Genomic DNA, 48,469 nt, shown 5'->3' with positions numbered 1-48,469 from the left:
GCATCGGTCATCGGAACCACCCGAGCATGCCCGTTGATCATGCTGTCGCGCCGCGAAACTCCAAGATCCCCGACAGAGTCAAGCTGAGATCGCTGGGCTGAAACCGAAAAACGCCGATATGCAAAAGGCGCCGCGGGATCCGCAGCGCCATCGACACCCCCATGACAGCACCTCTGCCGTCACTGGCTCAAGTGTTCTCTGGTTGACTGGGCCATTGGCACAGCCGAGTGGACTCGATCAGCGCCACCGGCGTGCCAACGGACGACCATCGAGACGCGAGGGGGCCGGCCGGCATGGCCGTGGACGAGCTCGACACCCGCATCCTGCGGCTGCTGCTGGAGCAGCCGCGCACCAGCGTGCGCGAGTACGCCCGGATCCTCGGGGTCGCCCGCGGCACACTCCAGGCCCGCCTGGACCGGCTGGAGCGGGACGGGGTGATCACCGGCACCGGGCCGGCCCTCTCCCCCGCCGCGCTCGGGCATCCGGTGCTCGCGTTCGTGCACATCGAGGTCACGCAGGGCCACCTCGACGAAGTGGGCGACGCGCTGGCGGCCGTACCGGAGATCGTGGAGGCGTTCTCGACCACGGGTGGCGGTGATCTGCTGGCCCGTGTCGTGGCGCGGGACAACGCGCACCTGGAGGACGTGGTCCAGAAGCTGATCAGCCTGCCCGGCGTCGTCCGCACCCGCACGGAGGTGGCCCTGCGCGAGCGCGTCCCGCACCGGCTGCTGCCGCTCGTGGAGTCGATCGGGCGCTCGGCGCGGAAATGACCTTTGACATGCTGGGACCATGAGCACTCTCGGCGACATCTCAGTCATCTTCGATCTTGACGGAACGCTCGTGGACAGTGAGCCGAACTATTTCGAAGCGGGCCGGCAGACCCTCGCCGGGTACGGCGTCACGGACTTCACCTGGGCGGACCACGAGCGGTACGTCGGCATCAGCACGCGAGAGACGATCGCGGACTGGAAGGAGCGGTACGGTTTGCGGGCCCCGTTGGAGGAACTGCTCACCGTCAAGAACCGCCACTATCTGGAGCTGGCCCGCGCCGACACGCGGGCGTACCCGCAGATGCGCATGTTCGTCGAAGTGCTCGCGTCCGACGGCGTCCCCATGGCCGTGGCCTCGGGTTCCTCTCCGGAGGCCATCACGGCGATCCTGGCCGGGACGGGTCTGGACGCGCAGCTGCGCACCGTGGTGTCCGCCGACGAGGTGGCGCACGGCAAGCCCGCCCCCGACGTGTTCCTGGAGGCGGCCCGGCGGCTGGGTGCAGACCCGGCCGCCTGCGTGGTCGTGGAGGACGCCGCCCCGGGCGCCGCCGCCGCGCACGCGGCCGGCATGCGGTGCATCGCGGTCCCGTACGTCCCCGCCCAGGCCGACGCACCGGAGTTCGCCACGGCGGGTCTGCTGCTGCGCGGCGGCCAGCGGGAGTTCACGGCGCGGACCGCCCACGACTGGCTGGTGCGCTCGGCCTCGCCCGCCTGAGCCTTCCCGTTCCACGAGGCCAAGTACAGTGCGGGAAACCCCAGTTGATCACCGAAGGAGTCACTGTGCAGCATACCGACGCCCCGGTCATCACGGAGATCGCCGTGGCGGACGAGGACGCCGGGCCGTACGGCATCGCGGCCGGGCCCGACGGGGCGCTGTGGCTGACCTTCGTGCACAGCGGTCGTATCGCGCGGCTCGGCCTCGACGGCGCAGTCACGGAATTCCCGCTGGACGTGGCCACGTGCCGCCCGACGGTCATCACGCCCGGACCCGACGGGGCCCTGTGGTTCACCCGCTACCAGGATCACCGGATCGGCCGGGTCACGGTCGACGGGAAGACGGAGAGCTTCGGTGTGCCGACGCCCGACTGCGGGCCCTACGGCATCACGGCCGGTCCGGACGGTGCGCTGTGGTTCACGCAGATGAACAGCGACCGGATCGGCCGGGTCACGGTCGAGGGGGAGATCACCGAGTTCGCCCTTCCCGTCGAGGGAGGCTTCCCCTCGGCCATCGTCCAAGGCCCCGACACGGCGCTGTGGTTCACCCTCAACCAGGCGAACGCCATCGGTCGTATCACGGTCGACGGCGAGGTCGGTCTGCACCCGCTGCCCACGACGGGTGCCGCGCCGGTGGGCATCGCGAGTGACGGGGTCGACCTGTGGTTCGTGGAGATCGCGGCGGGTCAGGTGGGCAGGATCACGGTCGACGGCCGGATCGTGGAGTTCCCGCTCCCCGACCGCACGGCCCGGCCTCACGCCATCGTGGCGGCCTCCGCCGGGGACTGCTGGTTCACCGAGTGGGGAGGCAACCGCATCGGCCGGATCATCGCGGCCGCCGAGATCACCGAGTACGACCTGCCGACACCGTCGTCGGAGCCGCACGGCATCACGATGGGGCCCGACGGTGCCGTCTGGGCGGCCCTCGAGTCGGGAGCGGTCGCGCGGCTGGCGCCGTGGTCCCGACCGCGTGTTTGCGGTCGGGACCGGGCTCGTTCGGCAACTCCAAGCGCCTGACCCGTCGACGCTCCCCTACCCCTCCCGTCCGGGCTGGCCTGGGCGGACAAGGGCGTCACAGTCACGCAGACCACCGAATTCCCGCGGGAGCAGCGCAGCACGCTCACCCTCGGCGGCCGCGGCGGTTCCTTCACGCTGCGGCTGCGCGTGCCGTCGTGGGCGACCACCGGCTTCCGGGTGACCGTCAAGGGGCGTGCGGTGCAGGGCACTCCGGCGCCGGGGAGCTACTTCAGCGTGTCGCGGACGGCGACCAGCCGGCCTCCGAGGGCGCCGAGGATCCGACGCACGCCTACTTCCGGCGCTCACAGCCGCGGGTGGTCTTCGGCGGCAAGGACTCCGGCGTGGTGGGTGTCCGCGGGGCGGCTGAGCCGAGCCGAGGGGGACAAGGCGGTGCGTACGGGGCCGCGGCCCCGTACGCACCCTGACCACCCGGCACGCCGGGGATGTGCAGGACGGCTCCGAACCGTGACCGGAAATTGATGCCCGGTAAATGATTCACTTGTGCCGCACAGCCGTATCTCCTGGTGTCAGGTCGATCTCATCCGGGAGGCACCATGCGCATGCCGCGCAACAGGGCAGGAACCGCAGTCGTGGGCGGTGGCCTGGTCCTCACCCTCGCCGCGTTCGCCTACCCCGCCATGTTGGGCATGCAGAACACCGCCGGCGGCCAGGACCGTGTCGTCGTCGACACCGTCTACGGCCCGCTGACCGAGGCGGACCGCGACTTCGTGGTCAAGGTGCGGGCGGCCGGGCTGTGGGAGCACCCCCTGGGCATGCTGGCGATGCAGCGCGGCCAGACACCGGAGATGAAGGAGGCCGGTGAGCATCTCGTGGCCGGTCATGCCCTGCTCGACCAGACCTGCCGCCGGATCGCCCTCGAGCTGGGCATCACCCTGCCCAACCAGGCCTCGCCCCAGCAGCAGCAGTTCGTGGCGACCGTGCAGGCCAGCAACGACAGGGAGTTCGGCTCCACCGCGGTGAACATCATGCGGGTGACCCACGGCCAGATCTTCCCCACCATCGCCAAGATCCGGGCCTCCACGAAGAACACCCTGGTGCGTCAGCTCGCCGACCAGGCCAACGACACCGTGCTCGACCACATGACCGTGCTGGAGAAGACCGGCCTGGTCAATCAGGAACAGGTCACCGCCCAGCAGACCGCGCCGCCCGGCCTGCCCTCGGACCAGCTCACCCCGCCGCCCGCGCAGCGCGGGGCACCGGTGACGGTCCTGAACATCCCCGACGGCGTGGATCCGGACACGGCGGCCCCTCCGCTTCCCTCACCGGCGGCCGGCGGCTGAGTACAAACATGGCCGGGCGGCCGCTCTGGTGCCCCCCTCAGTGCGGCGCTGCCCGCAACGGTTCTCCGGGGTCGGCGGGCCAGCCCAGCGGGTGCGGGCCGTCCTGCGCGGAGACGGGGGGCTCGCCGCCCGCCTCGTTGAACGCGCTGAGCGCCTCGATGAGCGCCGTGCGCTGCCGGGGCGCGAGCCGTTCGACGATGGTGCTGATCTCGGCGCGCCGGCGGGCGGTCACGTCCTCGACCGTGCGCCGGCCCTCCGCCGTCAGCCGCAGCAGGGTCTCGCGGCGGTTGTCGGGGTTGGTCTGCCGGTCGGCGAGCCCGGCCGCGATCAGCCGGTCGATCATGCGCATCGCCGTCGAGGGCGCCACCTGGAGCAGGTCGGCGAGGTCGACCAGCTTGGTGGCGCCGCGGGTGAACAGCACCACCAGCATCCGGAACTGGGCCAGCGTGACCCGCTCCTCGACGGCGGCGAGGGACCGGGCGGAGACGGCCACCAGCAGCCGCGAGGCGGTCAGTACCGCCCGGGTGACAGCGTCGACGTCGTCTTCGTCCCCTGCTGGGGTCTCGGGCTCCGGCATGGCTCCTTTCTACCTGCCTGGTCCGGCTCCCATGCACCCCGGGGGGAACGGTTTTTTCCCCGCATGACCTCGCCGCCCACCCGTCCAGGCCCGGCCGCCGCTACGACCGGCGGCGCGGCCTGCCCCGCCGGCCGCCGCTCTTGGAGGCGCCGCCGGAGTCTCTCCCCCGGCCCTTGCCGGCCGCCGGCTTGCGCTGCTTCGCCCCGGCCGCACCGGTCCGTGTGCGCTCGGGCTCCGAAGGTGCGGGCCTGCGTCCGCGCGTGCTGTTGACGGTCCGCCCGCGGACGATCCCTATGAAGTCCTCCACCTGGTCCGTGGTCGCCGCCTCCGGCCACGCCAGCGCCACCCGCGACTCGGGGGCGTCCTCGACCGGCCGGTGGGTGAGGTCCTTGCGGTGGTGCAGGCGGGCGAGCGAGAGCGGTACGACGAGCACGCCGATGCCGGCCGCCACCAGTTCGACGGCGTCCGCGGTGGTGGCGGGGCGTTCCAGGGCGGGCCGCCCCGGGAGGCGCTCCCAGTCGAGCACGTCGTCCAGGGGGTGCAGCACGATGTCGTCGGCCAGGTCGCCGACGGACACCTCGTCGGCCGCGGTCACGAGGTGATCCCTGGGGACCACGACGGCCGTCGTCTCGGTGTATAGGGGGATCGCGCTGAAGACGGTCCGGTCGACGGGCAGCCGGACCAGACCCGCGTCGGCGCCGCCGTCCGCGAGCAGGGGGCAGGCGTCGGCCGCGGGGACCGGCAGCAGGGTCAGCGGGACCTCGGGCACCCGCTCGTTCCAGATGCGCACCCACTTGTCGGGCATCACGCCGGGGACATAGGCGAGCCGGAACGAAGGGGCCGCGTCCGGGGAGGGAGATGCATCCGAGCCTGTCACCGGGCCAGGCTACCGGGCGCGGCCGGGGCCCCGCGCATCCGCTCGTTACCCTGGTCGCCATGACGTCGCACCAGAACACCCAGACCATGAAGCCCGCGACCGCGGCCAAGAAGCTGGGTGTGTACCTTGAGGCCACACCCGCCGAGTTCCGGGAGGGTGTCGTCTCGCGCGCCGAGCTGAACGCGCTCCAGGCGGACCCGCCCGAGTGGCTGCGCGAGCTGCGGCGGAGCGGTCCGCATCCGCGGCCGGTGGTGGCGGCGAAGCTGGGCGTCTCCATCGCGGGCCTGGCGCGCGGCGGGGTCACGCAGCCGCTGACCACCGAGGAGATCGAGGCGCTGAAGCGGGAGCGCCCCGAGTGGCTGGAACAGGAGCGCGCCACCCAGGCGGAGGTCCGCAAGGAGGCGTCCCGCATCAAGCAGAAGCAGGCCGAACGCGCCGCCCGCACCCAGCGCACCTGACCCGTCGGCACCACTGCCAGCAACACAGCCCCAACCGGATGCGACCGGTTGGGGCTTTCTTCTTGCTGCCTCCTTGAGCCCACAACCCTCGTGTGACGTCGGTGAAACTTTTCGGCCATGTCTTGACGTGCCGACGTGACAGTCCCTAGCTTGGCCGATCATTTAGATTCGTGAAAAGAGTTCACGTACATGAACATCGGAGAGTGCCCATGCGGGATCGCCGACGAAGTCACCGCCCGGCCGCCCTGCTCGCCGTCGTAGGGCTCGCGTTCGGAGCGGCCGCCTGCGGCTCCGGGTCCGGCAGTGCGGGCAGCGACGATCCGAACACGCTGGAGGTGTGGACCCGGAGCGATCCGGAATCCGCCCTCACCTACAAGCGCGTCTTCGCCGCCTTCACCAAGAAGACCGGGATCAGGCTCGACTACCAGCCGGTCATGAACTTCGACCAGCAGCTGCAGAGCCGGGCATCCACGAAGGACCTGCCGGACGTCATGATCAACGACACCGCACTGATGGGCAGCTACCAGGCACAGGGCCTGCTCAAGCCCATCACCCCCGCGTCGATCGCCGGACATGACGAGATCACCGCCAAGTCCTGGTCGTCGACCGTTGGCCTCGACGGCAGGCACTACGGCATCCCCTACTCCCGGCAGGCCATGACCCTGTTCGTCCGCAAGGACTGGCGCGAGAAGCTCGGCCTGCCCCGGCCGAAGACCTGGCAGGACACGCTCGCCCTCGCCAAGGCCTTCGCCACGCGTGACCCGGACGGCGACGGCAGGAAGGACACCTACGGCATGGTCGTCCCCGGCAGCGCCCAGAACGGCTACGTCGCCTGGTGGGGCGCCAGCTATCTGTGGCAGGGCGGCGTGCGGATCATCGAGCCGGACGGTCCGGGTCGCTACCGCCCCGCCATGGACTCGGCCGCGGCCGTCCGCACCGTCACCTGGCTGAAGGACAGCCTCTTCTGCGGTGACAACGGTGTCATCCAGCCCAGCGCGCTGACCTCCGTCACCGCCAACACCACCAACTTCCAGGACGGCAACGCCGGTATGTATCTCACCGGCCCGTACAACATCTCCACCTTCGACAAGGCGCTCGGCAAGGACAGGTTCGAGGTCCTGCCCGCCCCCGCGGGGCCGACCGGCTCCGACGTGCTGGCCGACGGCGAGAACATCTACTTCGGCGCGAAGACGGGCAAGGCGAAGCAGGAGCAGGCTCTCGCCGCGTTCCTCATCTCCCCCGAGGGCCAGAGGCTCGCCATGACCGGCGACCACCAGCCCGTCGTCCGCATCCCCGTCAACTCCACGCTGAACGCGGCCGAGGTGCGTGACGACCCGCGCTGGAGCGTCGTACAGCAGGCGTACGAGGAGCACTCGCAGCAGTTCCCCAACGCCCCGGACTGGGCCCCGATCAAGCAGGACACCGCCGACAGCCTCAACGCGATCTTCACGTACTGCGGCAGCGACGTCCGCTCGGGCCTGAAGGAACTCAACGACACCCTCGCCGGCGACCTCAAGGACCAGGACCTGTTGAAATGACCGCGACCGTGACCACGCCCGTGACCACGCCCGGGGCGCCGCCCCGGTGGCGCAGCGCGCTGCGCAAGGGAAACGTACTCCCGTGGCTGTTCCTCGCCCCGGGCCTGCTGCTCGCCCTCCTGTTCAAGTTCTGGCCGATGGCCAAGGGCATCTGGCTGAGCTTCTTCGACGTCCGGCCCTTCCTCGGTGACAAGTGGATAGGCCTGGACAACTACACCCGCGTCCTGACCGACCACCGGTTCCAGGACGCGATCGGCCACACTCTGGTCCTCGGCATCGGGTGGTCGCTCGGCGCCATCGCCGTCGGTTTCCTGCTGGCTCTGCTGCTGGAGGGCCAGGCCCGGTCCCTGAAGATCGTGCGGACGGCCGTCTTCCTGCCCGTCGTCACCGCGACCGCGGTGGTCGGCGAGCTGTGGCGGCTGATGTACTACCCGACCTCCGACGGCCTGATCAACCACGGCCTGAGCTTCCTCGGCCTCGGCCCGGTGCCGTTCCTGGACAACCCCGGCACCGCGCTGTGGTCGACGATGGCCATGGCCATCTGGATGCAGGCCCCGTACAACATGGTGATCATCCTCGCCGGGCTCGCGGGCGTGGACCGGTCGCTGTACGAGGCCGCCGCGATGGACGGCGTCTCGCTGTGGCAGCGGCTGCGCTACATCACGCTGCCCGCGATCCGCCCCGCGCTCGGCATTGTCCTCACCCTCGCCGCGATCCGCGGACTGCGCGTGTTCACCGAGGTGTACGTGCTCACCGGCGGCGGCCCCGCCGGGTCGACCGACGTGTGGATGACCCGCGCCTACACCCTGGGCTTCACCCGCAACGACATCGGCGGCGCCTCGGCGGCTTCCGCGGTCCTGCTCGGCGTGACGCTGCTGCTCACCGTCATGGTCAACTACTTCCGCAAGAGGGGAGACGTGCGATGAGCGCTCCCGCCATCGATCCCGTCCGCACCCGGGCGCCCGCTTCCCCCTCCCGGAAGTCGTCCCGCGCCCGGCGCACCACGCCCGCCCGCTTCGACACCGCCCTCGGCTGGAACGACAAGCCCGGCGTCTCCTGGGCGCTGCGGATCCTGCTGTGCGCGATCGCCCTGGGGGTCTTCGCCGCGCCGTTCCTGGCGATCTTCTCCGGTGCCCTCAGCCACAACCCCAGCGGCTCGTCGCTGTCCTTCCTGCCGCACGACTCCACGCTGCTGAACTTCCGCGTGGCGGGCGAGCGCGGGATCTGGGACTACTTCACCAACTCGCTGGTCATCGCGGGCGGCGGGCTGCTGCTCCAGCTCGCGGTGTGCACGCTCGCCGCCTACGCGCTGGCCCGGCACAAGTTCCGCGGCCAGGCGCTGATCCTCACCCTGTTCATGCTGACGATGATGCTGCCCGAGGAGGTCATCGCCATCCCGCTGTCCCTGGTCCTCGGCGACGTTCCCGTGGTCGGCGTGGACCTGAAGGGCACGGTCTGGGGCGTGATCCTGCCGCTTGGCGCGTGGGGTTTCTCGGTGATGCTGCTGACCGAGTTCATGAAGGACATCCCCGCCGAGATAGAGGAGGCCGCCCGGATCGACGGAGTCGGCGAGCTGCGGATGCTGTGGCAGGTCGTGCTGCCGCTGTGCAAGCCCGCGCTCGGGGTGGCCGGGGTGCTCGGCTTCATCATGATCTGGGACCAGTACCTGCTGCCCCTCATCGCCGCCAAGGACCCCACCGACTACACCGTCACCGTCGCCCTGTCCATCCTGCGCACCGACCCCGAGGTCGGCTCCGGAGTGGTGCTGGCCGGTGCGGTCATCGCCCTCCTCCCCAGCCTGATCGTCTATCTGCTCCTCCAGCGCTCGCTGGTCACCGGCATCGCCGCCGGTGCCACCAAGGGCTGACCCCGCCCCCCCACGTTTGAGGGAGACATGAAGTTCCACGGAGTGCTGTTCTTCCCGGTGACGCCGTTCACCGCGGACGGCTCGCTGGACGAGGAACGCCTCGCCCAGCACATCGAGTCCGGGGTCGCCGCGGGCGCCGGCGGCGTGTTCGTCGCCTGCGGCACCGGCGAGTTCCACGCCCTGACGGCCGACGAGATCGAGCGGGCCACCCGGGTCGCGGTCACCACGACCGCGGGCCGCGTGCCCGTGCTCGCCGCCGCGGGCGGCCCGCCGCCGGTCGCCCGCGACCACGCCGCACGCGTCGAACGCGCCGGCGCCGACGGGATCCTGCTGCTGCCGCCGTATCTGGTGAGCGCGCCGCAGCAGGGCCTCGTGCGGTACGTCGAAGAGGTCACCGCCGCCAGCGAGCTGCCGGTGATCTTCTACCAGCGCGGCACCGCCCGGCTCACCGCGCGGACGGCCGCCGAGATCGCCGCCCTGCCGAAGGTCGCCGGCCTCAAGGACGGCGTCGGAGACATCGAACGGATGCACCGCGTGGTGCGGGCCGTGCGCGCCGTACCGGGCACGGAGGGGTTCCAGTTCTTCAACGGCCTGCCCACCGCCGAGATGACCGCGCCCGCCTACCGGGGCATCGGCGTCGAGCTGTACTCCTCGGCGGTGTTCGCGTTCGCCCCGGAGATCGCCCTGGCCTTCCACCGGGCGCTCGGCGAGGGTGACGAGGGGCTCGTCGGCACGCTGCTCGACGAGTTCTACGGCCCGCTGGTCGCCCTGCGCGACGAGGTACCGGGCTACGCCGTGTCGCTGATCAAGGCCGGGGTGACGCTGCGCGGCCTGGACGTGGGCGGCGTACGGGCGCCCCTGGTCGATCCGGCGCCGGAGCATGTCGCACGGCTCGCGAAACTCGTCGGCCACGGCCTGGAGGTGGTCGGCGCATGAGCACGTCCCGAGGCACGCGCATCCGAGAGCTGATCGTCACCCCCATCGCCTTTCGTGACCCGCCGCTGCTCAACTCGGGCGGCGTGCACGAGCCGCTGGCGCTGCGGATCGTCGTCCAACTGGTCCTGGAGGACGGCACGGTGGGCCTCGGCGAGTCCACGGGCGGCGCGGTCCGCCGGGAGCGGCTTCGGGCCGCCGCGAAGGTGGTCAACGGCATGGACGTCTTCGATACGACGGCCGTCGCAGCCGCCATCGACGCCGCCCTGCTGCCCACCGTGCCCAGCTCCCACGAGCGCGGCTGGACCACCTCGGCCGTGGAGGTGGCCTGTCTGGACGCGCAGGGCAAGCTGCTGGACCGCCCGGTCAGTGATCTGCTCGGCGGCGCGGTCCGCTACTCGGTGCCGTTCGCGGCGTACCTCTTCTACAAGTGGGCCGAGCACCCGGCCCTCGACGGCCGTGCGGCGCTCGGCGACGACTGGGGCGAGGCCCTCGACCCGGCCGGGATCGTCGAGCAGGCCCGGCTGATGCAACAGCGGTACGGCTTTGAGTCGTTCAAGCTCAAGGGCGGTGTCTTCCCGCCCGACGAGGAGATCGCCGCGATCCGGGCCCTGGCGGAGGCCTTCCCGGGGCAGCCACTGCGGCTGGACCCCAACGTCGTCTGGACGGTGGAGACGTCGAAGTACGTCGCGCGTGAACTGGACGGCGTGCTGGAGTACTTGGAGGACCCGACCAAGGGTATCCCCGGCATGGCGGAGGTCGCCGAGGAGTCGCCGCTGCCGCTGGCCACCAACATGTGCGTGGTCGCGTGGGAGCACCTCAAGCCCGCGATCGAACAGAACGCGATCCAGGTGCTGCTCACCGACCACCACTACTGGGGCGGGCTGCGCCGCACCCGTGAACTGGCCGCCGTCTGCGAGGCGTTCGGGCTCGCCCTGTCCATGCACTCCAACTCGCACCTGGGCATCAGCCTCGCCGCGATGACCCATGTCGCCGCGGCCATCCCCAACCTCGACCACTCCTGCGACACGCACTACCCGTGGAACTCGGCGGACGACGTGATCGTCCCCGGCGCCCTGGAGCTGCGCGAGGGAGAGGTCCGGGTGCCCACCGGCCCGGGCCTGGGTGTCGAACTCGACCACGACGCCCTCGACCGGCTGCACCGGCTGTACCTCGACTCCGGGATGCGCGGCCGGGACGACACCGGCTACATGCGCAGGTTCCGTCCGGAGTACGAGCCGCGGCTGCCGCGCTGGTGACGTGACCGGTGACCGGTCCGCCCCCGTACACGGGGGCGGACCTTCGTCTCACTTCCCGGAGTCGGGCACCTTCAGCCGGTCCCAGCTGATCTTGCCGGGGATGCCGTCCGCATCCTTACCGGAGAAGCCGAGCTTCCGCTGCCAGGCGGCGTAGGAACGGCGGTCCGCCTCGGACCAGTTGGGGCCCGGGCCCACCTCGTAGTGGCTGCAGCCCTCGGCGACCAGCCGCTTCCCCATGGCCGTGATGATCGACGAGCGCTGGCCGATGTGGAAGAACCCGGCCCCGGGGAACGGCTCGTGGCGCGGCCTCGGCTCGGGCTTCGGGTCGGGCTTGCCGCCTCCCCCGCCCCCGCCGCCCTTCAGCCGCTGGGCTATGCGGCGGCGCATGCCGTCCATGGTGAAGCCGCGGGGGTCCGGCTTGCCCGGCTGCCACTCCTTGTGCCCGATGACCGAGCGCTCGCTCCAGCCGTAGTGGCGGCAGATCGCGGCGGCCGCTTTCTCGATGGCCTCCAGCTGTGCCTCCGGCCACGGGTCCCTGCCGTTGCCGAGGTTGACGCACTCGAATCCGTAGAAACGGCTGTTGCCGTCGGTGTCGGCCTCGTTGTCGGGCGGCAGCTTCGACTCGTTCACGACGGCCCGCAGGACGTCACTGTCGCCCGAACCTGCGTGATTGGCCCGGCCGTTGCCGACGAGATGGACGTGGCCCTTCTTGTCGATGACACCGTGGCACAGCGGGCCCGGCAGGGCGGCGTAGCCGTTGTAGCAGATGTCGACGGAGGCCTGGGTGCCCGAGGTGGCGGTGTGGTGGATCATCACGCCGTTGATCGGTCCCCAGGGACCCTTCGTGTTGCGGTTGTGTCTGCGCCAGTTGCGTACCTCGTGGACCGTCAGGCCCTCCTCGCGCAGGATCTCGACCAGCTTGGACGCGCTCATCGGCTTGGCCATCACTCGTCCCCTTCCACTGCGGCTTCCGCTTCCGCCGTCGTCTGCGACCTCCCGCGCGAGGGGTCCTCGGCCGCCCGTTCCTCCCGCGCGGCCTGCTCCTCGGCGGCCAGCGTCGCCTCGTCCGCCGCCGGGATGCTGCTGGCCAGCGGGTTGAAGGAGCGGCGCAGATCGACGACGCCGTACTCGCCCTTGACCAGGGCCAGCGGCGCGAAGTGGCGGGCGATGCCGGCGGTGGCCTGGAGCAGGGGGCGGCGGGCCGGGTCCACGGGCCACTCGACACTGCCGGTCGCGGTGCGGGCCGGGATGATCCAGTGGTCACCGGTGCGGTAGGTGCCGCCCTTGGCGAAGTACACCTCGACGCCGTCCTCCAGGTGCAGCCACTCCCCCTCGGTGACGGGGACGGCGCCGCTCTTCAGCGACGTCGTACGGCCCTTGTGCCTGGGGCTCTCGTGGTGGTCCCAGCGACGCAGGAACGGGTGCAGGTGAGGCAGTCGTCCGATGTGCTGGTCGGGTTCGGCGGACAGGCGGACCCGGCGGCCGGGCAGGTCCAGCTCCTCGACCCGCAGCAGCGGCAGGGGTTCGAGGCGGGAGGCGTACGCGGTGTCGACGACCTCGACGTGGTCGCCGACGTCGAGGTCCAGCTTGTCGTCGTGGCCGAGGGAGGCCAGCTGCACCCAGGTGCCGTCGATCTCGTCGACCGGGAAGACCACGGAGCCGTTCTCCCGGGACCACTTGAAGGTGGCGTCCTTCGCCTCGCCGCCGGCGTGCACCTCGACCCGGTACAGCTGGTTCTCCGGGCCGCGGTAGCGGGCGTCGGGCTTGACCAGGCAGGGGTCCTCGTCGGCGTGGTCGGGCCGCTTGCTGCGGGCGGCGAGCCGGGCCGAGGGGGCGGCCTGGCGCTCGGCCCACTTGTCGAAGGCGGCGCGGACGTCCTCCTTGGCCGGTTCGGCGTCCTCGATGTTCAGCTCGGCGAGGGACAGCGGCAGCACCTGCCAGACGACCTTGACGCGGGCGGCGGTGTCCGGCATCGCCGCACCCAGCGCGACCTCGCGCAGGGCCGGGTCCTCCGCGGCGCTCACCGCGCGCTCCCACACGTTCAGGTAGACCACGAAGGGCGCCTGCGCGGGCGAGGGCAACCGGTCGCCGGGCTTCTCGGGGTCGCGGAAGGCGTCGGGCTGGTCCCAGTACGTCCAGTGCGCTGGCGGCTCCTCGGCGGGCGCGTCGGACTCCTCGGCGTTCTCGTCGGGCACGGGCGTGCCACGCGCCGGGCGGGTCGCGTCGCACAGGATGCCGTCGACGTAGTAGCGGCCGCCGTGGATGTTCAGGGTGTCGATGTCGTGCCGGCCGCCCAGGTACTCGATGCGGAAGCCGGGCGCGTCGCGCGGCCCGCCGTGCCGGCCGATGAGGTCGGCGGCGAGGGTGCGCGCCTGGTGGAGCTGGATGGCGGTCTGCTCGTTGAGGTCGGCGTCGAGCTGGACGCGGCCCTGCTGGGCGACGACCGCCGAGTAGCGCCGCTCCGGGCGGAAGGTGAGGCGGGAGAGGTCAGCGTGCATGGAAGGGGTCCCCCCTGGTTCGGGAAAGTGCGGGTAGGGCGTACGGCGGCACAGCTCACGTCAGAAGATCCCGTCACGTCACGAAGAAGATCCCGGCGTCCGTGCCCGCGGGGGTGTATTCCGCGAGCCGCGCTCTGAGGCCGTCCTCGCGCTGCGGCCGGTACAGGTCGTGGAAGGCGCCCATCTCGGCGCCGTCGTCAGCGCCGCGCCGGATCTCCTCGGCGCAGCGGTCCGACAGCAGCCCGTACCAGGGCGTGCCGTAGCGCTGGGAGGTGAACGACGGCCGGATGCCGCTTGCCCCTTCGGGCTGGCAGCGGTGCCGGCGTGGGGTGCGTGAGCCGGGCGGGACGTACGAGTACCGCAGGCAGCCGATGCCGCGCCGGGCCACATGGAGTTTGCCGGTGAAGACCGAGTTCTCGGCGATCTTCACCGCGTGCGTGTGGACCTCACCGATCACGGTCGCGCGGTGCAGGTGCAGGACGGCGTGGGCGTGCCGGCAGTCCGGGGCGGACAGGGCCTCGCGGTCGTCGGCGGTGGCGTCCAGGACGCTGTCCCGGATGTGGATGGCGAGGGGGTCCTCGCTCACCTCGTCGCCGATGACCTCGATGGTGCCGAGGATGCTGTGCTCGACCTGGACGCACGCGGTGGTGCGCTCCAGTACGATGCTGGGCTCGTCCGGCGAGTGCGGATCGCACTCCGGCTCCAGGGACCAGCCGGGGACGAGTGTGCAGTGCCGCACGGCCACGGCGCCCATCGGACCGGTGACGTTGATGCCGCGCCCGGCGACCAGCAGCCCGTCCAGGACGATGCGCGGGCGTTCGTGCGGGGCGCAGTCCTCGGACACCGCGCGGATGTTGAGGGCGTCGGGCCGGTTGCTGTACCAGTCGAGCAGCCGGATCACCGGCCGGGTGCCCTCGGCGGCCCGCAGTTCGAGGCGGTCGCCGGGGTCGAGGTCGAAGTCCAGCTGCTCCTGGAAGGCGCCGCTGTGCGTGATCTCGACGATGCCGTCCGGGCCGCAACGGCCCGCCCGCCGGTCGTGCTGCCAGGCCCGGTAGGCGTCCATGATCCGCTGGTACGGCTGTCCGGGCCCGACCCGGTAGATCTCGGCGTCCGGACGTGGCTCGCGGTCGCGCTCGTACTGACCGCCGCCCATGTCGGCGCCGAACGCGTAGTGGTAGTCCACCCACACGCCCTGCCGGGGCGCCGACCGGGACCCGAACGCGATCCGGCCCAGCTCCGGGTCGACGGCGATCTGCCCGCGCCGGGGCCGGTAGCGCCAGTCGGACAGGTCGGCGACCACGATGTCGGACGGCGGGACGGGGTTGTCCTCGCCGTCGCGCCGGATGACGAAGCTCTTGCCGGGGCCGTAGTAGTCGAGGAGCCGTTCGTGCAGCAGGCGGCGGGTGATGAACGCCGGGACGTTGTCGACGGTGGCGGTGGGGGTCCCCCCGCTCGAGCGAGTTCGAGAGTGGGGGAGGGTGGGCGAGGGCTCCGGGAACGGCTTGGTGACCAGCGGGGTGTCGTTGCCGAGGATCGAGAACGTGTAGAGGTTGCGGGCGCGGTCGATGCAGTACGCCGGGCCCCGGGTGAGCGAGTACGCCTTGAGCCGCCACACGAACAGCGCGACCCCGGCCGGGGTCCAGCCGCCCTGCCGGTGCCGGGAGTCGGCGCGGCGGACGTCGACCGTGCGGGCGGTGTTGCCGAACGGGCCGTGGGCGAGGGCGAGTTCGGCGCCGTCGCGGAGGTCGGCGAGCCGGCCGCGGTCGCCGCGGTGCGCGCCGGTGCCGTACAGCTTCACCGGTTGGGTGTGGGCCACGTACCGGGACAGCTCGACGGCTCGCGCGGGCCAGTGCGCGACCTGCTCGGACAGCTCCTCCAGGAGGTGCAGGGTGCCCTTGCGGCGGCGGCTCGCGACGGTGGCGGCCACGTCGCGGCGCGGGGCCACGGCCTCGGCGAGGGCGGCGCGGCCACCCTCGTGCAGGCCGGTGGTCAGGACGCGTTCGTAGCCGGGCAGGGTGCGGTAGCCGACCAGGTCGCCGAGGTACGGCAGCACCCAGGGTGCCGCGGTTTCCACGAACAGGTCCTCGTAACCCTGTTGGACGCCGTCGCGCACCCGGTCGAGCTGCTCGCCGATGATCGCGAGCAGCGCGCGCAGCTGCTCGCCCTCCTCGGCGTCGCGCAGCCGGTGCCAGCCGGGCAGCAGCGCGGCGATCCCGTCGGGGTCCCGGGGCGTCACCGGCGCCGGCATCTCCAACTCGGCGTCCGACGATGGCACAGCCATTACTTGACCTCCGTCAGGATCAGGGTGTCGGCGGCCCGCGGCGACAACAGCGCGAGCTGGGCGGGGCGGATCCCGCGGAAGACGAACACCGACCGGCCCCTGGCCAGGCGCCGGGTGTCGGTGATGTCGGGGTTGAGGCGCAGGAGTTCGGCGAGCGGGATGCCGTAGCGGGCGCACACCGCCGACAGGGTCTCGCCGTTCTCGTCGCGCACGGTGTGCACCGTCTCGTCGTACGTCGCCGGGTGCGCCTGGACCGAGGCCTTCGGCGGGCCCGGGTCGGTGAGCAGCGCGGTGAGTTCCTCGGGTGTGGCGGAGGCGGGGACGCCGGTGAAGACGTCCACGTCGACGTAGTCGACGCCGGGCACGGAGTGGGCCGCGGCGAGGAGTTCGGAGAGCCGGGCGGGCTGCCCGAGCTCCCGTCCCTCGAAGCCGAGCCGGCGCAGCAGGGCCTGCCGCAGGCGCGGCTCGACGATCTGCCACGCGTGGTGGGGGGCCACCTTCACCTTGGCGGCGGCCAGCAGCAGGACCAGTTCGCGCACGTCCACCCGGACGGGGATGTTGGCGTCGCCGTACTCCGTGAGGGCACCGCGGAGGGGACGCAGGGTCTCCTCGCCGAGCGGCACGTCGTCCGTGCCCGCGACCGTCACGTGCAGCACGCGCCGCCGCCCGTCGAAGAGTTCGCGCGCCGAGGCCCGGCCGATGCCGGCGCGGGAGCGGGCGAAGTCCTCGTAGTCGGACGCGGACACCAGCCGGTCCAGGGCCGACACGGCGAGCGGGATGGTACGGCGGGTCAGGGCGGGGCCGTCCGCGTCGGCGCCGCCCGTCGCCGGGCGCGGGTTGGTGACCGCGGTGACGCCGAGCGGCCGGGTGAGGGGCTGGGTGACGCGGTCCGCGGGGACGTTGGCGGCCTTGCCGGTGCCGAACCGGTAGCGGGCGCGGACGTTCTCGTGGCCGCTGGGCAGGCGGGCGCCGTGCACGCCGTCGCCGAAGGTCACCGTCGTCCGGCCGTCGGCGGTGGAGCCGGCGATGTAGACCCGCTCGGTCGGGCTGCGCCCGGCGAGGCTGTCGACCTCGTGCCACAGCACGCCGTCGACCCGGATCTCCAGCACGGGTGTCGCACCGAGGGGGTTGTCGTCGGCGAGCCAGGTGAGCGGGGACTGCCACAGCGCGAACGTCTGGTTCGTGCGGTCCGAGTCGCCGCTGCCGATGGCCTCCTCGCGGCTCTCACCGTGGGTGGCCTCGACGACGTTGCACAGGATGCGGACCGTCTCGCGGCGGTAGCGGTACGCGAGGTCGGTGGTCAGGGCCAGCCGGGTGTGGACGTGGTCGCCGGGCAGCTGCGGGTCGACGGCCGGGTCGGCCGCCGCGATGGTGACCACCTCGGTGGCCCGGACGCCGGACGTACCGGGGATGTCGCTGCGCTCACCGGCGACGATCAGGGTGCGGCCGGGGCGCAGTCCGTCGTACAGCTCGGCGAGTTCGATCTCGTTGCCGTGCACGTCCTCGCCGAGCGGCTCGTCGGCCAGGCGCAGCGGTTCGCCGCCCGCGTGCACGGTGGTGTCGCGGATGTGCGAGAGCAGTACGTCGAACTCGTCCATCCACGGGTCGGCGAGGGTGAGTTCGGTACCGCGGCCGGTGATGCCGTAGTTGGAGTAGGCGGCCGTGCGGGCGGCGACCACCTGGGTGGTGACGAACGCGAGTTTCGCGTCGCCGGGGATGCCCTTCTCGGAGCCCTTGCCGGGGCGGCGGATCGCGACCCAGCTGCCGACGGTGATGCCGTCGCGCACGGTGTCGAGCTGCAGCACACGGCGGTTGACCGGCTCCGGCTTGCTGGCGATGACCACCTCGATGTTGGGTTCGGCGCTGCCCGACGTGTACGTGAGGCTGACCTCGTACTCGCCGTGCGTGAACTGCCTGTGCTCGCCCGGCCGCAGGTCCTTCTGCTCGGAGGTGCCGTTGTGGATGCCGACATGGATCCGGCTCTCGTCGTCCGGCCTCGACACGAACAGGGTGCGCTCGGGCAGGCCGGAGTGCAGGCGGGCGGTGACGCCGGGTTCCTGGGAGTCGGTGGGGCGGCGGTTGAGCCAGCTGAGGTCGCGGTCCTGGCCGGAGCGCACGGACAGGTCGACCCGGCCGGGCCCGAGCGTGAAGAGGACCGGCTCGGGGACGGGCAGGTTCTCGGCGCGCTGGTCGGAGCTGCTGCCCTCGACGTACTGGAACTCCGCCCGGACCGGCACCTTGTCCGCGGTGTCGAACACCACCCGCATGGTCGCCAGCGTCGCGCCCGTGAGCGGCCAATCCGCGGTGCGGATGACCCGGCCGCGGTCGTCCTGGACCGGCTTCAGCGGGGCCGTGGCGCCGAACGGGGCCGCGGTGACCCGCATGGCCAGCAGCTCGCGCAGCAGCTGCGGGGCACCGGGGGCGGCGGCCGTGCGCCAGGCCGTGTGGAGGCCGCCGAGACCGGGGTTCAGGGCGGAGAGCAGGCGCGCGGTGTCGCTGCCGGGGCGCCGGCTCTCCGGGCCGCCGCGCGGGGTGGGGGTGGCGGCGCGGAGGGCGGGCAGGACGGAGCCGAGGGTGCGCAGGGCGGCCTCGCGGGGGTCGAGGGTGCCGGTGGTGGGCCGGACCCGAGTGGACTCCGGCCCGTCCTCGGGTTCGGCCTGTGCGGGGGCCAACTCCAGTGCTCGCTCGGCGAGTTCGGCAAGCACGGCCTCCAGCTGCTCGAACCATGCGGCCACGCCCGTCACGTCACCGTATGGCTCGGCCAGCACCTGCGCCTCGCCAAGGCGGTCGAGGGGTTCCACCAGCCGGGCCGCGAGCCGCTCGGGGCTCTTGATGCCGTCCAGGTCACCGCGCAGCGGTGCCAGGACCTGGTCCTCGAAGTCCTCGATCAGCCGGCTGACCGGGCGCGGATTGGGCACCTCGGGTGTGGGCGGCTCGTCGCCGGGCTCGCCCGACGCCTCGGGGGCGGCGGTCCAGCGCCGTACCTCGTCGAGGAGTTCCTTCAGGGTCGGCGGGGCCGACTTCGGCAGGGCGATCGCGGTGATCTCGTCGTCCCGGTCGACCCGCACGTCGGCGACCGGGAGCAGGGTGCGCTCGCCGCCCGCCCGCTCGCCGAAGACGAAGAGCAGCTGGTCGCCGGTGCGCAGGGAGGTGGCGGTGCCCTCCACGAAGATCGCGGAGCGCCTCTGGAGGTCCTGCGGGGTGATGAGCGAGGGCCGGCGGCGGCGGACCTTCAGCTCGTTGAAGTCCCAGCGGGCCGTGAGGTCGCTGCTCGTCTCGAAGGTCAGCGACTCCTCGTCGGCGGACGCGGGGACGCTGTGGCTGCGGGCGCCGCGCGGGATCATCACCGGCTGGGCCGCGGCGCGCGGGTCGCGTTCCAGGGTGTAGGCGAGGTGGGTGGCGGCCGCGACGCCGGGGCGGGGGCGGTGCCCGACGAGCCGGCCGAGCAGCACCAGCGAGTGGTGCTCGTTCGCGGTACGGATGTAGGCCTCGTCGGCGATCCGCTCGGAGTGGAAGGTGAGCAGGTCGCCCAGCACTGCTGTGGCGTCGAGCAGGCCGATCGCCGGATCGTCCGGGGTGCGCACGGTGAGGCCGTCCAGGGCCGGGTACGCCGGGGAGGCGAGCCGGTCCCGCAGGGCGGCCAGGAAGCTGCCGTACTCGCCCACGCGGTAGTCGAGCGCGGTGCGCCCCGGCGGGTTGTGCAGGGGGGCGGGGGCGAGGCGCTCGTCGTGGCCGCCGCGGCAGGCGCCGCCGCAGGTGCAGTCGTCGGCGGTCACCGGGCACCTCCCAGGGATATCGCCAGCCGGCCGTTCTCCGGCCGGTCCGGGTCGTTGTCGCAGGTGGCGATCTCCAGCGGGCCGAGTCGCAGCACTCCGTCCTCCCTCTCTCCTCGGTCCTGCTCGAACAGCCTGCGCAGCCGGGTCACTTCGACGCTCTCCACACCGGGGACGGCCGCGGCAACGGAGACCAGGCGGCTGAGCCGGACCGGCTCGCCGAAGGTCAGCGCGTCCGGGTGGAAGAAGCCGAGCCGTCCGCCCGGCAGGCGGCCGGTGCCCAGCACCCGGTACAGCTCGGCCAGGATCTGCCCGTGCTGGTGGCCGGGCTTGGCACACACCCTGAGCGCGATGTCCAGCGGCACCAGGCGGGCCGGGCCCACGACCAGGTCGTGGCCGATGCGCCGGTACGGCTCCAGTGACTGGGTGACCGCCGCCAGCAGCCGAGGCGTCGGGGCGCCGGTGCCGTACGGGTCGATCGCGACGTGCGCCTCCTGGAGGCTGCCGGTCCAGCGGAGCGTGGCCGCGGCACGCTGTACGCCGGGCAGCTCGGCGGCGAGGGCCGCGTAGTCCTCGGCGGTGACCGCGCGCAGGCGGGTGCGGCGCAGGTCGAGCGGGGCCAGCTGGCGTGCCTGCTCGACGGGTTCGGGTTCGGTGCCGCCGGTGGCGGGCAGCGGGTTGCGGACCACGGCGGCCGGTGCGTCGCAGTCACCCTGGACGACGAGGTGGTTGATGGCCTCGGCGCCCACGTTGCCCGCGGTGCCGCCGCCCAGCCGGTAGTGCAGGGCGAGCCGGGAGCCGGGGGTGGGCCGCGCGCCGTGCCGTCCGTCGCCGAAGCGCAGGGCGAGCCGGCCGTCGTCCTCCAGTTCGCCGACGAAGTGCCGATCCCCCGGCCCGCTGTCGAGCAGGTCGCGGCGCGGCTCCCAGACCACGTCGCCGTCCTGGGCACGTACGGCGGGCAGGGCGCGGCGTGCGTCCTGGGCGAGGGCGGCGGTCGCGGAGCCGCGCAGCACCGGCTCCTCGGGGTGCAGCCCGGCCGCGTACGCCGGGCCCCAGCTGTGGGCGACTTCCCAGGCGATGTGCCCGTCGAGGACGGTGCCGGCGCGGGCGCGGGCGGCCAGCACCTCGACGCGGCGCAGCTTGGTGTCGAGCAACCGGTCGCTGCGGTACCGCAGTTCACGCAGGGCGCGCACCGGGTGGCGGCGCAGGTCGAGCCGTTCGAGCACGTTCAGGCCGTAGATCACGGCGAGTTCGGCGATCTCCTCCTCGGCGAGCCCGTCCCGGTCGCGGGCGCTGCGCCACAGCTCGACGAGCCGCTGCCGCACCCGGCCGGGGATGGCGGCGATGCGCTCGGCCTGCCCGGCCGCGACGGTGGCCGGGTCGGGGAACGGCACGGCCTGCGTGGCGGGCGCGCGGCCGAGGAGCGGCCGGAAGCGGGGCCGGATCCCCGGGTAGACGGACTGGGCGAGCAGCGTGCGCAGGGCGGCGGACTGGGCGTACGCCGTGCCGGGCACCACCTGTTCGTGTCGCTGACCGGCGCGTTCCAGACCGAGTCCGGCGCGGTTGGCGGCGGCCTCGCCGACGACGTCGAACAGCTCTCGGACGTCGTCGGGTATGAGCGCCCGGCCGTGCTCCGCCTTGTCGGTGAGGGAGTTGATGAGCCGGGCGGGCGCATTCCCCTCGTCCGGGTCGTAGCAGCCGAACGCGGGCGGATCACACGGCGTGACGAGGGCCGGGACGGGCGGCACGGTGACCGTCTCGGGCAGCCCGGTCCGCGAGCGTCCGTGGTCGACGAGGACGGCGTTGCCGCGGACGAGGGTGACGTCCTCGACGGGCAGGCAGTCGCGTCCGCCGCGGGTGGTGAGGCACAGCGGGAAGCGCAGCGCGTCCTCGGCGGCCCAGGTGATCTCCAGGACCGGCTGGTCCTCGATCCGGTCGATGCCGGGGGTCACGGAGGTCAGGCGGACGGCCTGCCGGTGGGCGGGGTCGGCGTCCCCGGGTGTGCCGGTGCGCGGTCCCTTCACCTCCTCCAGGACGAGGATGTCGCCCGGTTCGAGGGCGAGCCGGCGCTCGCGGCAGGTCTCCGGGTCGGCCCACTCGTCGCGCAGCGTTGCGCAGGTCGCGCCCTGCGGCAGGGCGCACACCTCGCCGCCCCAGGTCCACAGGCGGATCGCGTTGTGCGCGACGCGCAGGGTGAGCGGGTCGGCGGCGAAGACCGGTTCGAACACCTCCACCGAGCCGCGCTCGTCCAGGTCGCCGAGCTCGGTCTCGTCGATCACCGTGCCGGGCTCGGGCCGGTCGTGCGGGTCGAGGCTGCGCACGTCGACGGAGGCGAAACGGTACGTCCCCGGGGCGAGCGTGGTGTCGTCGGCGGTCCGGACGGTGACGTACGCGCGGGCGTTGCAGCCGTCGTGCATCGCGTAGTCGATGAGCCGGACGTGGCGCCGTACGGACACCCGGCGGCGGGCCGTGTCGAGGTAGGCCTCGGTGGCGACCGCGTCCTGCATGTAGCTGATCTGGTCGCCGGTGTAGGCGAGCAGTTCGACGAGCGTCATGCCGAGGTCGGCGGGGTTGCGCTCCACCCAGTCGGGCGTGGTGAGGGCGAGCCGGTCCAGGAGCAGCTTGCGGATGGTGTCGTAGTCGCGGGCCGTGTAGTCGACGACGGGCGCGGCCGGGAAGTCCGGCTCCCGGCCCTCTTCCGCTACGCAGTCGAACGGGGTGGGGCAGTCGGGCCGGAAGGCGAAGGACGCGCTGTGATAGCGCTGGTCGAAGCCGCGGAAGGGTTCGGTTCCGGGGCGGCCGTAGGGGTCGGTCTCCACGACGGAGAGCCGGTAACGGGAGGTGTCGCCGGCCTTGTCGAGGGTGACGTACAGCCGGTCGTCGAGCTCCGGGTCCTCCTCGCGCTCCACGCTGACGTCCACGGCGGTGATGCCGGTGATCCGGCGACCTCCGGCGATGCGGACGTTCTCCGGGCCGAGACCGTGCGGGGCCTTGCCGAGGAAGGTGACCGTGAGCAGCAGCCCGTCGTCGCTCACCTCGACGGCGTCCACTCCGTTGAGCTGGGCGGCGCGCACCTTGGCCCGGCGGGATGCGGTGGTTCTCGTCATGCCGTGGCCCTCCCTTCGAACACGTCGTCGCGGCGGGCGCCGGTGGCGCGGACGGCGTACGCCAGGTGCACGCGGACCACGTTGTCCTCGCTGACCACGTCGAGGGCCTCCACGTCGATGAGGTCGCCCAGCCAGCGCTGCAGTGAGGCCTGGACGGAGAGTTCGAGCGTGCTGATCAGTTCCGGGCTGGTCGGCGCGAAGACCAGGTCGAGCAGTCCGCAGCCGAAGTCGGGGCGCATCACGCGCTCGCCGGGGCTGGTGAACAGCACCTGCTCGATCAGGTCGCGGACGTGCTCCTCGCGGTCGGCGTGCGCGGTTCGGCCGCGGCGGTCGGCCCGGAAGGGGAACGCGATGTCGGTGCGGGGCCGGGTGCCCCGGGTCGTCGGGCTCATCCGTGGGTGACCTTTCGCTGCGTGGCCTGGATGACGGGTGGTCCCTGCGGGACGTGGGCCGCGGAGAAGCACTGGGCCGCGGAGGTGTCGAGCAGCACGGGCGCGCCGGCGACGGTGACGCCGGTACCGTCGGCGGTCCAGCGGACCGTGACGCACGGCACGGGCACGCCGTCGACGGTGTGCGGGCAGCCGGTGACCACCCAGCTGTGCGTGGCCGTGGCGACGGCGGCGCCCGCGATGCGCAGGCCGCCGGCGGGTGGGGTGGCGGCGGCCACGCGGCCGCCGTGCGGGCAACCGATCACGGCATCGGCGTCGAGCAGGATCCCGGATGTCCCGGACACGTTCTTCCTTCCCCCGTTCCTATTGGTTGGACGTGATGGTCAACTGGCCCTCGTTCACGTCCACTTGGTTTCCGCGCAGGATGACCTCCGCGCCGAGGCCGTTGGAGATCACGATGGCTTCCCTGGTGATGCGGATGTACGCCCCGCCCTGGGCCTGCAGCAGGATGCCCTGATCGGCGCCGGGCGGGTCGCTCATCACGATCTTGTGCGCGTCGGGTGTCTGTACCACGACGGGCTTGGCCTGCGTGGGCGACTGCGCCAAGCGCCGCGCGTCCGGCGGCAGCTCGTTCTCCTCTCCGTACCAGCACCCGGTCCACACGGGGAAGCTGGGATCCCCCTGCTCGAACTCCACCCACACGCCCGTCCCCGGCGTGGGCACCACGAACTGCCCGGCCTGCGGCCCCGCGAACGGCAGGCAGGGCAGCGCCCAGGTCGACGGCTCGTCGCCGAGGACGTCCGGCACCTGCACGGTGATCCGCCCGATCCCCAGCGGGTCCCTGTTGTCCGCGACCCGGCCCCGGAACTTCCCGAGGAACCGGTTGTTCTGCGCTGGCGCCATGTGCGGGCTCTCCTCCTGCTGTCTGCTGCGGTGTTACGGGCGTACGGAAGTGCCGCGCGCGATCAGCCCCTCGCGCGAGAGCGTGAAGTTCTGCCGGAAGGACCCGGGGCGCAGGTTGTGGGTGACGGACTTGACGTAGTAGTCGCCGTCGTAGGTCACCCCGGCGCCGCGCACGCCCACCAACTCCCTCGGGCGCAGGACATATCCATGCCGGTTGACGTCGAGACTGCCGGAACCGTTGATCGAGTCGGCGGAGGTCGCGGCGCGGGCGAGGGCGAGAGCCTGCGCCTGGCCCAGCTCCCGCTTGGCCGTACCGGAGAGGGTCTTCCGCTTGAGGGCGGGGGTGGCGCGTCGGCCCAGCGGGGGGCGGAGGGGGCCGATGTCGGGCTGCGGCAGCAGGCGACTCTCGCGCGTCGTCGGGTCCTGCACGCGGGCTTGCGGCTCCTCGCGCGCGGTGCCGTCGTACGCGAACGTCACCTGGTCGACGGTGGATTCGGGGCCCATGTTCACGTTGAGCGCGTGCTGCCGCTGGCCGAGGCGTTGCTCGGGGCCCCAGTAGGCGGTGGACCGCCCGGGGCGGGGGCCGGGGTCGAGGTAGAAGGTGTAACCGTTGGCCTGCGCAAGCTCGTTGACGTACCCGAGGTCTGTGCTACCCGCCTGGTACTCGACCCGCAGCCGCTCGTGGGGCGGCTGCTCGATCTGCTCCCGGATGACGCGGGACTGGATCCCGTAATCGGCGTACCGCTGCAGAATCCGTTCCACGCGCTGCGAGGGGGCGAGATTCGGAAACCGGTCGGTTCGCTCCTCCAGGTCCATGATGAGCTGGAGGTCCTCGCCAGTGACGGTCAGGGTGGAGTTCCCCGGCTGATTGCTGGCCCCTACCTCGTGCCGTACGACGATCCCGTCGAGCAGAACGGAGGAAGTCCCTTTGACCGCAACGGAGATGATGACGCGGGTCTTCGGGTCGAAGAATCCCTCGGGCAGCAGCCGCCGGCTGATGACCCCCGTCTTGGAGAGGTCGAAGGCGAGCTGAAACCCGGTCCGCTCGCCGGCGGTGGCGGTGATCTGCGCGGAGAGCAGCGCCTCGCTGACTTCCTGCGGGACGGGCCGCGCCAGCTTCGGCCCCATGAGCAGGCTGAGGTGAACGGGCCCGCGTCCGATCGGCTCATCGGCCAATTCCGGCACCTCCCGCTCCGGGGATCCGTATCTCCCGGCCGGGCTCGGCGGTCAGCTCCGCCGGATCGATGACGGGATTGGCATCGGCGATCCGCCACCACTGCCCGGGGTCACCGAAATACCGCTGCCCGAGGTGGTCGTGGCGCTCCCCGGCGGAAACGGTATGGGGCATGGCCGACTCGTCCTCTTCCGCGAGGGACGGCAGCAACCGCCGCTTGACATAACGCACTTCATGTCCATCCGCGTCCCGATGCACCCCGATCTCGGCATCGCGGTACCGGCTGTCGCGCGGGTACGGATGCGCCCCGGGAATCGTCTCGTACACACTCTCGTACGGCTCAGGCATGACTGCTCAGAACCCCCTTCCGGCCGTTGCTCCCAGTCCCAGACTCCTGAGCGCCCCGCCCCGCGCCGCCCGCGCCAGCCGCTCCTTCTGCGCCAGATGCGCCAGGTACAGCTCGGCCCCTCGATGCCCGGCCGGCAGGTCGCTGACCGTGAGCACCTTGAGCCCGATGCTGAGGCTGGCCCGCATCGGATTGAGATTCACGTCGAACGCCGACTCGTTCACGCTGAGCTCGGTCAGCCGTACGGGCATGACCCGCATGCTCCCCCAGGTGAACAGCGTGAGCGGCTTCTCGATGGGACTGATCTCGATCGCCCCGTTCTTGGCCAGCCGGGAGTGCTCCCGAATCTGGGCGACGGTCGGTTGCACCAGCATCTCGAGGACGGCGAGCTGAGGATGAATCCCTTCGGGGTGGGCCACCTCCAACTGATCGGTGGAGTCCAACTCGGCGGTGAATTTCCAGGTCTCCTGGGCAGGTCCTTTCAGACGGAGGGCCTCGTTCTGGTCCCCGCTCCCCTCCCCACCACCCGCGCCCCCGCCCTCCCCTCCTGCGGCCTGCGGCGAGATGGAGCGTTCGAGGGTGTCCGGGTTGAACTGCAGGACGATGACGCGTTCTGGGGTTCCGCGTTCGGGGTCTACTACGACTATTCCGGAGCGGATGGGTTTGGGGATGTCGGCGTAGCGGGTCACAGGCGGGCCTCCAGGCGCTCCTGCAGGGGCGCGTAATCGTAATCCGGGAAGTGCTCGGGGAAGACCCGCAGCATGATCTTGATATTATCCAGGGTATTACTGAACTCGCTGTCGTTGAGCGATACATCGGCGAAGAGGTACTGCCAGCCTATGACGCCTTTTGTAATAATGAGGTTGTCTAGGTAGTCGCGGTAGTCCAGGTCGAGCTTGACGAAGGTGTGGAACCGGTCGAGATACCAGATCTCCGGACTCGACACTCCCGGCAGAAACCTCATCGTGGCCAGTTGCCCGCTCCCGCCCCGCGAGATGTCGTCGAGGATCGAGAGCTCGGAGAGGAGTGCCTTGTCGCTTTCGTACCAGGCGAAGTCGTCCAGGTTGAGGAGCTTTCGTTCGCTGCCGGTGTCGATGTTCATGACACTGAAGTCGCCCACGAGTGACACCTCAGGATCGGCGGAAATCCAGTGCAGCGCCATGTAACGGTACGGGAAGTAGGCTTCCTTGAGCCGCTCGGTGAGCGGAAACCCTTCTTCGGCCATCATCTCGAAGATGCCCGTCGGGTCCAGCCCTGTACCACCCGCCCCTACCTGCTCGTATTTGACGTCGCAGAACGGGGATTCACGCACCTCGCGGATGGCGTGGAGCAGACGGCGCTCATACGGAAGCATTCGACCTCTCACTTTTCCCTGTGGAGCTTGTCCCAGTCGACCATACCCGCGCTTTGCAGCATCTTGAGACGGTCAATCGCGAGTTGCAGCTGGGGCAGCGCCCTTGGACCTGCGTTCGTTTTCCTGGTGTTCATCGCCCGCACGAAGTGACGCATACCGGTGAATTCACGTCCGGGTTCTGCAGCGCGCTGCTTCACGATGTGCTTCGCCAGGCCCTTTGATATATTGAGCCACTTTCTGATCTGCGTGTCCCCGTAGGTGTTGATGTAAAGCGTGTTCTTCTCGTCCTGCTGCGGCGGTTTGATGTCGAGCCCGAGAGTCTGCTCAGCACCCTTCCGCTTCCAGTGGCTCCGCTTCTTTCCTGTCTTTCCGTCTTCCTTGTCGTACCGGCCATAGGTGGAGCGTATGTAGGTCGGGATGTCCGCGACGGCCCCTGCGTTGCCGAACTTGACCCGGGATTCGTACCAGACAGGCTCGTTCTTGCCGGCGCTCCAAGCCGGCATCTCCACGCCGCGTTCGAGGTCCTTGTTCACCCCGCGCCGGGCCGGTACGAGATTGTTGTTGCTGTTCTTCCCGCCCATGCGATCCGGGAGGAGGTGTGCCCTGACCCAGGCCCCGTCATTCTGGAGGCTGCGTGTGGGGTCTGTGATGTAGCCCCAGCCGGGCGGCATTGCGCTGCCAGGTGGGGAGCCCTTTGGAGTGCGTTTGCGGCTGAGGAACTCCGCGCTGATCGTGTTCGCCCTGCCCCCATGGAACTTGGGGAGTCTCGGCTCCGGCAGGCCCGGTTTCGGTGCCCCGGGCGGATTGGGGTAGGCGTGCGGCTGGGACCGCGGCTCCGAATAGTCGCCGCCCAGCACCGGGAGCGAGTATTTCAGGGACGCCGTGACAGTGAACGGGTCTCCTCCGGTGGGTTCGAGCCAGGTGAGCCGGTAGTAGCGCTGATACGACTCCAAGAGGCCGAGGAACACCGAGCGGGGGATTCCGTCTTCCATTTTCCGGTGCAGTTTAGGCCGGATTCGGGCAACGATCTTCGGCAGGCGGTCGTCCTTGGACTCGTCCTCGTCTTCCTTCGTCTTGTCCTTTTCCTCTTTGGACTTGGGCCTGCCCGGCCCGTCCTTGTCGGGGCGGGGCCTCGGCTTGCCGTCGTTCTTGCCCTTGCCGTCGGTGTCCTTCTTGCTGTCCGAGCCGTCCTTGTCCTTTTCCTTTTCCTTGTCCTTGTTGCTGTCCTTGTTGCTGTCGGAGTCCTGGTCTTTTCCGTCCTTGTCGTCTTTGGTCGTGGGCTTGGTGGAGCCGTCCTCGTCCTTGGTCCTGTCAGGCTTGGTGGAGCTGTCCGGGTCTTTGGTCTTGTCGGGCTTCGGTTTCGGCTTGGGGGTCGGGGTCGGCTTCGTGTCCGACTTGTTGCTGTCCGACTCCTGGTCCTTGTTCTTGGGGTGGCCGTTCTTGTCCTTGGTGGTGGGGGCGGTGGGCTTGGTGGAGTTGTTGCTGGGGGTCTTGTCGTTTTGGTCGTTCTTGTTGGTCTTGTCGGTCTTGGTGGTGGGCTTGGTTGGCGTTCCCTGGGTGTCCTTGTCCTGGCTCTTGTCCTTGTTGTCGGTCTTGGGCTTCCCCTTGTCCTTGTTGGTCGTCGGCGTGCCAGAGGTCTTGTCGCCGCCGGTGTCCCCCTTGCCGTCGCCCTTGCCCTTGTCCTTGTCACCCCCCTTGTCCTTGCCTTTGTCGCCGCCTGTGCCCTCGCCGGCCCCGTCGTCCTTGCCCTTGTCCTTGCCGCCGCCCTTGTCCTTGCCCAGGTTCGCGGCTACGCCCTTGAGGCGTGTGCCCACCTTGGACACGTACTTGCCGATCCCGCTGAGGAGCAGCTCGTAGGCCATCTCCAGCAGGACGACGACGCCGGCCGCTATCGCCTTGGCGAAGAGGACCCCCGCGCCGCCCTGGCGTACGGACTTCAGCCAGGTGATGACGGCGCCGACGGCCTTGATGATCTCGCCGAGTGAGCCGATCGCGGCCTGGATGGCCTCCAGGATGGCCGCGCCCCAGCCGGCGCCGGGGATCAGCTTCGCCAGGACCTTGGTGATGACGATCTCGCCGATGATGAACGGGAGTTGGGGGACGATCGCGTCCCACACCTCCTTGGCGATCTTCTCAATGGTCCAGCCGCCCTTCATGAGCTTGTTCCAGACGGCTTCGGTCAGGCCGGTGATCTCCTTGACCTTGTCGTTGAACCACTGCTTCACGGCGCTCTTCACCTCGTTGAAGAGGTGGTTCTTCGCACCGTCGAACGCGGAATTCTTCGCGCCGCTCAGCCAGCCGCCCGGGTCCGAGAGGATGTCGACCAGGATCATCATGAACTCGCCGAAGGCGGCGATGAACTTCGTTGCGAAGTCGAGGACCGCCTTGAGGGCGTCCTTGCACGCCTTGAGGATGTCGAAGAACGCCTGCTTCAGGAAGCTCAGGATGTCGCTGAGGACCTTGGCGATGGCCTCCAGCAGATCCTTCATGATCTGCTTCAGCATGTTGGCAAGCTTGTTGACGAGGTCAATCGCCGCCTTGACGAGGTCCTCGATGAACTTCCGTATACGGCGGCCGATTTCGGTGATCGATTCGACCAAGGACATGACGAACTCGATCAGGTCCTCGATGAACTGCTTGATCATCTCGACGATGCCCTCGCGGGCCGCGTTGATCCAGCCTTCGACGGTCTCCTTGAAGTTCTTGAGGGCCTCGACGATCGCGTCGCGGGCGTCCTTGATGATCTGGACGACGGTGTCGCGGAGCTCGATGAACTTCTCTTTGATCCACTCAAGGGTCTTGGAGAGCCAGCCCTTCGAGTCCTCGGCCTTCTCGTCCTTCTTCTTCTCCGCGTCCTCCTCGGCCTTGTCGCCCTTGTCCTTGACGTCCTTGTCGCTGGTCTCCTTCTCCTTCTCTACGTCCTTGTCGGTGTCCTCCTCTTCCTTCTTGACGTCCTCGCGGACCTTCTTCTCACGGTCGGAATTCTTCGTGCCGAGCTTCTTGAGCTCCCCGTCCTGCTCCTTGGTCCAGTCGGCGCGCTGCTTGTCCACGTCGCCCAGGACGCCCTCGCGCTTGCCGGTCTGTTCCCTGGTGTTGGACTCGACTTCCTTGTCCACCTGCCGCTTGTGCGCGGCCTGGGACTTCTTGGTGTCCTGGTCCTTCTTCTGCCGGCCCTTGGTCATGTCCTTGCGGCCGTCGCTGAGCGCCTTCTTGAACTGCGGCTTGCGCTCGTGCTCGGCCACTTCCGACGCCGCCTCGGGCGGTACGGCACCGGTGTTCGCGCCGCCCCCGCCGAGGCCCTTGCCCTTGCCGCCCTCCGCGGCGGGCACCTTCCCCTCGAGCCGCTCCTTGGGCGCGTCCGGATAGACCTGGTCCTCGCCCATCTTGCGGCCGGCGTCGTCCGCGCCGGTCTCGGCGGCCTCCTGGCTCTTGTCGTCCGAATGGCCGCCCTGCTCCTCGGCCTTGCTGTCGGCGTCGCCCTTCATGCCGACACCCGGAGCGGTGCCGTTCTCGGCCTCCTTGAGGGCCTCATCCTTGGTGGGCATGCCGGCGAACTGGGCGGCCAGGTCCTCCGCCGTCACATCGAAGCCGAGCCAGTCGCCGATCGCGCCGATGGCGTAGCCCGCCATCATCCCGACCTGGTCGAAGAAGTCCGGCTCCTCCATCTCCTCGGCCTCGATCTTGCCTTCGGGCTTCTTCCCGCCCTTGACCTCGGCCTTCTCGCCCTTCGCGTCCTCGGCGCGCTGGGGCTTGTCCTTGTTGTACTGAGCCGCTTCCTCGGTGTCCGGCTCGCCGCTCAGGGTCCTCGGGGCGCCGGAGGGCCGGTCCATGGCCGGCGGCTTGGACGCCAGCTGCCTGTGCTCCTTGCCGACGTCCTTCTCGACCGCGCCGCCGACGCTGTCCATCGCCTCAACGGCCTGGTGCGGCTTGAGGTTCGAGGCGGTGGAGAGGCCCTCCTCCGGAGAGACGCCGGAGAGGTTCGGGGCGGCCTTGGACGCCTTCTTCTTCCCCTTGGGCCCGGCACCCTTGGCGCCACCGCCACCGCCACCGCCACCGCCACCACCGCGCGCTGCTGCGGCGGGCTGCTCCCGGGCACCGGAATCGTCCCCGCCCCCGTACTCGGGGCTGGCCGTCTTCTGCGGCTGCGGCGCCTGCTCCTTCGGCTTCTCCGTACGGGCTTCCTGAGCCTTCGGCTTCTCCGTACGAGAGGAGGAACGGGACGCCGTACGGGATTCCGCACGCGAACCGGAACTGTCGCTCTGCGAACCCGAGTTACCCGAATTACCCGAACTCGGCGCCTGCTGCTCGCCTGCCGAACCACCGGACGGCGTGGACTCGGAAGCGGAGGAGCCGGCGGAGTCGGACGAACCCCCGCCCGCCTCGGTCCCCGCCGAACCGGTGCTGCTCCCGCCCTGGTCCTTCGGCCCCTTCGACTCCTGCGGCCCCGGCGACTCCTTCGCCTGCTCCGCCCCGGTCTGCTGCCCGCCCTCGTCCTGCTGCGCGGCGCCCGAAGTGCCCTCGCCGGCACCGCTCTTCTCCGCCCCGCCCGTCTCAGGGGACGCAGAAGCGGACGTATCCGCACGAGCCTGCGCGGACTCCTTATCCCCGCCGCTCGAGGACTTGTCACCCGGCCCACCCTTGGCCGGCGTGCCCTTCTCCTCCTTGGCGGCCTTCTCCGCCGTATCGCCGTTGGCCTCCTTCGTACGGCTCTCGGCCTCCTGAACGGCGGCCTCGGCGGCGGCAGGGCCCGCCTTGGGGTCGGCGCCCTGCTTGGGGTCCTTGGAGGCCACGCCGGGGGCGGGCTTCGGCTCGTTCTTCTCCTCGGGGTCGAGCTCGCTCTCCGTACGCCGAGCCTGCTCCCGAGCCTCCTCCTCGAAGCCGGGAACGGGCGGGGAGTCCTCCGTACCGGGGTCCTCCTTCTGCGCCGCTGCCTCGCGCTCGGCGTCCTCCTCGTCCTCCTGCTCCCGCTCGGCGTGCACCTTGTCGGCCTTGGTCGGCGGCGGGGCGGGGAAGGAAGGGGCGGGCAGTGTGTAGTTGTCCGAGGCGTCGATCTGCTCGGATGTCGGCACATTCGACACGTCGAGGTCCTGCTCGGGCAGGAAGTCCTCCGGCCTGAGCTTGATGTCCCAGGCGCTCTTCTCCCCGCCGCCGACCTCCACCTCGGAGTCGCCGCCCTGCCCGACGGTCTCCTCCTGCGGCTCCTCCGCGCCCAGCTGGTCCTGCGCGCGGGCGCCGTCCAGGGTGCTGGGCCGGCCGTCGAACTGCTCGCCCTGACCCGCGTTCGTGGGCGTGCCCTCGTCCCGGACCGGCTCGTCCGGCTTGGCCGCTTCGGTCTCGGCGGCGCTCTCGCGGGCCTTCGCGGCGGACTTCTCCTGCTCGTCGGAGCCCGGACCAGCCTCCTCCTTGGCGGCCTCCTCCTTGGCCTTCTTCCCGGCCTGCTTCGCCTCGGCCCGGTCGCCGCCCTTCTCGCCCTTCTCACCCTGCTGTTCCTGCCCCTTGCCCTCCTGCTGTGCCTGCTGTGCCTGCTGACCACTCTGGCCGTCCTGCTCCGCGCCGGACTGCTGACCTGACTCTCCGGCCGCGGCCTCCTGCTGCCCCGGCATCTGCCCGGATGGCTGCGACTTCTGCTCGGACTGCGCGGCCGGAGAAGTCGGCTGCTCGCCATCCCCCTTGGGGCTCGACGCGTCCCCGCCCGTACGCGGATCGGACTGCTGCTCCGCCTCCGCCTTCCCCGCCGCCGATCCCGGGGTGCCGCCCTGCGGGATGGTGCCGCCCGCGTTCTGCGGGGTGCTGCCGGCGGCTGGTGCGGTGCCGTCGTCCGCCTCCTGCTTCTCCGGGCCCGGGGCCGGTCCGGTCCGCTCGTTCCGCTCCTGCTGCTCCTCGGCCGCCTCCTGCGCCTTCGCACGCTCCGCCTGTACGTCCTCGGCCGGGTCCTCCTCGACCTCGGGGGCGGTGAGGGCGCCCTGCCGGGCGGCGGACTCGCTGTCCGCCCGCCCCTCCTCATCGATCTCCTCCACCAGGTCGAGCACGAACTCGTGCTCGGAGGTGAGGAGCCGGTCCTCAAGCCGATCGAGTACGCGGTCCTGAAGCTCCTCCGAGAGAGGGGCCAGGGAGGCGCGGACGCGCTTCGTGCTGTCGGACGGGTCGACGCGCAGCGACCGTATGACCGTGTTGGCGAGGCGGTCGACCAGGGTGGCCGGGTCAAGGTGTTCGAGGCGGGTGCGGTCGGCGTGGACGGTGGTGTAGCGCATCCAGGCCGGAGTGTGGGGTTCCGGGGCGACCTCGGGGGCCTGCTCGCCGCGGATCAGGGCCCGGGCGGTGTGTTCGGCGGCGCGTTCGGCCGCCTCGTGCGGGGCGCTGACCTCGCCCAGGTCACGCCCTGTCATCAACGTCCCGCTGGCAAACGGGTGTTGGATCGTGTGCAGCAGCTCATGGGCGAGCAGGGCGCGGCCCTGGGGGGTGCCCGGCTGGTAGTGGCCCTCGGCGAAGAAGACGTCCTGGCCGACCGCCACCGCGTCCGCGCCCAGCATTCCGGTGAGTGCGCCCGCGTCGCGGTCGGCGTGCAGGCGTACGGAGCCGAGGTCATGGCCGAGCTGCTCCTCCAGCTCCCTCCGTACGCTCGGGTCCAGGGGCTGGCCCGCGCCGCTGACGATGTTCTTCGGCTCGGGCGTACGGTTCTTGGCGGCGCGTTCCTTGCGCTTGCGGCGGCGCTGTTCGGCGGTCTGCTCGGACCGGCCGTCCCGTGACGGAGTGGTCACCGCGTCACCTCCCCATATCCGCTGAGCCCCTCGTGCACCGCGCGCGCCAGCTCCTGCCCGAGCCGCCGCGCGGACAGCCCGGCGGGCAGCGGCGGCAGGCCGGACAGCGCGTCGACCGTCACAGCCCCCTCCTCGGAGAGCGGCACCCCGTGCTCGCGCACCAGCCGGGTCAGCTCCCGCTCGAACGAAGCGGCCACCCGGTCCGGGTCCACCCGGAACCCGTCGAGGGCCAACTCGCCCACTTCGACCCGGATCTCACCTGGTGTCACACCCATTGCCGGACCTCCGTCGGCGTCAGGGAACGTTCCAGCTTCAGGTACTCGGTGCGGGCGGCGGCGAGCATGTGCCGCATCTGCAGCGCCTCGCCCTCCTCGGCGGCGAGGAACGCCCCGGACAGCGCGATGTTGCGGATGGAGCCGCCCGCCACGGTGAGCTGGGCGAGCAGCGCCGGGTCGAGGTCCTTGACCGGGGCCTGCGGCGGCAGCACGCGGCGCCAGATCTCGGCGCGCTCGTGCTCGGCCGGGAAGGGGAAGTCGACGACGAACCGGATGCGCCGCAGGAAGGCGTTGTCCAGGGCCTTCTTCATGTTGGTGGTGAGGATGGCGAGGCCCCGGTAGGCCTCCATCCGCATCAGCAGATAGCTGACCTCGAGGTTGGCGTACCGGTCGTGGCTGTCCTTGACCTCGCTGCGCTTGCCGAACAGCGCGTCGGCCTCGTCGAACAGCAGCAGCGCGCCGCCGGCTTCGGCGGCGTCGAAGACCCGGCGGAGGTTCTTCTCGGTCTCGCCGATGTACTTGCTGACCACCTGCGACAGGTCGATGACGAACAGGTCGAGGCCCAGCTCCTTCGCCATCACCTCGGCGGCCAGCGTCTTTCCGGTGCCGGAGCCGCCCGCGAACAGCGCGGTGACGCCGAGGCCGCGGCGCAGCGTGGCCGCGAATCCCCACTCCTGGTGCACGGTGCCCCGCTGCCGGACATGCGCGACGATCTCCCGCAGCACGTTCGTCTGCCGCTCGTGCAGCACCAGGTCGTCCCAGCCGGCCTGCGGCTCGATCCGCCGCCCGAGCTCGTCCATCACGATCCGCGCCTCGCCGAGACCGGCCCGCCAGGCGAGCTGTACGGCGTCCAGCTCGTCCTCGTACGGCAGTTCGCGCCGTACGGTCGCGGCGGCGGAGCGCACGACGTGCGGCGGCAGCTGGAACTGGGCGACCAGCGAGCGCAGTTCGCCCTCGTCGAGGTCGGCGACGTCCCGGAACGCCTCGCCCCACAAGTCGAGTTGCTCCTCGTCGTCCAGGCGCGGCACGGACACGCGCATGCCGTGCGCGCGGTCGGTGCGGCGCGGGTCGGTGCTCGACACGACGACGGGTACGGCGGCCCCGGCGAGGAACGCGTCGGTGGCCGCCTGCTGGTCGCGGTCCAGCTCGCCCACCTCGACGAGCAGCGCGGCGGGCAGCAGGATCGCCTCGCGCTGCCACAGCCGGGCGAACCGGTCGCGCTCGACGGCGTCGGTGGGCACGTCCTCGGCGCCCATGGCGTACAGCCCGAGCCCGGCGCGCGCGGCAGCGGCTGCGGCGATGTCGGCGCGGCTGCGCAGGTCGCCGCCGACCAGCTCGACGAGCAGCGGCGCGTCCGGGCGGGCGCCGTCCGCCCAGCCGGCCGCGACCCGGCTCGCGGCGACGTCGTACGAGGGCGGCAGCCGGTCGGGCACCGGGGTGCGGCGCAGCTGGCCGTGCAGGCGGACGTCGAGGTAGGGCGAGCCGAGCAGGAAGTGCAGGATGCGCTCGTCGAGCCGGAGCCGGGAGGTGGTCAGCCGCGAGGGGTCCTCCAGCTCCACGATCCGCCAGCGGCGCAGCGGCGACACGGGCGTGAGGGCGCTCCAGTGGGGTTCGGCGAGCGCGGCCAGGGCCAGCGAGAACGTGGGGTACGCACGTTCGGGGTCCCCACCGGCCGCGGCGCAGCGGGCGCCGGTCGTGGGCTCCAGCTCGTGGGCGGCGGTGAGGAGGATGACGTCGCGTTCGAACGAGGTCAGCCCGAAGCAGGCGACCAGCGCGTCGAGGGGTGCGGTGCCGGGTCCGGCGGCGGGCACGGGCGACGCGTCGCCGGGGGCCGGATCCGCCGTGTGCCGGTCGGTGCCCTCGGCGTGGGCGTCGACACGGGCCAGGACACGCCGGATCTCGGCGGTCAGCGTCGCGGCGCCGTCCTCCCCCGGCCCGTAGGTCCGGTCCGTTCCCATGCCCTCACCTGCCCCCGTCGCTTCCACCCCGCCTCAGCTCTCCACGTCTTCGCCGCGGCCGGAGCCGGCCGCGGGCCGACCGCTCTCCTCACTCCCGCCCGCCCCGGCGCCCCGTCCGGCCCGGCCCTCACCGCCCCCGGCGGAACGGTCGCCCTCACTTGTCCGGGCACCGTCGCCACCGCCGGCCGGGGCCGACCCGCCCGACCTGCCGGTTCGCGCGCTCTTCGCCGCCTTCGTCGTCTTCGCGGCCTGCGCCTGCTTCGCTGCCTTGCGGGAGCGCGCCGGTTCCTTGGCCGGGGATGCGGCGACCGCCTTCGCGGGTGCCTTCGCGGGTGTCTTGGCCGCGGCCTTGGCGGGCGCCTTCGCCGCCGTCTTCGCGAGGGCCTTCTCCGGCGTCCGCGCGGGCACCCCGGCTTGCCCGCTCCGCCCGTCCTGACCGCCCGAGCCGTCCTGCCCGGACACCGGCCCCTCCGCCGGACCCGCAGCCCCCACGGCAGCGGCCGGCAGCGGCGCCCCCGGCGCCCCGAACGGCAGCACCCGTACCTCCGGCCGCTCCACCGGCTTGCGCGGCGCCGGTATCTCGCGGCCCTCGATGAAGACGAGGGCGGCCTGGTAGACGACGGACAGCGTGTACGGCGTCTGGTGGAGCATCCCCCACAGCTTGGAGGTCTCGTCGATGTCCATCACGGTCGGCGTGAACCGCACCCGCTGCGCCGCCTCGGCCAGGTCGCTGCCTGCCAAGTGGGCCCGCTCGCCGGTGATTTCGATGATGTCCTTCGGCAGGACGGGGATCTCGTGCAGTGTCCGGACGACCGAGCCGATGAGCCGCTGCCCGACCAGCTCCGCCTCCTCGCCGTACGCGCTGATCAGGTAGTGCAGATCGAGTGCGGCCGCTGCCCGCCGGACCAGTGTGCCGTCGGGGGCGCGGGTCGGCAGGTCATTGCCCCGCTGCGAGGTGTTGGGCGTGACCTGGTACAGGAACACCGTGATGGTGGGCTCGGTCGGCGGGTCGGCGGGGGGCTTGCGCGGCTCGACCTTGACGGCGATGTCGATGTCCGGGGGCAGGTTCGTCTCGATGAGCAAGGCGAGGGCCTGGGTGACGTGGGCGATGGCAAGTGCGTTGCTCATGGCGTCGGTTCCTCGGTCCCTCTAGTCCTTCTCGGCTGTTCGGTTCGGCTCCCGGCGCCGCTCACTCGCGCCCCTTCGCCGCCAGGTACTCGGCCAGGCTGAGCGTGGCCTGCGGGCGTTCCGTCCCCCGGGGGCGTGGCCGGCCGCCGCCCTGGGACGTGCCGGCCGCCGTGACCTCCAGCCGCCCGATCTGCACCTGCACCACCTGCTCGGCCTGGCGCCCCGGCCGCCGCGCGGCGGCCTGCCGTACGGCGTCGCGTGCGGCCGCCGTGTCCGCGGTGCTGGGCACCAGGGGTGCGGACACAGCGGCGCGGGAAGCGGCGTCCGTGCCCGGGGGGACAGGCACGGGCGCCGCGCTCGGGGTCGCGTCCCGTTCCGTACGCCCGCGTCCCGCCGCGCGGTGCGCCGCGTCGGGGACCGGCCGCTGCCCAGGGGTGAGCGGCGCCGCGGGGCGCAGCAGCGGCGCCTGCGGCACCCGCAGTGCGGCCGGACGCGGTGCCGGCTCCTCGGGTGCGGGGGTCTGCTCGGTGCGTACGACGGTCCGCTCCCGCTCGGTGCGCACCTCGCGCAGGGCCGGCCGCGCCCTGTCGTCCCGCGGCGCGGGGGACGGGACGGTGACCGGCCACAGCGGCTCGGTGTCGTCCGCGTCCGGGCCCGTGCCCCGGACCGCCTCGATCCGCTCGAACGGCCCCGGCAGCCGCGGCTGTACCCGCACCACGCCGGGACGCGGAGCGGCGGCCGGCGCGGCGTGCCGGGCGATCAGCCGGTCGAGGAAGTCGGGCTCCGGCCGCGCCTGCCCAGTGGACTCAGACATCCGCACACAGCTCCAGGTAGTAACGGCGCCGCAGCGGGCTGAGCGCCAGGATCTCCGGCTCGCTCCAGCCGTAGGCGGTGGCGAGCAGATGGACGTCCAGGAGCAGGTCCCTGGCCCAGGCGTCCAGTTCGGTCCACAGGTAGGAGGCGATGTCCAGCTCGGCCCGGGTGGGCGCGCCGCACTCGGGGCAGGCGATGTTCAGCGTCACGTCGGCGCCGGGGTCCGCCGCCTCCGCGGCCTCGGCGATCCGGCGCTGCACGGGGTCGGGCAGCTCGTCCGCCGGAGCGGGCTCGCCGTCCCGTACGGCGTGCACGACGCACCGCGCCAGAAGTGCCCGGCGCGGGTCGGCGTCCCGCGCCGCCGCCGTCAGGTCGGCGACACCGGGCACCCGGAACTCGACCTCCCAGCCGCCCTCGGCGACCCGCACGAGCGAGTCACCGCGCACGGCCAGGGAAGCCGCGAACTCCCCGGCGTCCAGCTCGAACTCCATGTCCGCCCCGCACGCCCCGCACGCCAGGCGCACCTGCATCCGGTCGCCGAACAGCGCGCGGCGCAGCGCGAACAGGTCCGCCTCGCGCTCCCCCACCGGCAGCGACAGCAGCGCCCGGGAGTCGCCGCCGACGTCCGGGCGGGCGACGCGGTGCAGCAGCAGCGCGCGTCCTCCCGGTGCCGTGGCGAGCCCGGCCTCCCAGGTGGCCAGGAAGTCGGCCGCCTGTGTGATCGCCATATCCGCCCCCCGCCCGTGGCTACGCCGGGTTCAGGAAGGAGGGTTCCTCCGGCTCGGGCACCTCGTAGTCCCGCTCCCAGCCCTCGCACTCCAGCTTCAGCGACTGGATGGCCACCGCGTTGGCGTTGGCGTCCATCTCGCCGAGGACCTGGTACTCGCTGGGCCAGGTCCGGTAGAGCTTGTGCGAGACGGCGACCTGGCCGGCCTCGTTGAGGACCTGGATGACGATGTCCTTGCGGAAGTCGGCGAGGGACACCTCGGAGCCGAGCCCGGCGCCGACCTGCCAGACCTTGTTGGCCCAGCGGTCGAACTCGGGGTCGTGCGTGACCCCGCGCTCCAGGGTGATGCCCTCGAACTCGGAGCGTCCCGGCGACTTGCGCGGGGAGGAGGGGTCGCCGCCGTGCCGGTGCTTGACGACCTCGGTGGTCCGCTTGAGCGGACTGATCTTGCTGATGCCGGCGACCGTACGACCGTCCCACAGGACCAGGAACTTGAAGTTCTTGTACGGGTCGAAGCGATGCGCGTTGACCGTGAACTCAGCCATCGGATTCCTTCAGTTCTCCACGATTCCCCGCGCCTAGAGCGCGAACTGCCCGGACGTCTGCTGGATCTTGACGATCACGAACTCGGCCGGGCGGACCGGCGCGATGCCGACGAGGACGTTGACGATGCCGTTCTCGATGTCCTCGGCGGTCGTCGTGTCGCTGTCGCACTTGACGAAGTACGCCTCGCGCGGCGTGCCGCCCTTGAAGGCGCCCTGGCGGAAGAGGGTGTGCAGGAACGAGGAGGCGCTGAGCCGGATCTGCTGCCACAGGTTCTCGTCGTTCGGCTCGAACACCACCCACTGCAGGCCGCGCTGGAGGCTGTCCTCGACGTGCAGGGCGAGCCGCCGTACGGGGACGTACTTCCACTCGCTGTCCAGTGCGTCGGAGCCCTCCAGGGTGCGCGCGCCCCACACCACCGGACCGGTGAGCGGGAAGGTGCGCAGGCAGTTGACGCCGAGCGGGTTGAGCAGCCCGGTCTCGCGGTCGGTGAGGCCGACCGTGAGGGAGTGCACGCCGGCGAGCCGCGCCTCGGTGCCGGCGGGCGCCTTCCACACGCCGCGCTCGGAGTCGGTGCGGGCGATGACGCCGGCGACCGCGCCGGACGGCGGGAAGGAGCGCAGCCGGCCGGTGAGCGGGTCGGTGAGCTGGAGGTGCGGGAAGTACAGGCCCGCGTGGTTGCCGCGTACGGCGTCGAAGGCGGCGAGCCCGGCGCGGGCCGTGTCGACGCTGACCCAGGTGCTCGGCGCGTCCACCAGTAGGAAGATCCGCCGCTCCTGGCACAACCGCTGGGCGGCCGACACGACGGTGACGGCGTCCTCGGTCTTCTCGTACGCCGCGAGCTCGGGCAGCACGAGCAGGTTGACGTCGGCGACGCCGCGCAGCGCCTGGATGCCGGACTTGTCGGCCTCGCTGCCGATGAGGTCGCGCGGTCCGGGCGCCTCGCCGTCCTCGCCGCCCTCCAGCGGGAAGACGGGCGGGTTGACGGAGGCCTCCAGGCCGAGGTCGTTGGCGCACTCGCCGAGGAAGCGGACAACGTCCTCGGGGTCGGTGGAACCGGCGACGACCTGGATACGGCGGCCGAAGGCGGTGACCTCGACGCCCGCGAAGGCGTGCTTGCCGGGTGCGTCGGGCAGGGCGCGCAGCTTGCGCTCCAGGAGCAGCGCCAGCTCGGTCACACTCGACGGTGCTTCACCGTCCGCGTCCGGGTCGTAGAGGGTGAACTCCCGCTCCACGTCGCCGATCTTGACGGTGAGGTCCACGGCGAGGTCGGGCAGCTCGTGCCCGAAGGGCTTGGAGACCGTGCCGGACGGGTCGGGGCGGCCCTCGCCGACGGCCTCGACGCGGATCAGCCGCGAACCGGCGTTGATCACGGTCGGCGCGTACCGCCCGTTGGCGGAGTCCATGGACAGCCCGGTGAAGCTCTCGCGGGCGTCGCCCTTGGCGTCGTACACGCGCAGGTTGAACGTCTCGTCGGGGCACGTCGTGTCGTAGTCGACGGCCACGCGCAGGCCGTTGCCCCAGACGCCGGGCTCCTTGGCGTGCACTTCGAGGACCGGGCCCTCGCTGTGGCCCTCGGTCGAATTGAGGGTGACGCAGGCGGCCTTGCCGCTGCCGGCCTTGGCGACCCGGACGATCACCGCGACGGTGCCGCCGTTGCCGAAGAACTGGTGGACCGCGTAACCGACGGCGCTCTGCGCGCTCAGGCCGCCGAAGCGGCGCTCGAACTCGGCGAAGCTGGTGACGCGGACCGGCTCGTTCAGCGGACCGCGCCGGGTGTGGCCCACGAAGGCGGTCACCGACGTGGTCAGGGTCGAGATGGTGCGGGTGCTGCTGGGAAGCTCTTCGACGTAGACGCCGGGATACGTCGGCTTGGCGGCGCTCACTGGACTCATCGGCATTCCCCCTCCTATCCCTTTTCGGGCTCCGGGTCCCTGTCTCGGGCTCCGGGCGAAGGCACCAAGAGATGGCAGAGGGGAATGTTCCGGACCGGCGCCGCGCCGCCCCGCGCCGAGCGGGCGGTGGGCACGCGCACCGCATCAGTTCCCCCGTCAGCGCCCCGTGCAATCGGTTGCACGGGCCAAGCAGCTCGCTTGTGACTCCTGATGCTCAAGTGCTCAACACACCTTGGTCGGTGCCCAGTTGCCCCAACAAGACGCGTTCCGGCCAGCGAACGGGGAGGTTTTGTGAAGGTCGCATTCCGTCATCCGCACATCACGTCCGCGCGCCACCGACAGCCGGTCCACAGCTCCGCCACAGAGGGTGTCGGCGCAACGCAGGGCTCACCCCGCAGCACAGCCTCGGCCCTGGCGGCAGCGCTTTGCCCACGCGGTGCGGCCCGGCCCCCGCCCAACACAATGTGGCTGGTTCTACCTGGATGACGTGGACACACCCATGCACCCTGCGACCGGCCGGGGTCACCCTCTGTTCCCTTACGACCGGTCCATGCCCGACGCTGACTCCCCGGAGCGCGACGCGGGTGCGGCGCGTGGACGGCGAGCGAGGAGTGAGAGCGTGGACGGAAGCGGAACGACCGCGCCGGCGACGGCCCTGGTGACCGGCGGCAGCGGTTTCGTCGGCAGCCATCTGGTGCGGCGGCTGCTGGAGCGGGGGAACCGGGTCCACGCCACGGTGCGCGACGCCGCGCACACCGCGAAGGTGCGGCCGCTGCGCGAGATGCAGAAGTCGTATCCCGGCCAACTCACTCTGTTCGAGGCAGACTTGCTGAAAGACCGCTCATTCGACGCGGCGATGAGCGACTGCCGGGTGGTGTTCCACGTGGCGTCGCCGTTCCTCATGCCGGAGCGGATCAGGGACGGCCGCCGGGACGTGGCCGACCCGGCGCTGCTCGGCACGCGCAACGTACTGGGGAGCGTGAGGCGCACGCCCACCGTCGAGCGGCTGGTCTTCACGTCCACCGTGGGCGCGGTCTTCGGCGACTACGCGGACGTGCGGGCCATGGCGGACAACACCCTGTCGGAGCGGTACTTCAACACCACCAGCACAGTGGAGAACAACCCGTACCACTACGCCAAGACCGTCGCGGAACGCACGGCATGGGAGGCGGAGGCGGCCCAGGACCGCTGGCGGATGGTGTCCGTCAACCCCGGCCTGATCCTGGGGCCTTCGCTCACCCCCGCCTCGGAGTCCGGCAGCCTGTTCCTGCTGGAGGAGCTGTTCAAGGGCTACTTCTTCTACGGCGCACCGGACTTCTCCTTCACGACGGCGGACGTGCGGGACGTGACCAACGCGCACATCGCGGCGGCGGAGCACCCCGACGCGAAGGGCCGCTACATCGTCGCCGCGGAGACGATGACGTCCTTCCACGACATGTCACGCATCATCAGGACCCGTCACCCCCGCAATCTTCGCCTCCCCCGCACCAGGCTCCCGCACTGGCCGGTGCGCGTCCTGGGCCCGGCGTTCGGCCTGACCCAGGACTACATCCGGGGGCACCTCGGGATCCGCTTCCGGGTGGACAACAGCAGGAGCGTGCACGAACTCGGCATCACCTACCGGCCGATCGAGCAGACCGTCCTGGACCACTACGAAGCGTGGCAACAGCAGCGCGGAACGAATTAATGCGCTTCAAACATCGGACATTACGCCCATCAATCTTCACACCAGGCACACAAGTTGGCTAGGTTGGCGGCAGACCGCTCGACTCCGCTCCGGCGGACCCCGTCGGGTCGCGCGGTCTCCGCCGAGTCCGGTGCGCCCGCGCGGGCAGCCGGAGCCGGGGACCCGACAGAGATCCCCGGGGTGAATCGGCCCAACTCCCTTGCGGGAGACGGGCTGTAGGGCAACCCTTCCGAATCAAGGCCCGAACCCGACAGCTAACCCGGTAGGCGGAGTACGGAAGGAGTACGTCCCCCATGGCGCCGGAACGCACCCCGCGTCCCGGAGGCATAAGCCTCCCCGGCATGCGCAACTCCGCTCTCGCGACGGCGGCCCTCACCTCCGTCGCTCTCTTCTCCCAGACCGCGGGTGCCACACCGGGCACCGAGGAGGACGGCCCGAGCCGCGAGGAGATCCAGCAGCGGGTCACCGCCCTGTACGACCAGGCCGAGACGGCCACCGGTACCTACAACGCGACCCGCGCGAAGGCGGCAGGTCCACGCAAACGCACCACTCCGGCAGCCGACGGCGACCGCAGGCGCGCCGCCCGCGCCGCGGACGAGAGCCCGCGGCGCGGCATGCGGACCCCGGACGACGCCCGGCGCGGCGTACAGGCGGCCCCGGACAGCGGCGCGCGACGCGGGGCGCAGGCCACGGACAGCGGTGCCCGGCGCGGAATGCCGGCTCCGGGCGACGGTTCGCGGCGCGCCGCTCCGGCGGCAGGCGACCGGCGCAGCGGTTCCGACCCCGCGCTCGACACCGTCGCCCGGCAGTGGTTCGACGCGGCCCGCCAGAAGCTCGGCCCGACCGTCCCCGCCGTACTCCCGGCCGACAGAATGCCGGACCGCCCGGCCGAGCCCCGGCCGGCGCGCGCGACGGACCTCTTCGGGGACTCCGGGCGCTCGGGTGAGTCCGGGGGCTTGGGTGGCTCCGGGGACACCCGCGTCGGCCGCGCCCTGCCCGGCGCCGGCCAGTCCGTGGCGGAACTGCCCGCCGGCGCCGGCACCACGCCGCTCGCCGCGGCGCCGGCGGCCGACCTGCCCCCCGGCGCGTCGACGGCCGCCCTGCCCGCCGCACCGGCTCAGGCACCGGAACCCGCCCGCGCCGCCCTGCCCGCCCCCGCCGCGGAGTCGCCCCAGGCGGCACTCCGGGCGGCCAAGCAGCAGACCCAGCGCAAACTCGCCACGGCCCGCGACCTCCTGGCGACACGTGCCACCCAGCCCGCACCGTCCGCGCCCACACCCGCCGCCCCACAGCGCCCGGCCGCCCTGCCAGGCCCCATCGGATCTCCGGACCCGCTGGGCACGACAGGCCCGCTTGACACGACTGGCTCGCTTGGCACGACTGGCTCTCCGCTGGGCACGACAGGCCCGCTCGGCACGACGGACCCGCTCGGCACGACAGGCTCGCTCGGGACTGTGGACCAGCTCGGGACCCCCGAGCCGCTCAGGGCATCGAACGCGCTCGGGACACCCAACCCGCTGGGGACACAGGACACGCTGGGAACACCGGCTCCCCTCGCGGCGTCGGCCCCGCTGCGGATGTCGCCCCCGTCGGGAACGTCGGCCCCGCTCGGGACATCAGCTCCCCTCGGGGCACCGGCTCCGCTCGCGGCGTCCAACCCGCTGGGGGCCCCCTTCGCAGCACCAGCCCCACCCTGCACGCCCGCCCAGTTCGACACCTCAGCCGCCCTCACCCCGACCCCGCCCCCGGCCCCCGACACCAAGGCCCTGCGCGCCCTGGAGTTCGCGCGCGCCCAGATCGGCAAGCCCTGCCTGTGGGGTGCGACCGGGCCGGACGCCTACGACTGCGCCGGTCTCCCCGCCGCCGCCTGGAGGGCCGCCGGTCTGGCGCTCCCCCGTACCGTCCAGGAGCAGGCGAGCGCCGGTACGCAGGTCTCCCTCGCCGTGGCCCAGCCGGGAGACCTGATCTTCTTCTACGGCGACGCCAGCCACGTCGGCCTGTACAGCGGCAACGGCATGATGATCCACGCCCCCGGGCCGGGCCGGGTCGTCCGCGAGGAGTCGGTGTTCCTCGCCGGGGAGTCGTCGATCCACAGCGTGGTCCGGCCGGCCTGACGACACCTGCGTCGCGGCCGGCGCGTCACAACCGCTGAATCCCCCACAGCGCCGCCAGATACAGGACAAACAGCGCCGCCACCACACCGGCGACGCAGAGGCCACGACGCATCCACAGGTTCACATCCGCCCGGTTCCCCGAGGCACGCCCTCCTACACCCCGATGCATGACTCACCGTTCACATGGACACGGTTCCCGTTCAGCGTGGCGAGCGCACCCCGAACAGCGCCCCTGGGAGCCTGCATTGAACACCGCGCGGTCCATTGACGCGCGCGTGCCCGTCACCGTCCTGACCGGCTTCCTCGGCTCGGGCAGGACCACCCTGCTCAACCGCATCCTGGGCGCGCTGGTGCGCCGCCGCGACACGTTCGATCCGACCCGCCCGCCCGTGCACCCTGGTGGTGTGCCGAGGCTGCTGCGGCAACCCGGGCAAGCACCCGGACAGCGACCACGCCTGGCAGTTGGAGCGGCTGCGGGCCGGCGCCGCCGCGTCGGGCGGCCGCTTCGCCGTTCGGACGACCGACTGCCTCGGCCCGTGCGACCAGGCCGCCGTCATCGTCGTGCAGCCCTCCACGGCCGGGCGCCGGGCGGGCGGGCGGGCCACCTGGGGCGGCTTCGCCATGGACGACGACTGCCCCGACGACCTGCTGCGCTGGGCCGAGGCCGGCGGCCCTGGCCTTGCCACGCCGTCGGCCACGCCGGAGTTGCAGTTCATCCGGCCGCCGCGCGAGGCGCTGGCGCGTGCACGCCTGTGAGCCCACGGGCGGCGGCGAGGTCGTCGCGGCCAGCCCGCCCCGGAGCCCGGCGGGGCGCCCCGCTCGACGAGGCCACGGCGGCCTCGGTCGCCACGACCTCCAGGCGCCGGCCACACCGTCCCGGCTGCTGATCCTCACCGCCCTGCGCCGGGCCCCGCATGCGGTCGGCGACCTCGCCGCCGTGGAGCAGTCCGCCGTCTCCCACCAGCTCCGGCTGCTGCGCGCTTTACATGCAGAGATCGCTATATGTTAATGTCGCAATGCGACGCCCGGGCAGAAGAGGCCGCGGGCGGCCGACGGCACAACAGCAAGGAGCCACCCCCATGACCACCGCCACCGAGCACCGCACCCACGACGGTCACACGCACACCCACGGCGCGGACTGCGGCCACGTCGCCATCCCGCACGGCGACCACACCGACTACGCCCACGACGGCCACATCCACCGCGTGCACGACGACCATGTCGACGAGTGCACCGCCGACGGCCACGCCGTCCACGACGGTCACGAGCACCAGCACGGCGAGGGCTGCGGCCACGTCGCCGTGCCGCACGGCGACCACACCGACTACGTGCACGACGGCCACCGCCACGCGGCGCACGACGGCCACTGGGACGACCACTGATCACGGTCACCGGCTGACGCGCGAGCCGGCCGTTCCCGCAGGTCGGGGCGCCCTGGAAATCATTGTCATATGCTAATGTTTGCATATGACGACGCCTTGCCCCTCTCCGGCGGACGAGCCGGCACCGGACCTGCACGCAGCCAGCGATCTGCTGCGCGCACTGGCCTCACCCGTGCGGCTGGGCATCGTGCGCGAGCTGTCCGGCGGCGGGAAGCACGTGCATGAGCTGGTGACCGCCCTCGGCGTGAGCCAGCCGCTGGTCTCCCAGCACCTGCGGGTGCTGCGTACCTCCCGGATCGTCACCGCCCGGCGCCAGGCACGCGAAACGCTCTACACCCTGACCGACGACCACGTCGCGCACATCGTGCTGGACGCGATCCGGCACGCACAGGAGTAGCCCCACGTACACACAACGTCGACGGCCGCCCGGCAGACACCGGGCGGCCGTCGGCGTTTTCGGGTGCGCCGGGAAATGCTTGGCATACGCCAGGAGACGCTCGGCCATTCGGCCGACCGGCGCCGATGCCGGGTGGCGCGAACCATGGCCGTTCGGCCGAAGTGGCCTCCCCTGCCGGGACGGGAGATTGAATCCCGCACCCTCCACCTTCCCCGGCACAGGAGCACGCCGATGTCACATCAGCCACTCGTCGCGGCGCCCAGGGTCATGGCCCGCCGCCCGAGATTCGATGGCGCCACCCCGATCGCCGGGCCGCGCAGGCCCGTCCGGCGCCGGGATGCCGGGGTGCGGTGGGACGGCGTCTACTGGTTGGCGTGCGCCGGGTTCGCGCTCGTCCTCGCGGGTGTGACGACGCAGACCACCCACCGCGTGTGGGGAGTATGCGCGTCCGTCGGCTACGCCGGAGCCGCGGTCTCGGCCTGGCCCGCACCCCGCCGGTGGGGCCGGACCGGGGCGCTCGTCGCGGTCACGGGGGCCGTGGTGGTGCCGCTGGTCGCGCTGTTGGCGGCGGGCCAGGCCCAGGCGGAGGTCCATGTCGTCGAGCACTCCGCCGGCCTGCTGCTGAGCACCGGCAGCCCGTACGCCCCGCACCCGGTCGACGTGGACGACTTCAACCCCTACCTGCCCGGCATGGCCCTGCTCGGCCTCCCGCACGCCCTGCTGGGCGACAGCCCTCTCGGGGACGCCCGGTTCTGGTTCGCCGTGGTGTTCTTCGCGTCCCTGGCCCTGGCCGCGCGGCGCCTCGTACCCGGGCAGAGCAGCCTGACGGTGGACACCGAGCCCCGGCCGAGTGCTCTTCTGCTCGTCGCGGCCTTTCCCGCGGTCGCCCTGCCGCTGGCGGTCGGCGGCATCGACCTGCCGGTGATCGGCCTGATGTGCCTGGGACTGGCGCTGGCGGGCCGGCGCGGGCCAGGTACGGCGGCGGGCCTGGCCATGGGGGCCGCGGCGGCGCTGAAGTGGACCGCCTGGCCGCTGCTGCCGGTGGGGCTCGTCCTGATCGCGGCGACGTCGGGCCGCCGGGCCGCGCTGCGCGCCGCCGGTACGGCTCTCGCGGTGGCGGCCGTCGCGGTGGCGCCGTCCGCCCTGGTCGATCCGCACGCGTTCGTCGAGCACGTGGTGCTCTTCCCGCTCGGCGCCGGTGGCATCGGCTCCCCGGCGACCAGCCCGCTGCCCGGCTACCTGCTGGCCCACCATGTGCCGGGCGGCCGCACGCTCGCCGTGGCGGCGCTGGCCACGAGCGCCGTCGCGATGGCGGTCTCCCTGGTCGTCCGCCCGCCGCGCACGGTCGTGGCCGCCGCCGACCGGCTGGCGCTCGGGCTCGGGCTGGCCATGTGCCTGATGCCGGCCACGCGCTTCGGCTACTTCGTCTACCCACTTGTCCTCCTCGCGTGGTTCCGCCGGGGACGGCTCCCGGCGCCCGCCGCGAAGCCCGCCGACGCCGCGCGCGTCAAGGAGGTTGAGCGGATCGGTGCCCTCGTGGGGGCCGGAGAGGGTGCTCGGGCATGACGGTCATCCGTGTGGTCGTGGTGGACGACCAGGACATGGTCCGCTCGGGCTTCGCCGCGCTGCTGTCCGCGCAGAGCGACATCGACGTGG

General features: G+C 71.8%; 39 protein-coding genes, 3 pseudogenes and 1 riboswitch. Of the genes and pseudogenes, 20 read left to right on the top strand and 22 right to left on the bottom strand.

The annotated features are described in order from the left end of the window. The first annotated feature begins 293 nt into the window (after positions 1 to 293). From H8R17_RS29995 to H8R17_RS29975, 5 genes and pseudogenes are all read left to right on the top strand, one after another. Positions 294 to 770 (top strand): Lrp/AsnC family transcriptional regulator, encoded by a 477-nt coding sequence (locus tag H8R17_RS29995; RefSeq protein WP_187826362.1) that lies wholly within the window; start codon positions 294 to 296, stop codon positions 768 to 770. 19 nt (positions 771 to 789) lie between these two features. Next, positions 790 to 1,485 (top strand): HAD family phosphatase, encoded by a 696-nt coding sequence (locus tag H8R17_RS29990; RefSeq protein ID WP_187826361.1) that lies wholly within the window; start codon positions 790 to 792, stop codon positions 1,483 to 1,485. 65 nt (positions 1,486 to 1,550) lie between these two features. Further along, a complete protein-coding gene (locus H8R17_RS29985) occupies positions 1,551 to 2,501 on the top strand; it encodes a virginiamycin B lyase (RefSeq protein ID WP_187826360.1) in 951 nt (316 codons plus the stop codon). Positions 2,502 to 2,525: 24 nt separating this feature from the next. Next, positions 2,526 to 2,845: pseudogene (locus H8R17_RS29980) on the top strand (hypothetical protein); the annotation flags it as partial. Positions 2,846 to 3,055: 210 nt separating this feature from the next. Next, the gene (locus tag H8R17_RS29975) at positions 3,056 to 3,802 is read left to right on the top strand and encodes a DUF4142 domain-containing protein (RefSeq protein WP_187826359.1); all 747 of its coding nucleotides are present in this window, start codon (positions 3,056 to 3,058) and stop codon (positions 3,800 to 3,802) included. 37 nt (positions 3,803 to 3,839) lie between these two features. Here the strand turns inward: H8R17_RS29975 and H8R17_RS29970 are convergent, their stop codons facing one another. Continuing rightward, positions 3,840 to 4,379: a MarR family winged helix-turn-helix transcriptional regulator gene (locus H8R17_RS29970; protein ID WP_187826358.1), complete on the bottom strand. Its 540-nt coding sequence runs from the start codon at positions 4,377 to 4,379 to the stop codon at positions 3,840 to 3,842. 100 nt (positions 4,380 to 4,479) lie between these two features. Then, positions 4,480 to 5,256, bottom strand: coding sequence for a LysR substrate-binding domain-containing protein (locus H8R17_RS29965; protein WP_399477464.1), 777 nt, complete (start codon positions 5,254 to 5,256; stop codon positions 4,480 to 4,482). Between the two features lie 59 nt (positions 5,257 to 5,315). Between H8R17_RS29965 and H8R17_RS29960 the strand changes: the two genes are divergently transcribed. The 6 genes from H8R17_RS29960 to H8R17_RS29935 all read left to right on the top strand — a co-directional run bounded on the left by H8R17_RS29960 (position 5,316) and on the right by H8R17_RS29935 (position 11,311). After that, positions 5,316 to 5,714, top strand: a complete 399-nt coding sequence (locus H8R17_RS29960) for a DUF5997 family protein (protein WP_187826357.1) — start codon at positions 5,316 to 5,318, stop codon at positions 5,712 to 5,714. Positions 5,715 to 5,923: 209 nt separating this feature from the next. Beyond that, a complete protein-coding gene (locus H8R17_RS29955) occupies positions 5,924 to 7,252 on the top strand; it encodes a sugar ABC transporter substrate-binding protein (RefSeq protein WP_187826356.1) in 1,329 nt (442 codons plus the stop codon). Then, complete coding sequence (locus tag H8R17_RS29950; RefSeq protein WP_262505615.1) at positions 7,249 to 8,178, top strand: carbohydrate ABC transporter permease; 930 nt, start codon at positions 7,249 to 7,251, stop codon at positions 8,176 to 8,178. The genes H8R17_RS29955 and H8R17_RS29950 overlap by 4 nt, the downstream gene beginning before the upstream one ends. Continuing rightward, positions 8,175 to 9,119, top strand: a complete 945-nt coding sequence (locus H8R17_RS29945) for a carbohydrate ABC transporter permease (protein WP_187826355.1) — start codon at positions 8,175 to 8,177, stop codon at positions 9,117 to 9,119. The genes H8R17_RS29950 and H8R17_RS29945 overlap by 4 nt, the downstream gene beginning before the upstream one ends. A 27-nt stretch (positions 9,120 to 9,146) precedes the next feature. Further along, entirely contained in the window at positions 9,147 to 10,055 is a 909-nt protein-coding gene (locus H8R17_RS29940) for a 5-dehydro-4-deoxyglucarate dehydratase (RefSeq protein ID WP_187826354.1), read from the top strand. Next, entirely contained in the window at positions 10,052 to 11,311 is a 1,260-nt protein-coding gene (locus H8R17_RS29935) for a glucarate dehydratase family protein (RefSeq protein WP_187826353.1), read from the top strand. The genes H8R17_RS29940 and H8R17_RS29935 overlap by 4 nt, the downstream gene beginning before the upstream one ends. 48 nt (positions 11,312 to 11,359) lie before the next feature. On the opposite strand, the gene H8R17_RS29930 is transcribed toward H8R17_RS29935, so the two are convergent. The 20 genes from H8R17_RS29930 to H8R17_RS29835 form a co-directional block, all read right to left on the bottom strand. After that, the gene (locus H8R17_RS29930) at positions 11,360 to 12,256 is read right to left on the bottom strand and encodes a peptidoglycan-binding protein (protein WP_187826352.1); all 897 of its coding nucleotides are present in this window, start codon (positions 12,254 to 12,256) and stop codon (positions 11,360 to 11,362) included. Then, entirely contained in the window at positions 12,256 to 13,809 is a 1,554-nt protein-coding gene (locus tag H8R17_RS29925; RefSeq protein WP_187826351.1) for a DUF6519 domain-containing protein, read from the bottom strand. The genes H8R17_RS29930 and H8R17_RS29925 overlap by 1 nt, the downstream gene beginning before the upstream one ends. A 73-nt stretch (positions 13,810 to 13,882) precedes the next feature. Beyond that, positions 13,883 to 16,090 (bottom strand): hypothetical protein, encoded by a 2,208-nt coding sequence (locus H8R17_RS29920; RefSeq protein ID WP_187826350.1) that lies wholly within the window; start codon positions 16,088 to 16,090, stop codon positions 13,883 to 13,885. Next, positions 16,090 to 19,866 (bottom strand): putative baseplate assembly protein, encoded by a 3,777-nt coding sequence (locus H8R17_RS29915; protein ID WP_187826349.1) that lies wholly within the window; start codon positions 19,864 to 19,866, stop codon positions 16,090 to 16,092. Before H8R17_RS29915 ends, H8R17_RS29920 begins: the two co-directional genes overlap by 1 nt. Further along, on the bottom strand, positions 19,863 to 22,970 hold the full coding sequence (locus H8R17_RS29910) for a putative baseplate assembly protein (RefSeq protein WP_187826348.1): 3,108 nt from the start codon (positions 22,968 to 22,970) through the stop codon (positions 19,863 to 19,865). The genes H8R17_RS29915 and H8R17_RS29910 overlap by 4 nt, the downstream gene beginning before the upstream one ends. Further along, a complete protein-coding gene (locus H8R17_RS29905; protein WP_187826347.1) occupies positions 22,967 to 23,362 on the bottom strand; it encodes a GPW/gp25 family protein in 396 nt (131 codons plus the stop codon). Before H8R17_RS29905 ends, H8R17_RS29910 begins: the two co-directional genes overlap by 4 nt. Beyond that, positions 23,359 to 23,703: a hypothetical protein gene (locus H8R17_RS29900; protein WP_187826346.1), complete on the bottom strand. Its 345-nt coding sequence runs from the start codon at positions 23,701 to 23,703 to the stop codon at positions 23,359 to 23,361. Before H8R17_RS29900 ends, H8R17_RS29905 begins: the two co-directional genes overlap by 4 nt. 19 nt (positions 23,704 to 23,722) lie before the next feature. Then, positions 23,723 to 24,262, bottom strand: coding sequence for a phage baseplate assembly protein V (locus H8R17_RS29895; RefSeq protein WP_187826345.1), 540 nt, complete (start codon positions 24,260 to 24,262; stop codon positions 23,723 to 23,725). A gap of 33 nt (positions 24,263 to 24,295) precedes the next feature. Then, a complete protein-coding gene (locus H8R17_RS29890) occupies positions 24,296 to 25,438 on the bottom strand; it encodes a hypothetical protein (protein WP_187826344.1) in 1,143 nt (380 codons plus the stop codon). Continuing rightward, positions 25,428 to 25,784, bottom strand: a complete 357-nt coding sequence (locus H8R17_RS29885) for a hypothetical protein (protein ID WP_187826343.1) — start codon at positions 25,782 to 25,784, stop codon at positions 25,428 to 25,430. Before H8R17_RS29885 ends, H8R17_RS29890 begins: the two co-directional genes overlap by 11 nt. Before the next feature lie 6 nt (positions 25,785 to 25,790). After that, a complete protein-coding gene (locus H8R17_RS29880) occupies positions 25,791 to 26,471 on the bottom strand; it encodes a hypothetical protein (RefSeq protein WP_187826342.1) in 681 nt (226 codons plus the stop codon). Then, positions 26,468 to 27,136, bottom strand: a complete 669-nt coding sequence (locus H8R17_RS29875; RefSeq protein ID WP_187826341.1) for a hypothetical protein — start codon at positions 27,134 to 27,136, stop codon at positions 26,468 to 26,470. The genes H8R17_RS29880 and H8R17_RS29875 overlap by 4 nt, the downstream gene beginning before the upstream one ends. An 8-nt stretch (positions 27,137 to 27,144) precedes the next feature. Further along, positions 27,145 to 33,894 (bottom strand): DUF4157 domain-containing protein, encoded by a 6,750-nt coding sequence (locus tag H8R17_RS29870; RefSeq protein ID WP_187826340.1) that lies wholly within the window; start codon positions 33,892 to 33,894, stop codon positions 27,145 to 27,147. Then, on the bottom strand, positions 33,891 to 34,169 hold the full coding sequence (locus tag H8R17_RS29865) for a hypothetical protein (protein ID WP_187826339.1): 279 nt from the start codon (positions 34,167 to 34,169) through the stop codon (positions 33,891 to 33,893). The genes H8R17_RS29870 and H8R17_RS29865 overlap by 4 nt, the downstream gene beginning before the upstream one ends. Next, a complete protein-coding gene (locus H8R17_RS29860; RefSeq protein WP_187826338.1) occupies positions 34,160 to 36,127 on the bottom strand; it encodes an ATP-binding protein in 1,968 nt (655 codons plus the stop codon). Before H8R17_RS29860 ends, H8R17_RS29865 begins: the two co-directional genes overlap by 10 nt. Positions 36,128 to 36,160: 33 nt before the next feature. Further along, positions 36,161 to 37,255, bottom strand: coding sequence for a DUF4255 domain-containing protein (locus H8R17_RS29855; protein WP_262505611.1), 1,095 nt, complete (start codon positions 37,253 to 37,255; stop codon positions 36,161 to 36,163). A gap of 61 nt (positions 37,256 to 37,316) precedes the next feature. Beyond that, positions 37,317 to 38,069, bottom strand: a complete 753-nt coding sequence (locus H8R17_RS29850; RefSeq protein ID WP_187826337.1) for a hypothetical protein — start codon at positions 38,067 to 38,069, stop codon at positions 37,317 to 37,319. After that, complete coding sequence (locus H8R17_RS29845; protein WP_187826336.1) at positions 38,062 to 38,796, bottom strand: hypothetical protein; 735 nt, start codon at positions 38,794 to 38,796, stop codon at positions 38,062 to 38,064. The genes H8R17_RS29850 and H8R17_RS29845 overlap by 8 nt, the downstream gene beginning before the upstream one ends. Positions 38,797 to 38,815: 19 nt before the next feature. Continuing rightward, on the bottom strand, positions 38,816 to 39,340 hold the full coding sequence (locus tag H8R17_RS29840) for a phage tail protein (RefSeq protein ID WP_016434446.1): 525 nt from the start codon (positions 39,338 to 39,340) through the stop codon (positions 38,816 to 38,818). Positions 39,341 to 39,373: 33 nt separating this feature from the next. After that, positions 39,374 to 41,239 carry a phage tail sheath subtilisin-like domain-containing protein gene (locus tag H8R17_RS29835; protein ID WP_187826335.1) on the bottom strand — a complete coding sequence of 622 codons (1,866 nt, stop codon included), beginning with the start codon at positions 41,237 to 41,239 and terminating at the stop codon, positions 39,374 to 39,376. Between the two features lie 613 nt (positions 41,240 to 41,852). On the opposite strand from H8R17_RS29835, the gene H8R17_RS29830 reads away from it, so the two are divergent. From H8R17_RS29830 to H8R17_RS47520, 9 genes and pseudogenes are all read left to right on the top strand, one after another. Next, entirely contained in the window at positions 41,853 to 42,920 is a 1,068-nt protein-coding gene (locus H8R17_RS29830) for an NAD-dependent epimerase/dehydratase family protein (RefSeq protein ID WP_316959565.1), read from the top strand. 109 nt (positions 42,921 to 43,029) lie between these two features. Then, positions 43,030 to 43,205: riboswitch (cyclic di-AMP (ydaO/yuaA leader) on the top strand. A gap of 56 nt (positions 43,206 to 43,261) precedes the next feature. Then, the gene (locus H8R17_RS48875; RefSeq protein ID WP_316959564.1) at positions 43,262 to 45,034 is read left to right on the top strand and encodes an NlpC/P60 family protein; all 1,773 of its coding nucleotides are present in this window, start codon (positions 43,262 to 43,264) and stop codon (positions 45,032 to 45,034) included. Positions 45,035 to 45,201: 167 nt separating this feature from the next. Then, a pseudogene (locus tag H8R17_RS45880) lies at positions 45,202 to 45,348 on the top strand (hypothetical protein); the annotation flags it as partial. An 88-nt stretch (positions 45,349 to 45,436) separates the two neighbouring features. Beyond that, the gene (locus H8R17_RS29815; RefSeq protein ID WP_316959563.1) at positions 45,437 to 45,790 is read left to right on the top strand and encodes a (2Fe-2S) ferredoxin domain-containing protein; all 354 of its coding nucleotides are present in this window, start codon (positions 45,437 to 45,439) and stop codon (positions 45,788 to 45,790) included. Next, on the top strand, positions 45,777 to 46,043 hold the full coding sequence (locus H8R17_RS48870) for an ArsR family transcriptional regulator (RefSeq protein WP_316959562.1): 267 nt from the start codon (positions 45,777 to 45,779) through the stop codon (positions 46,041 to 46,043). The genes H8R17_RS29815 and H8R17_RS48870 overlap by 14 nt, the downstream gene beginning before the upstream one ends. A 70-nt stretch (positions 46,044 to 46,113) precedes the next feature. After that, positions 46,114 to 46,416, top strand: a complete 303-nt coding sequence (locus H8R17_RS29805; protein WP_187826333.1) for a hypothetical protein — start codon at positions 46,114 to 46,116, stop codon at positions 46,414 to 46,416. Between the two features lie 85 nt (positions 46,417 to 46,501). Next, positions 46,502 to 46,813: a helix-turn-helix transcriptional regulator gene (locus H8R17_RS29800; protein WP_187826332.1), complete on the top strand. Its 312-nt coding sequence runs from the start codon at positions 46,502 to 46,504 to the stop codon at positions 46,811 to 46,813. A 231-nt stretch (positions 46,814 to 47,044) separates the two neighbouring features. Next, positions 47,045 to 48,379, top strand: a complete 1,335-nt coding sequence (locus H8R17_RS29795; RefSeq protein ID WP_187826331.1) for a glycosyltransferase 87 family protein — start codon at positions 47,045 to 47,047, stop codon at positions 48,377 to 48,379. Continuing rightward, positions 48,376 to 48,469, top strand: a pseudogene (locus H8R17_RS47520) (DNA-binding response regulator); the annotation flags it as partial. The gene H8R17_RS29795 and the pseudogene H8R17_RS47520, both read left to right, overlap by 4 nt.

The organism is Streptomyces sp. TRM68367 (genome assembly GCF_014495685.1).
Taxonomy (GTDB): Bacteria; Actinomycetota; Actinomycetes; order Streptomycetales; family Streptomycetaceae; genus Streptomyces.
This window is presented reverse-complemented; position numbering and strand designations above follow the sequence as displayed.

What these genes read in the sequence shown, in the direction of transcription:
- H8R17_RS29995 (WP_187826362.1), top strand. Translation starts at nt 294, where the DNA reads ATGGCCGTGGACGAGCTCGACACCCGCATCCTGCGGCTGCTGCTGGAG.
- H8R17_RS29990 (WP_187826361.1), top strand. Translation starts at nt 790, where the DNA reads ATGAGCACTCTCGGCGACATCTCAGTCATCTTCGATCTTGACGGAACG.
- H8R17_RS29975 (WP_187826359.1), top strand. Translation starts at nt 3,056, where the DNA reads ATGCGCATGCCGCGCAACAGGGCAGGAACCGCAGTCGTGGGCGGTGGC.
- H8R17_RS29970 (WP_187826358.1), bottom strand. Translation starts at nt 4,379, where the DNA reads ATGCCGGAGCCCGAGACCCCAGCAGGGGACGAAGACGACGTCGACGCT.
- H8R17_RS29960 (WP_187826357.1), top strand. Translation starts at nt 5,316, where the DNA reads ATGACGTCGCACCAGAACACCCAGACCATGAAGCCCGCGACCGCGGCC.
- H8R17_RS29955 (WP_187826356.1), top strand. Translation starts at nt 5,924, where the DNA reads ATGCGGGATCGCCGACGAAGTCACCGCCCGGCCGCCCTGCTCGCCGTC.
- H8R17_RS29950 (WP_262505615.1), top strand. Translation starts at nt 7,249, where the DNA reads ATGACCGCGACCGTGACCACGCCCGTGACCACGCCCGGGGCGCCGCCC.
- H8R17_RS29945 (WP_187826355.1), top strand. Translation starts at nt 8,175, where the DNA reads ATGAGCGCTCCCGCCATCGATCCCGTCCGCACCCGGGCGCCCGCTTCC.
- H8R17_RS29940 (WP_187826354.1), top strand. Translation starts at nt 9,147, where the DNA reads ATGAAGTTCCACGGAGTGCTGTTCTTCCCGGTGACGCCGTTCACCGCG.
- H8R17_RS29935 (WP_187826353.1), top strand. Translation starts at nt 10,052, where the DNA reads ATGAGCACGTCCCGAGGCACGCGCATCCGAGAGCTGATCGTCACCCCC.
- H8R17_RS29930 (WP_187826352.1), bottom strand. Translation starts at nt 12,256, where the DNA reads ATGGCCAAGCCGATGAGCGCGTCCAAGCTGGTCGAGATCCTGCGCGAG.
- H8R17_RS29925 (WP_187826351.1), bottom strand. Translation starts at nt 13,809, where the DNA reads ATGCACGCTGACCTCTCCCGCCTCACCTTCCGCCCGGAGCGGCGCTAC.
- H8R17_RS29920 (WP_187826350.1), bottom strand. Translation starts at nt 16,090, where the DNA reads ATGGCTGTGCCATCGTCGGACGCCGAGTTGGAGATGCCGGCGCCGGTG.
- H8R17_RS29910 (WP_187826348.1), bottom strand. Translation starts at nt 22,970, where the DNA reads ATGACGAGAACCACCGCATCCCGCCGGGCCAAGGTGCGCGCCGCCCAG.
- H8R17_RS29905 (WP_187826347.1), bottom strand. Translation starts at nt 23,362, where the DNA reads ATGAGCCCGACGACCCGGGGCACCCGGCCCCGCACCGACATCGCGTTC.
- H8R17_RS29895 (WP_187826345.1), bottom strand. Translation starts at nt 24,262, where the DNA reads ATGGCGCCAGCGCAGAACAACCGGTTCCTCGGGAAGTTCCGGGGCCGG.
- H8R17_RS29885 (WP_187826343.1), bottom strand. Translation starts at nt 25,784, where the DNA reads ATGCCTGAGCCGTACGAGAGTGTGTACGAGACGATTCCCGGGGCGCAT.
- H8R17_RS29875 (WP_187826341.1), bottom strand. Translation starts at nt 27,136, where the DNA reads ATGCTTCCGTATGAGCGCCGTCTGCTCCACGCCATCCGCGAGGTGCGT.
- H8R17_RS29865 (WP_187826339.1), bottom strand. Translation starts at nt 34,169, where the DNA reads ATGGGTGTGACACCAGGTGAGATCCGGGTCGAAGTGGGCGAGTTGGCC.
- H8R17_RS29860 (WP_187826338.1), bottom strand. Translation starts at nt 36,127, where the DNA reads ATGGGAACGGACCGGACCTACGGGCCGGGGGAGGACGGCGCCGCGACG.
- H8R17_RS29855 (WP_262505611.1), bottom strand. Translation starts at nt 37,255, where the DNA reads ATGAGCAACGCACTTGCCATCGCCCACGTCACCCAGGCCCTCGCCTTG.
- H8R17_RS29850 (WP_187826337.1), bottom strand. Translation starts at nt 38,069, where the DNA reads ATGTCTGAGTCCACTGGGCAGGCGCGGCCGGAGCCCGACTTCCTCGAC.
- H8R17_RS29845 (WP_187826336.1), bottom strand. Translation starts at nt 38,796, where the DNA reads ATGGCGATCACACAGGCGGCCGACTTCCTGGCCACCTGGGAGGCCGGG.
- H8R17_RS29840 (WP_016434446.1), bottom strand. Translation starts at nt 39,340, where the DNA reads ATGGCTGAGTTCACGGTCAACGCGCATCGCTTCGACCCGTACAAGAAC.
- H8R17_RS29835 (WP_187826335.1), bottom strand. Translation starts at nt 41,239, where the DNA reads ATGCCGATGAGTCCAGTGAGCGCCGCCAAGCCGACGTATCCCGGCGTC.
- H8R17_RS48875 (WP_316959564.1), top strand. Translation starts at nt 43,262, where the DNA reads ATGCGCAACTCCGCTCTCGCGACGGCGGCCCTCACCTCCGTCGCTCTC.
- H8R17_RS29805 (WP_187826333.1), top strand. Translation starts at nt 46,114, where the DNA reads ATGACCACCGCCACCGAGCACCGCACCCACGACGGTCACACGCACACC.
- H8R17_RS29800 (WP_187826332.1), top strand. Translation starts at nt 46,502, where the DNA reads ATGACGACGCCTTGCCCCTCTCCGGCGGACGAGCCGGCACCGGACCTG.
- H8R17_RS29795 (WP_187826331.1), top strand. Translation starts at nt 47,045, where the DNA reads ATGTCACATCAGCCACTCGTCGCGGCGCCCAGGGTCATGGCCCGCCGC.